Annotated in this window: 54 protein-coding genes and 1 tRNA gene (2 of these 55 running past the window's edge); 49 read left to right on the top strand and 6 right to left on the bottom strand. The window is 70.2% G+C overall.

Features of this window, described 5'->3' with window-relative positions:
- The 3 genes from ACH4SP_RS40350 to ACH4SP_RS40340 all read left to right on the top strand — a co-directional run.
- Positions 1 to 170, top strand: the 3' end of a protein-coding gene (locus tag ACH4SP_RS40350) for an SRPBCC family protein (protein WP_398423104.1). Its footprint begins 274 nt before the window's first position; the window shows 170 of its 444 coding nt (coding positions 275-444); its start codon lies beyond the left edge, outside the window; the stop codon is at positions 168 to 170.
- Between the two features lie 39 nt (positions 171 to 209).
- Positions 210 to 281 (top strand) — tRNA-Val (locus tag ACH4SP_RS40345).
- Between the two features lie 175 nt (positions 282 to 456).
- Positions 457 to 636 (top strand): hypothetical protein, encoded by a 180-nt coding sequence (locus tag ACH4SP_RS40340; protein ID WP_398423102.1) that lies wholly within the window; start codon positions 457 to 459, stop codon positions 634 to 636.
- 38 nt (positions 637 to 674) lie between these two features.
- Here ACH4SP_RS40340 and ACH4SP_RS40335 read toward each other — a convergent pair whose 3' ends face one another.
- Positions 675 to 1403 carry a 3'-5' exonuclease gene (locus tag ACH4SP_RS40335; RefSeq protein ID WP_398423100.1) on the bottom strand — a complete coding sequence of 243 codons (729 nt, stop codon included), beginning with the start codon at positions 1401 to 1403 and terminating at the stop codon, positions 675 to 677.
- Positions 1404 to 1597: 194 nt separating this feature from the next.
- Between ACH4SP_RS40335 and ACH4SP_RS40330 the strand changes: the two genes are divergently transcribed.
- From ACH4SP_RS40330 to ACH4SP_RS40315, 4 genes are all read left to right on the top strand, one after another.
- Positions 1598 to 2176: a DUF4365 domain-containing protein gene (locus ACH4SP_RS40330; RefSeq protein WP_398423098.1), complete on the top strand. Its 579-nt coding sequence runs from the start codon at positions 1598 to 1600 to the stop codon at positions 2174 to 2176.
- Positions 2176 to 3399, top strand: a complete 1224-nt coding sequence (locus tag ACH4SP_RS40325; RefSeq protein ID WP_398423096.1) for a hypothetical protein — start codon at positions 2176 to 2178, stop codon at positions 3397 to 3399. The genes ACH4SP_RS40330 and ACH4SP_RS40325 overlap by 1 nt, the downstream gene beginning before the upstream one ends.
- A gap of 128 nt (positions 3400 to 3527) precedes the next feature.
- A complete protein-coding gene (gene thrS, locus ACH4SP_RS40320) occupies positions 3528 to 5510 on the top strand; it encodes a threonine--tRNA ligase (RefSeq protein ID WP_398423094.1) in 1983 nt (660 codons plus the stop codon).
- 95 nt (positions 5511 to 5605) lie between these two features.
- Positions 5606 to 6160 carry an HIT family protein gene (locus ACH4SP_RS40315; protein ID WP_398423092.1) on the top strand — a complete coding sequence of 185 codons (555 nt, stop codon included), beginning with the start codon at positions 5606 to 5608 and terminating at the stop codon, positions 6158 to 6160.
- Between the two features lie 66 nt (positions 6161 to 6226).
- Here ACH4SP_RS40315 and ACH4SP_RS40310 read toward each other — a convergent pair whose 3' ends face one another.
- Together ACH4SP_RS40310 and ACH4SP_RS40305 are read right to left on the bottom strand one after the other, a co-directional pair.
- Complete coding sequence (locus tag ACH4SP_RS40310) at positions 6227 to 7867, bottom strand: hypothetical protein (protein WP_398423090.1); 1641 nt, start codon at positions 7865 to 7867, stop codon at positions 6227 to 6229.
- A gap of 242 nt (positions 7868 to 8109) precedes the next feature.
- Positions 8110 to 10314 carry an elongation factor G-like protein EF-G2 gene (locus tag ACH4SP_RS40305; protein ID WP_398423088.1) on the bottom strand — a complete coding sequence of 735 codons (2205 nt, stop codon included), beginning with the start codon at positions 10312 to 10314 and terminating at the stop codon, positions 8110 to 8112.
- 312 nt (positions 10315 to 10626) lie between these two features.
- Between ACH4SP_RS40305 and pgsA the strand changes: the two genes are divergently transcribed.
- The 15 genes from pgsA (at position 10627) to ACH4SP_RS40230 (ending at position 26279) form a co-directional block, all read left to right on the top strand.
- Entirely contained in the window at positions 10627 to 11283 is a 657-nt protein-coding gene (gene pgsA, locus ACH4SP_RS40300; protein ID WP_362425409.1) for a phosphatidylinositol phosphate synthase, read from the top strand.
- Between the two features lie 23 nt (positions 11284 to 11306).
- A complete protein-coding gene (locus tag ACH4SP_RS40295; RefSeq protein ID WP_398423161.1) occupies positions 11307 to 12218 on the top strand; it encodes a phosphatidylinositol mannoside acyltransferase in 912 nt (303 codons plus the stop codon).
- A complete protein-coding gene (locus ACH4SP_RS40290; protein ID WP_398423085.1) occupies positions 12215 to 13390 on the top strand; it encodes a glycosyltransferase family 4 protein in 1176 nt (391 codons plus the stop codon). The genes ACH4SP_RS40295 and ACH4SP_RS40290 overlap by 4 nt, the downstream gene beginning before the upstream one ends.
- Positions 13391 to 13893: 503 nt before the next feature.
- Complete coding sequence (locus ACH4SP_RS40285) at positions 13894 to 14439, top strand: hypothetical protein (RefSeq protein WP_398423083.1); 546 nt, start codon at positions 13894 to 13896, stop codon at positions 14437 to 14439.
- Between the two features lie 187 nt (positions 14440 to 14626).
- On the top strand, positions 14627 to 15535 hold the full coding sequence (gene pdxS / locus ACH4SP_RS40280) for a pyridoxal 5'-phosphate synthase lyase subunit PdxS (RefSeq protein ID WP_398423081.1): 909 nt from the start codon (positions 14627 to 14629) through the stop codon (positions 15533 to 15535).
- 5 nt (positions 15536 to 15540) lie between these two features.
- A complete protein-coding gene (gene pdxT / locus ACH4SP_RS40275) occupies positions 15541 to 16134 on the top strand; it encodes a pyridoxal 5'-phosphate synthase glutaminase subunit PdxT (protein WP_398423079.1) in 594 nt (197 codons plus the stop codon).
- Between the two features lie 63 nt (positions 16135 to 16197).
- Positions 16198 to 16953 carry a YebC/PmpR family DNA-binding transcriptional regulator gene (locus ACH4SP_RS40270; protein ID WP_266656214.1) on the top strand — a complete coding sequence of 252 codons (756 nt, stop codon included), beginning with the start codon at positions 16198 to 16200 and terminating at the stop codon, positions 16951 to 16953.
- 143 nt (positions 16954 to 17096) lie between these two features.
- Positions 17097 to 17666, top strand: a complete 570-nt coding sequence (ruvC, locus tag ACH4SP_RS40265) for a crossover junction endodeoxyribonuclease RuvC (protein WP_398423077.1) — start codon at positions 17097 to 17099, stop codon at positions 17664 to 17666.
- On the top strand, positions 17663 to 18292 hold the full coding sequence (ruvA, locus tag ACH4SP_RS40260) for a Holliday junction branch migration protein RuvA (RefSeq protein WP_398423075.1): 630 nt from the start codon (positions 17663 to 17665) through the stop codon (positions 18290 to 18292). The genes ruvC and ruvA overlap by 4 nt, the downstream gene beginning before the upstream one ends.
- Positions 18293 to 18335: 43 nt before the next feature.
- Entirely contained in the window at positions 18336 to 19406 is a 1071-nt protein-coding gene (gene ruvB, locus ACH4SP_RS40255) for a Holliday junction branch migration DNA helicase RuvB (RefSeq protein ID WP_398423073.1), read from the top strand.
- Between the two features lie 165 nt (positions 19407 to 19571).
- Positions 19572 to 20048 carry a preprotein translocase subunit YajC gene (yajC, locus tag ACH4SP_RS40250; RefSeq protein ID WP_398423071.1) on the top strand — a complete coding sequence of 159 codons (477 nt, stop codon included), beginning with the start codon at positions 19572 to 19574 and terminating at the stop codon, positions 20046 to 20048.
- Between the two features lie 147 nt (positions 20049 to 20195).
- Entirely contained in the window at positions 20196 to 21971 is a 1776-nt protein-coding gene (gene secD / locus ACH4SP_RS40245) for a protein translocase subunit SecD (protein WP_398423069.1), read from the top strand.
- A gap of 1 nt (position 21972) precedes the next feature.
- Positions 21973 to 23061 (top strand): protein translocase subunit SecF, encoded by a 1089-nt coding sequence (gene secF / locus ACH4SP_RS40240; RefSeq protein WP_398423068.1) that lies wholly within the window; start codon positions 21973 to 21975, stop codon positions 23059 to 23061.
- Positions 23058 to 23609, top strand: coding sequence for an adenine phosphoribosyltransferase (locus ACH4SP_RS40235; protein ID WP_398423066.1), 552 nt, complete (start codon positions 23058 to 23060; stop codon positions 23607 to 23609). The genes secF and ACH4SP_RS40235 overlap by 4 nt, the downstream gene beginning before the upstream one ends.
- A gap of 201 nt (positions 23610 to 23810) precedes the next feature.
- Positions 23811 to 26279, top strand: coding sequence for a RelA/SpoT family protein (locus tag ACH4SP_RS40230; RefSeq protein WP_398423064.1), 2469 nt, complete (start codon positions 23811 to 23813; stop codon positions 26277 to 26279).
- Between the two features lie 145 nt (positions 26280 to 26424).
- On the opposite strand, the gene ACH4SP_RS40225 is transcribed toward ACH4SP_RS40230, so the two are convergent.
- Positions 26425 to 27654 (bottom strand): DUF349 domain-containing protein, encoded by a 1230-nt coding sequence (locus tag ACH4SP_RS40225; RefSeq protein ID WP_398423062.1) that lies wholly within the window; start codon positions 27652 to 27654, stop codon positions 26425 to 26427.
- Between the two features lie 170 nt (positions 27655 to 27824).
- Positions 27825 to 28631 carry a peptidylprolyl isomerase gene (locus tag ACH4SP_RS40220; protein WP_398423061.1) on the bottom strand — a complete coding sequence of 269 codons (807 nt, stop codon included), beginning with the start codon at positions 28629 to 28631 and terminating at the stop codon, positions 27825 to 27827.
- Between the two features lie 169 nt (positions 28632 to 28800).
- Between ACH4SP_RS40220 and ACH4SP_RS40215 the strand changes: the two genes are divergently transcribed.
- From ACH4SP_RS40215 to nusB, 20 genes are all read left to right on the top strand, one after another.
- The gene (locus ACH4SP_RS40215; RefSeq protein ID WP_398423060.1) at positions 28801 to 29496 is read left to right on the top strand and encodes an MBL fold metallo-hydrolase; all 696 of its coding nucleotides are present in this window, start codon (positions 28801 to 28803) and stop codon (positions 29494 to 29496) included.
- A gap of 10 nt (positions 29497 to 29506) precedes the next feature.
- The gene (gene hisS / locus ACH4SP_RS40210) at positions 29507 to 30769 is read left to right on the top strand and encodes a histidine--tRNA ligase (protein WP_398423058.1); all 1263 of its coding nucleotides are present in this window, start codon (positions 29507 to 29509) and stop codon (positions 30767 to 30769) included.
- Between the two features lie 257 nt (positions 30770 to 31026).
- Positions 31027 to 31671: a vitamin K epoxide reductase family protein gene (locus ACH4SP_RS40205; RefSeq protein ID WP_398423056.1), complete on the top strand. Its 645-nt coding sequence runs from the start codon at positions 31027 to 31029 to the stop codon at positions 31669 to 31671.
- A 119-nt stretch (positions 31672 to 31790) separates the two neighbouring features.
- Complete coding sequence (locus ACH4SP_RS40200; RefSeq protein WP_398423055.1) at positions 31791 to 33143, top strand: replication-associated recombination protein A; 1353 nt, start codon at positions 31791 to 31793, stop codon at positions 33141 to 33143.
- Positions 33144 to 33167: 24 nt separating this feature from the next.
- A complete protein-coding gene (locus ACH4SP_RS40195) occupies positions 33168 to 33884 on the top strand; it encodes an HNH endonuclease family protein (RefSeq protein WP_398423053.1) in 717 nt (238 codons plus the stop codon).
- Between the two features lie 424 nt (positions 33885 to 34308).
- Entirely contained in the window at positions 34309 to 34923 is a 615-nt protein-coding gene (rpsD, locus tag ACH4SP_RS40190; protein ID WP_345224933.1) for a 30S ribosomal protein S4, read from the top strand.
- A 213-nt stretch (positions 34924 to 35136) separates the two neighbouring features.
- Positions 35137 to 35577, top strand: a complete 441-nt coding sequence (locus ACH4SP_RS40185) for a DUF948 domain-containing protein (protein ID WP_398423159.1) — start codon at positions 35137 to 35139, stop codon at positions 35575 to 35577.
- Between the two features lie 7 nt (positions 35578 to 35584).
- On the top strand, positions 35585 to 35929 hold the full coding sequence (locus ACH4SP_RS40180; protein WP_398423051.1) for a DUF6167 family protein: 345 nt from the start codon (positions 35585 to 35587) through the stop codon (positions 35927 to 35929).
- The gene (alaS, locus tag ACH4SP_RS40175; protein WP_398423049.1) at positions 35929 to 38598 is read left to right on the top strand and encodes an alanine--tRNA ligase; all 2670 of its coding nucleotides are present in this window, start codon (positions 35929 to 35931) and stop codon (positions 38596 to 38598) included. Before ACH4SP_RS40180 ends, alaS begins: the two co-directional genes overlap by 1 nt.
- A complete protein-coding gene (gene ruvX, locus ACH4SP_RS40170; protein ID WP_398423047.1) occupies positions 38598 to 39062 on the top strand; it encodes a Holliday junction resolvase RuvX in 465 nt (154 codons plus the stop codon). Before alaS ends, ruvX begins: the two co-directional genes overlap by 1 nt.
- A gap of 123 nt (positions 39063 to 39185) precedes the next feature.
- Positions 39186 to 40988 carry an endolytic transglycosylase MltG gene (gene mltG, locus ACH4SP_RS40165; RefSeq protein ID WP_398423045.1) on the top strand — a complete coding sequence of 601 codons (1803 nt, stop codon included), beginning with the start codon at positions 39186 to 39188 and terminating at the stop codon, positions 40986 to 40988.
- A complete protein-coding gene (locus tag ACH4SP_RS40160) occupies positions 40966 to 41808 on the top strand; it encodes a shikimate dehydrogenase (RefSeq protein WP_398423043.1) in 843 nt (280 codons plus the stop codon). Before mltG ends, ACH4SP_RS40160 begins: the two co-directional genes overlap by 23 nt.
- A 128-nt stretch (positions 41809 to 41936) precedes the next feature.
- Complete coding sequence (gene aroC / locus ACH4SP_RS40155) at positions 41937 to 43121, top strand: chorismate synthase (protein ID WP_398423041.1); 1185 nt, start codon at positions 41937 to 41939, stop codon at positions 43119 to 43121.
- Positions 43122 to 43165: 44 nt separating this feature from the next.
- The gene (locus ACH4SP_RS40150; protein ID WP_398423157.1) at positions 43166 to 43648 is read left to right on the top strand and encodes a shikimate kinase; all 483 of its coding nucleotides are present in this window, start codon (positions 43166 to 43168) and stop codon (positions 43646 to 43648) included.
- Positions 43645 to 44745 (top strand): 3-dehydroquinate synthase, encoded by a 1101-nt coding sequence (aroB, locus tag ACH4SP_RS40145; protein WP_398423039.1) that lies wholly within the window; start codon positions 43645 to 43647, stop codon positions 44743 to 44745. The genes ACH4SP_RS40150 and aroB overlap by 4 nt, the downstream gene beginning before the upstream one ends.
- A gap of 5 nt (positions 44746 to 44750) precedes the next feature.
- Positions 44751 to 45209: a type II 3-dehydroquinate dehydratase gene (locus tag ACH4SP_RS40140; protein ID WP_398423154.1), complete on the top strand. Its 459-nt coding sequence runs from the start codon at positions 44751 to 44753 to the stop codon at positions 45207 to 45209.
- 205 nt (positions 45210 to 45414) lie between these two features.
- Complete coding sequence (locus ACH4SP_RS40135) at positions 45415 to 46329, top strand: Pro-rich N-terminal domain-containing protein (protein ID WP_398423037.1); 915 nt, start codon at positions 45415 to 45417, stop codon at positions 46327 to 46329.
- A 102-nt stretch (positions 46330 to 46431) separates the two neighbouring features.
- Positions 46432 to 47547, top strand: coding sequence for a M24 family metallopeptidase (locus tag ACH4SP_RS40130; protein ID WP_398423035.1), 1116 nt, complete (start codon positions 46432 to 46434; stop codon positions 47545 to 47547).
- 60 nt (positions 47548 to 47607) lie between these two features.
- Positions 47608 to 48174, top strand: coding sequence for an elongation factor P (efp, locus tag ACH4SP_RS40125; RefSeq protein ID WP_398423033.1), 567 nt, complete (start codon positions 47608 to 47610; stop codon positions 48172 to 48174).
- A 2-nt stretch (positions 48175 to 48176) separates the two neighbouring features.
- Positions 48177 to 48611, top strand: coding sequence for a transcription antitermination factor NusB (gene nusB / locus ACH4SP_RS40120; protein ID WP_398423031.1), 435 nt, complete (start codon positions 48177 to 48179; stop codon positions 48609 to 48611).
- A gap of 190 nt (positions 48612 to 48801) precedes the next feature.
- Here the strand turns inward: nusB and bldD are convergent, their stop codons facing one another.
- Complete coding sequence (bldD, locus tag ACH4SP_RS40115; RefSeq protein WP_185030598.1) at positions 48802 to 49302, bottom strand: transcriptional regulator BldD; 501 nt, start codon at positions 49300 to 49302, stop codon at positions 48802 to 48804.
- 207 nt (positions 49303 to 49509) lie between these two features.
- On the opposite strand from bldD, the gene pyrR reads away from it, so the two are divergent.
- The 7 genes from pyrR to ACH4SP_RS40080 all read left to right on the top strand — a co-directional run.
- The gene (gene pyrR / locus ACH4SP_RS40110; protein WP_398423029.1) at positions 49510 to 50118 is read left to right on the top strand and encodes a bifunctional pyr operon transcriptional regulator/uracil phosphoribosyltransferase PyrR; all 609 of its coding nucleotides are present in this window, start codon (positions 49510 to 49512) and stop codon (positions 50116 to 50118) included.
- A gap of 96 nt (positions 50119 to 50214) precedes the next feature.
- Positions 50215 to 51198, top strand: a complete 984-nt coding sequence (locus ACH4SP_RS40105) for an aspartate carbamoyltransferase catalytic subunit (protein ID WP_398423027.1) — start codon at positions 50215 to 50217, stop codon at positions 51196 to 51198.
- A 2-nt stretch (positions 51199 to 51200) separates the two neighbouring features.
- Positions 51201 to 52487 (top strand): dihydroorotase, encoded by a 1287-nt coding sequence (locus ACH4SP_RS40100; RefSeq protein ID WP_398423025.1) that lies wholly within the window; start codon positions 51201 to 51203, stop codon positions 52485 to 52487.
- Positions 52484 to 53101, top strand: a complete 618-nt coding sequence (locus tag ACH4SP_RS40095; protein ID WP_398423023.1) for a hypothetical protein — start codon at positions 52484 to 52486, stop codon at positions 53099 to 53101. The genes ACH4SP_RS40100 and ACH4SP_RS40095 overlap by 4 nt, the downstream gene beginning before the upstream one ends.
- On the top strand, positions 53098 to 54234 hold the full coding sequence (gene carA / locus ACH4SP_RS40090; RefSeq protein ID WP_398423021.1) for a glutamine-hydrolyzing carbamoyl-phosphate synthase small subunit: 1137 nt from the start codon (positions 53098 to 53100) through the stop codon (positions 54232 to 54234). Before ACH4SP_RS40095 ends, carA begins: the two co-directional genes overlap by 4 nt.
- A complete protein-coding gene (gene carB, locus ACH4SP_RS40085; RefSeq protein ID WP_398423018.1) occupies positions 54227 to 57538 on the top strand; it encodes a carbamoyl-phosphate synthase large subunit in 3312 nt (1103 codons plus the stop codon). Before carA ends, carB begins: the two co-directional genes overlap by 8 nt.
- A 75-nt stretch (positions 57539 to 57613) precedes the next feature.
- Positions 57614 to 57671 carry the start of a quinone-dependent dihydroorotate dehydrogenase gene (locus tag ACH4SP_RS40080; RefSeq protein WP_398423016.1) on the top strand. 1070 nt of this gene lie beyond the right edge of the window, so the window shows 58 of its 1128 coding nt (coding positions 1-58); it begins with the start codon at positions 57614 to 57616; its stop codon lies beyond the right edge, outside the window.

Below are 57671 nucleotides of genomic sequence, written 5' to 3'. Positions count from 1 at the left end.
CGGTCCTGCCGTACGGCACCGGAACCCGCGCCCGCTACGAGCAAGTCGTCGACGTGCACAAGCCGCTGCTGCGCCGGCTCGCCGTCCCGGGGCGCCCCGCCTTCCTCGCCAACCACGCGCTGATGATGCGTGCCGGGCGCAAGGGGGCGGCCGCCGCACTCGCGGTTTGAAACCAACCGGAAAAGCGCTGTATGGTTCAACCCGTTCCCGGGCGATTAGCTCAGTGGGAGAGCACTTCGTTCACACCGAAGGGGTCACTGGTTCGAACCCAGTATCGCCCACCTGGGAAAGGCCGGTCCGTCATTGACGGACCGGCCTTTTGCGTGCCGGAGGGCGTGCGAGGTGTAGCTGGCCCCACCCCCGACAGGGGGGCGGGCTCCCTGGTCCTGTCCCCGCGATCTTCCTAGCGTGGCCGGTACACGGACATCCCGTACCGATCAAGAGGAGCCCTGCCCGATGGACAACACCATGGTCAAAGCGCTGCTGTGGATGCTGCTGGCGGCCGCCGTGGCCGCCAACGGCTTTCTCAGCTCCGAGGTGGACGGCGTCTTCCAGGTCGTGCTCAGCGTGGTGGCGGGTGCCGTCGGTCTCGCGGCGACGGCCGGACTCGTCGCGATGAAGCGCTCCGCCTCCTGAATCCCGGCAGGGCCGCGGACGCCCCGCCCCGAGCGGCCTCAGGCCGCCTCGGCCCGCAGCTCCGGGCGCAGCGGCCACGCCGGGTCCACTGCTTCCTCCGAACCGTTGCGCGCGAACCACGCCTGCAGGCCGCGCGCCTGGGCCGCGTGCCACACCGCCTGGAGAGTGTGCAGCTCGGCGGGCGACAGCCGTTCGAGCCGGGACGAGAACCGCCTGCCCACGGCCCGTACCAGCGCCAGTGAGGCCGTCGCGTCCGCCGCCGCGTCGTGCGCCCCGTCCAGCTCCACGCCGTAGTGCGCGCACAGGTCGGTCAGGGTGCGGCGGCCCTTGCGGTACCGGTCCAGGTGCTTGTCCAGGACCCGCGGGTCCAGTACGTACAGCGGCCTGGCCTCCAGATAGCGGGAGAGCGGCGACGCCCGGTGCCGCCTCAACTCCCGGTCCAGCATGGTCAGATCGAACGGTGCGTTCATGATGACCAGCGGCCGGCCCGCCGCGCACTGCTCCGCCAGGGCCCGCGCGATCTCCTCCACCACGGGCGACGGCCACCGGCCGTTGCGCTGCAGGTGCTCGTCGGTCAGCCCGTGTATCCCGGTGGCCTCCGGCGGGACCGGGACGCCCGGGTTGATCAGCCAGCGGGTGGCGCGAAACCGTGCTCCCGCCGTGTCCTGCACCACGAGGGCCGCCGAGACTATCCGGTCGCCCTCCACGTCCACGCCCGTCGTCTCCGTGTCAAAGGCCGCCAGGGGCCCCTCGTACCAACACGTCATGTCCCAACTCCTCTTGAGCTCCCGGCAGATGGCGTGCCTCGCGGATGGACCCGGTGCGCTTTCTGCCCGAAGCGGTGATACCCGGGCCGTTTATGTCATAAGCCGTACGGAGACAACACAGGTGACGGGCCTGGAAGTTGACGGCCCGTGGCACCCCTCTCTGATCGGCACGGCCCGGAAGGCACACGTCAGCCATGGCGCTCACGCAGCCCGAACCGGGCGGGCTGCTGCCCGAGCGGATCTCCCAGCCGGAACATCCGCTGCGGGGCGCACTCGCCACCACCGCCTGCATGGAGACCCTCCAGGTGGGCTATCTGCACGCGGTCGCGGCAGCCGCCGGCTGCTCGCTCTCCCAGCCGTTTCCGGACAACGGAATCGACTGGCACGTCAGCCACGGGTCCGCCGTGCACACCATCGACGACGAAGTGACCATCAAGGTCCAGCTCAAGTGCACCTACCAGATCGCCCCGCACCCGGCGGGCTCCGCCTTCTCCTTCACCCTCGACAACGACCACCTGGTGAAGCTGGCGCGGACCCCCGTGTCGGTGCACAAGATCCTGGTCGTGATGCTGGTGCCGAGGGACCGGGACGACTGGCTGCGGGCCGGGCACGACCGGCTCGACCTGCGGCACTGCTGCTACTGGACCAATCTGGCCGGACACCCGGTGACCGGCCGGAACAGGACCAACGTGCGGGTCCCCACCTCACGGATATTCGACGACCGAGCCCTCTGCGAGATCATGAGCCGCGTCGGGGCGGGAGGGAAACCCTGATGCACCGGTACCGGCCGATCGAGGATTCCGGACGTGAGCACCCGAGCGAGACCGCGGGCAGTTGGGACGGCGGCGGGCCCGAACCCGCGCAGGTAGACCCCGCCGTCCTCGGCGCCCTGCTCGCCCGGCACGGCTGGCGGCGGCGCGGGGGAGCCGCGGGACGCTACGCGCGCTGGACCCCGCCGGGACCCGCCGGCGGCGGGACCAGCCTCCTCGTACCGGAATCGCGGGCCTTTCCCGACAGCGACGACCTGCTCGGCGAAGCGCTGACCGCCCTGGAACGCTGCCCCGCGCCGTCCGCGCGCGAGGTGCTGGTGCAGCTCGCCGTACCCAGCGACGAGGTCCGCTGGACGCGGGACGTACCGGAGGAAGTGGCCGGGGCCGCCGCCTGGCCCGCCCAGGAGAAGCTGCGCGGGGCCGCCCGGCAGATGCTGCTCGCCGGGGCACTCGCCGCGCGGGGCCGCGCCGGGTACTACGGGGCGCGGCACCGGCGGCAGGCGCAGACGGCACTGGACGGAGTGCTGGTGGGGACGGGTACGGGCGGGCGCACGCTGACCGCCTTCGTGCCGGTCGCGACCGGGCGCTCCACCGTCGTACGGCTGCACCACGCGCTGCACGCGGCCCGCGAGGCTGCCGACTACCAGCGGGCGACCGGCGGCATGGAGGCCTTCGACGCGGCGGTGCAGGCAGGGGTCAGCCATGAACTGACCGATGCGGTCGTCGCATTGGTGCAGGGCTCGGAGGGCGCCAGGATCGCGCTGGCCTGGGCCCCGGCGGCCGGGGTGCCGCCCGGCTGCGCGGTCCGGCCGGAGGTGGTCGAGTTCTCACCGGGGGACCTGCCCGCGCTGCGCTCGGCGGGCGCCCGCTACCGGCGGGACGAGCCGTCCGTACCGGTGCGGATCACCGGCGCCGTCGTACGGATGCGCAGGTCGGCGCCGCGCGGCGGGGGCACGGTGCGGCTGCGGGTACTGGCGGGGGCCGAGGTGTCGTACGTACGGACGGCGCTGGACGAGGAGGCGTACCGGATCGCCGGGCACGCGCATCTCGTCGGGCTGCCCGTCCAGGTCCGGGGGCGGCTGGAGAGCCGGGGCGGCTTCCGGCGGCTGACCGGGGCGTCGGGGATCGCCCCCGTCCAGGTGGACGAGGCGGAGCGGGACCGGCTGATGAAGGCGCTGCAGGAGAACCTGGACTTCTTCGAGGAGGCGTGCAGCGGGGAGGAATGAGGGGACCCGGCGGGAGAGGGTTCGGAGGGCGTGCGCTTAACCGTTTCGCGTGCGGGCCCGGTCGCTCGGTACGATTCGGGTGCGTGCCGCTTCCACAGGCACGTACCCCCCTCAGTCAGGAGAGACCGGTGTCAGATGTCCGTGTGTTCATCCAACGCGATTCCGAGCGGGAAGAGCGCGTGGTGACGACGGGCACTACGGCAGCCGAGCTCTTCGCCGGCGAGCGCTCGATCGTCGCCGCCCGGGTGGCCGGTGAGCTGAAGGACCTGTCGTACGAGGTCGTGGACGGCGAGGAGGTCGAGCCGGTCGAGATCACCTCCGAGGACGGCCTCAGCATCCTTCGGCACTCGACCGCGCACGTGATGGCGCAGGCCGTGCAGGAGCTGTTCCCGGAGGCGAAGCTGGGGATCGGCCCGCCCATCAAGGACGGGTTCTACTACGACTTCGACGTCGAGAAGCCCTTCACCCCGGAGGACCTCAAGGCGATCGAGAAGCAGATGCAGGTCATCCAGAAGCGGGGACAGAAGTTCTCGCGCCGGGTGACCACCGACGAAGCCGCCCAGGTGGAGCTGGCCGACGAGCCGTACAAGCTGGAGCTCATCGGCCTCAAGGGCAACGCGGCCCAGGCCGCCGACGGCGCGGACGCCGAGGTGGGCGCCGGCGAGCTGACCATCTACGACAACCTCGACGCGAAGACCGGCGAGCTGTGCTGGTCGGACCTCTGCCGGGGCCCGCACCTGCCGACCACCCGGAACATTCCGGTCTTCAAGCTGATGCGCTCGGCCGCCGCCTACTGGCGCGGCAGCGAGAAGAACAAGCAGCTCCAGCGGATCTACGGCACCGCGTGGCCGACCAAGGACGAGCTCAAGGCGTACCTGGAGTTCCTCGCCGAGGCCGAGAAGCGCGACCACCGCAAGCTGGGCGCGGAGCTGGACCTGTTCTCCTTCCCCGAGGAGATCGGCCCCGGCCTGGCCGTCTTCCACCCCAAGGGCGGCATCATCCGCCGGGAGATGGAGAGCTACTCGCGCAAGCGGCACGAGGACGAGAACTACGAGTTCGTGAACACCCCGCACATCTCGAAGGAGAAGCTCTTCGAGACCTCGGGGCACCTGCCGAACTACGCGGACGGCATGTTCCCGCCGGTCCAGTTCGACGAGCAGAACTACCGCCTCAAGGCGATGAACTGCCCGATGCACAACCTGATCTTCAAGGCGCGCGGACGTTCCTACCGTGAACTGCCGCTGCGGCTCTTCGAGTTCGGCACCGTGTACCGGTACGAGAAGTCGGGCGTGGTGCACGGGCTGACCCGCTCGCGCGGCTTCACGCAGGACGACTCGCACATCTACTGCACCAAGGAGCAGATGCCGAGCGAGCTCGACTCGCTGCTGACCTTCGTGCTGGACCTGCTGCGCGACTACGGTCTGACCGACTTCGAGCTGGAGCTCTCCACCCGCGACCCCGAGTCCGACAAGTTCATCGGCGAGGACGCGGAGTGGGAGGAGGCCACCGAGGCGCTGCGGCTGGCCGCCGAGAAGCAGGGGCTGCCGCTGGTCCCCGACCCGGGCGGGGCGGCCTTCTACGGCCCGAAGATCTCGGTGCAGGTGCGGGACGCGATCGGCCGGTCCTGGCAGATGTCGACGATCCAGGTGGACTTCCAGCAGCCCGCCAGGTTCGGTCTTGAGTACACCTCGGCGGACGGCACCAAGCAGCAGCCGGTGATGATCCACCGCGCGCTGTTCGGGTCGATCGAGCGCTTCTTCGGCGTGCTCCTTGAGCACTACGCGGGCGCGTTCCCGGTCTGGCTGGCTCCGGTGCAGGCGGTCGGGATCCCGATCGGCGACGGGCACGTCCCGTACCTTCAGGAGTTCGCCGCCGAGGCGAAGAAGAAGGGGCTGCGGGTGGAGGTGGACTCCTCGTCCGACCGCATGCAGAAGAAGATCCGTACGCACCAGAAGTCCAAGGTTCCGTTCATGATCCTCGTCGGTGACGAGGACATGGCGGCCGGCACGGTGTCCTTCCGTTACCGCGACGGGTCGCAGGAGAACGGGATTCCGCGCGATCAGGCGCTCGCGAAGCTCGTCGACGTCGTGGAGCGTCGCGTGCAGGTCTGATTCCGCTTCCCGCTCACGCGGGGGTCCGAGAGGGCAGTTCCGTCAGGAGCTGCCCTCTCTGCCGTCGCCCCAGGTCGTGCGCCTATGCTTTCCGCATGACGACTGAGCCGGAGCAGCAGAGTGGACCGGTGGGTGAGCCGGACGGGTTCGGGCGGCTGTGGACGCCCCACCGGATCGCGTACATCCAGGGTGAGAACAAGCCGACAGGACCCGGGTCCGACGACGGCTGCCCCTTCTGCGTGGCTCCCGCGCACAGCGACGAGGAGTCGCTGATCGTCGCGCGCGGTACGAGCGTCTTCGCGATCATGAATCTGTACCCGTACAACGGCGGCCACATGATGGTCCTGCCGTACCGGCACGTCGCCGACTACACCGAGCTGGACGACGCCGAGACCGCCGAGCTCGCGGACTTCACCAAGAAGGCGATGACCGCGCTGCGCAAGGCGTCCGGGGCGCACGGCTTCAACCTCGGGATGAACCAGGGCGCCGCGGCCGGTGCCGGGATCGCCGCGCACCTGCACCAGCACGTGGTGCCCCGCTGGGGTGGGGACACCAACTTCATGCCGGTCGTCGGGCACACCAAGGTGCTGCCGCAACTCCTTGCCGATACGCGCAAGATGCTCGCCGACGTGTGGCCCGAGCAGCCCTAGGGGCTGCCCGGCGGATCGGGCCGGACGGGGATCCGCCGGACGGGGATCCGCCGGACCGGCCCCGGCTCACGCGTCGTTCGGCGACGGGTCCTGGATCATGCCGCTGAGGACCATCGAACGCCCCTTGAAGCGCTCGGTGTCGACTCCGTGGTCGTCCAGGACCTTGATGGCCGCGGCGTGCACCACCCGCAGCACCGGCGCCGCCGCGCGCATCGCGTCGTCGGCCATGAAGCGGTGCCGCCAGGGCTTCTCCGCCCAGGCGTGCCGCAGGCCGAACGGCTCGGGCAGCGAGAGCTTGCCGCCGAAGAAGTCCAGGACGTTCGGGAACCAGGTGAGCGGGGCGCGGACGCTGAGACGCACCACCTCGGTGGAGTCGATCAGCGGCAGTTGCCGGTCGGTGGTCTCCCAGAACTTGACCGGCTTGCTCACCGTCACCGTCTTCGGCTTCGGCTTCGAGGTGAAGAGGGAGTGCACCGGGCCGAGCGCGTGGCCGGTGACCTCGATGCGCAGGGTTTCGTGCAGGACGGTCACCGAGATGAGCATGGTGATCACCAACTGGCCGTCCCAGAGGGTGAACTGGACCCCCAGGTAGTGCCGGTTCCCGGCACCGAACTGCTGCTCGTTGCAGATGCGCTGTATCTCGTGGCTCTTGATCTGGTACGCGTCGACGTCCTGGCCCTCGGGGCGGCTGATCTCGCCCGCGTTCTCGCCGACGGGGGCGACGATCCAGTGCTTGACCGAGGGGGTGGGGAAGCCGCCGGTGTGCAGGGGGCCGCGCTCCAGCATGCGGAGCTGGTCGTGGATGGCCCGGATGACGTCCCAGCTGCGGAAGCCGTGGATCTCCTTGTCGGGGTCGGCCCGGTTGAGTTCCTCGGCGAGCTGCCAGCTGCCCCAGCGGGTGCCCATGCCGAGTATGCCCTTGGGGCCGGCGTAGAAGACCGAGTTGGACTGCTGCTCGGCGGTGAGGCGGGCGAGGCCCTGCCGGAGGTTCTCCGCGTGGATCTCGCCCGGGCTCTTGGGGACGGCCTCGGGGATCTTGGCGCCGATGCCGCCGCCTGAGAGGAGCGCGGACCAGCGCTCGCGGAGGTCCCGGGCGGTGGATTCGCAGATCTGCTTGGCCCAGAGCCAGCCGATGACGGGGGCGACGACCATGGCGCGCAGGTAGATGCCGAGGAAGCCGTTGAAGGGGAGCTTGATCAGGAAGATCACGACCAGGCCGCCGAAGGCGACGAGCAGGACGGTGCTGAGGGCGCCGGACTTCTTGTCCTTGGCGCCCGCGATGGTGCGGCGGAGCTGGAAGACGGCCAGCCACAGGAGCAGCCCGGGCAGGAAGAGCAGGCCGAAGACGCCCATGACGAACGTGAGCTTGGTGTCGCGGGACTTGCGGATGTTGGTGGCGGCCAGGCAGTGCTCGACGATGGTCTGCGGTTCGGTGCCGAAGGACTGGACGAGGGCCTTGCGGGCGCCGCCGAGCATGCGGACCTGGACGGCGCGCGAGAAGGCCTCGCCGAGGTTGGGCTCGAAGAGGGAGAGCTTGCCCTTCTTCACCTCGGACTTGTGCCACTCGCTGTTCGCGTCGAGGAGCGTGGCCACCGGGCTGTCCCGGTACGCCGCCGAGGCGAGTGCGTGCGTGGCCGCCGTCTGTCCCGCCGAGCCCTGGAGCGGTACCTGTGCACCGGGTGAGAAGTCGAATCCCGAGTCCGCCACTACCGCCCCCATCGACCGTCGCCGTACGACACTGCCCGGCGCCGCCGCTTGTCGCGGTCGGCGCGTCCTGCACTGCGGCCTGTTCCCAACTGCCGCGCCCCGCACACCTTCTGAGCTGGGGTCACAGCGTATCGAGACGGCGGAGTCTTCGTGGTCCTGTTCGTCATGGGAGCGCGGAATGCCGCCCACCGCAAGCGATTTGGGCGGACTTGGGGTGGGAGGCATCGCCGCAAATCGGTCAACTAGCCTTCGTTTTGCTCCTGTTCACGGATTTTGCCCGCGACCTGGGGCGGCATCGGCTCGTGCCGTGCGTACGTACGGCTGAAGCGGCCGGTGCCGTGCGAGACGGAGCGGAGGTCGACGGCGTACCTGCCGATCTCGACCTCGGGGACCTCGGCGCGGACCAGGGTGCGGCCGTGGCCCGCCTGTTCGGTGCCGACGACCCGGCCGCGCCGGCCGGACAGATCGCTCATGACCGGGCCGACGTAGTGGTCGGGGACCAGGACGGTGACCCTGGCGACCGGCTCCAGGAGGTCGATCCGGGCGTCGGCGGCCGCCTCCCGCAGGGCCAGCGCGCCGGCGGTCTGGAACGCCGCGTCGGAGGAGTCCACCGAGTGCGCCTTCCCGTCCCGCAGCGTGATGCGTACGTCGACGAGCGGATACCCGGTGGCCAGACCGCGGGCGGCCTGGGCGCGTACGCCCTTCTCGACGGACGGGATGAACTGGCGCGGCACCGCCCCGCCGACCACCTTGTCCACGAACTCGATGCCCGTGCCCGGCGGCAGCGGTTCGACGTCGATCTCGCAGATGGCGTACTGGCCGTGGCCGCCGGACTGCTTGACGTGCCGGCCGCGCGCGGAGGCCTTCTCGCCGAAGGTCTCGCGCAGCGACACCTTGTGGGCGACGGCGTCGACCCGCACCCCGTACCGCGAACGCAGCCGCTCCAGGGCGACGTCGCGGTGTGCCTCGCCCAGGCACCACAGGACGAGCTGGCGGGTGGCCTGGTTCTGTTCCAGGCGCATCGTGGGGTCCTCGGCGACGAGCCGGGCCAGGCCCTGCGAGAGCTTGTCCTCGTCGGCCTTGCTGTGTGCCTGGATGGCGAGCGGCAGCAGCGGGTCGGGCATCGTCCACGGCTCCACGAGCAGCGGATCGTCCTTGGCCGAGAGGGTGTCGCCGGTCTCGGCACGGGTGAGTTTGGCCACGCAGGCGAGGTCGCCCGCGATGCAGTGGGTGAGGGTGCGCTGCTGTTTGCCGAAGGGCGAGGAGAGGGCGCCGATCCGCTCGTCGAGATCGTGGTCCTCGTGGCCGCGGTCGGCGAGACCGTGCCCGGAGATGTGCACCGTCTCGTCGGGGCGCAGCGTGCCGGAGAAGACGCGTACGAGGGAGATCCGGCCGACGTACGGGTCGGAGGCGGTCTTGACCACCTCGGCGACCAGCGGGCCCGCCGGGTCGCAGGTCAGCGGGGGAGCGGCCCGGCCCTGCGGGGTGGTGACGGCGGGCAGTTCGCGCTCGGCGGGGGTCGGGAATCCGCCGGTGATCAGCTCCAGGAGCTCGACCGTGCCCAGGCCCTGGCGGCTGCCCTCGGGGGCGGGCGCGGCGGCGAGCACGGGGTGGAACGTGCCGCGGGCGACGGCCCGTTCGAGATCGCCGACGAGGGTCTTGAGGTCGATGTCCTCGCCGTCGAGGTAGCGGTCCATCAGGGACTCGTCCTCGCTCTCGGCGATGATCCCCTCGATGAGCCGGGCGCGGGCGGCCTCGATGCGCGGGAGCTGGGTGGGGTCGGGGGAGAGCTCCTTGCGCTCGCCCGACGAGTAGTCGTAGATCTTCTGCGAGAGCAGGCCGAGGAGGCCGGCGACCGGTGCGTGTCCGTCGGGGCCGTGGTCGCCGTACAGCGGCAGGTAGAGCGGGAGCACGGCGTCCGGGTCGTCGCCGCCGAAGGCGCCGGCGCAGAAGTCGGTCATGGACTCGAAGTTGGCGCGGGCCGCCTCCAGATGGGTGACCACGATGGCCCGCGGCATGGAGACGGCGGCGCACTCCTCCCACACCATGCGGGTGGCGCCGTCGACGCCGTCGGAGGCCGAGACGACGAAGAGGGCCGCGTCCGCCGCGCGCAGACCGGCCCTCAGCTCCCCGACGAAGTCGGCGTAGCCGGGGGTGTCCAGGAGGTTGATCTTGATGCCGTCCCACTCGACGGGGACGAGGGAGAGCTGTACGGAGCGTTGCTGGCGGTGCTCGATGTCGTCGTGGTCGGAGACGGTGGTCCCGTCCTCGACGCGGCCCGCCCGGTTCACCGCCCCCGCGGCCAGCGCGAGGGCCTCCACCAGTGTGGTCTTGCCCGATCCGCTGTGGCCGACCAGCACCACGTTCCGTACGGATGCGGGGTGGTCGGCCCCTGGAGCCCTGCCGGCGGCTCCGGGGTGTGCGCTCGAATTGGTCTTGTCGCCCATGGTTTCCGGCCTCCCGAGGAAATGTGCACGGTGAGGAGAAGGGGCGCGGACATGAGGGAGCCGCAGCGGCGTGGCGGCACCGATGACGCCCGCGGTCATTCGAGCTTTCCACTCGGGTCACTGTGCGTCCATACCCCGGTCCGCCGTGTGTGGGCGTTGTCACGGCCCCGGGCGGCGGCCGGGGGTGCCGCCATCTGTCGTACGGACACGGCGGCGGGCGGGTGCCCGGCGGTGGAGCCGGGTGGTCGTGGCTACGATGGGCCAGCCGGTGGCCATAGGGGCCGCTCGGCGATCCGACCCCTCGGGAAGGCCATGCTGAACAAGTACGCGCGTGCATTCTTCACGCGTGTCCTCACACCCTTTGCCGCGTTCCTGCTCCGCCGTGGAGTGAGTCCGGATGCGGTCACGCTCATCGGTACGGCCGGAGTGATGGCGGGTGCGCTGGTCTTCTTCCCTCGCGGGGAGTTCTTCTGGGGCACCATCGTCATCACCCTCTTCGTCTTCTCCGATCTCGTCGACGGGAACATGGCCCGGCAGGCCGGGGTGTCCAGCCGATGGGGCGCGTTCCTGGACTCGACGCTGGACCGGGTCGCCGACGCGGGCATCTTCGGCGGGCTCGCCCTCTGGTACGCGGGCAACGGCAACGACAACGTGCTCTGCGCGGTCGCCATCTTCTGCCTCGCCAGCGGTCAGGTCGTCTCGTACACCAAGGCCCGCGGCGAGGCGATCGGGCTGCCGGTCGCCGTCAACGGCCTGGTCGAGAGGGCCGAGCGGCTCGTCATCACACTGGTCGCGGCCGGGGTCGCCGGACTGCACAAGTTCGGGCTGCCGGGCGTCGACGTGCTGCTGCCGATCGCGCTGTGGGTCGTCGCGGTGGGCTCCCTGGTGACCCTGGGACAGCGGGTCGTGACGGTGCGCCGGGAGTCGGCGGAGGCCGACGCGGCGACCGGGAACGGGGCCGCGTCGTGAGCACCGAACCGAAGGAAGAGCGGCTGTCCGCGAAGGACAGGCTGGCCGACGCGATGTACGCGCTCGGCTGGAGCGGTGTCAAGAAGCTCCCCGAGCCGGTCGCGTCCGGTCTCGGCCGCACCATCGCCGACCAGGCCTGGAAGCGGCGCGGCCCGAGCGTGCTGCGGCTGGAGTCGAACCTCGCCCGGGTCGTGCCGGACGCGAGCGCGGCGCGGCTCGCGGCTCTCTCGAAGGCCGGCATGCGCTCGTACATGCGGTACTGGATGGAGTCCTTCCGGCTGCCCTCGTGGAGTCCGGAGCGGATCGCCGCCGATGTCCGGATCAAGGACGGGCACCGGATCACGGAGGCCCTCGATTCCGGTCGCGGCGTCGTCCTCGCACTGCCGCACATGGCCAACTGGGACCTGGCCGGAGTCTGGGTCACCAGCCACCTCGGGCACCCCTTCACCACCGTCGCCCAGCGGCTGAAGCCCGAGACGCTGTACGACCGGTTCGTGGCGTACCGCGAGAGCCTCGGCATGGAGGTCCTCCCGCACACGGGCGGCTCCGCCTTCGGGACGCTGGCCCGGCGGCTGCGGTCTGGCGGTCTGGTCTGTCTGGTCGCGGACCGGGACCTCTCCGCGTCGGGCGTCGAGGTCAAGTTCTTCGGCGAGAGCGCGCGGATGCCTGCCGGGCCCTCGATCCTGGCGCAGCAGACGGGGGCGCTGCTGCTGCCGGTGACGCTCTGGTACGACGGACCGAAGGTGATGCGGGGGCGGGTGCATCCGCCCGTCGACGTACCCGAGACAGGCACGCGGAGCGAGAAGACGTCAGAGATGACACAGGCGCTGGCCGACGCCTTCGCCACCGGGATCGCCGAGCATCCGGAGGACTGGCACATGCTGCAACGACTGTGGCTGGCGGATCTGGAGCCTCGGCCGGGGGAGAGCGCGTGAGGATCGGCATCGTCTGCCCCTACTCGTGGGACGTGCCGGGCGGCGTCCAGTTCCACATCCGGGACCTCGCCGAGCATCTGATCGGGCTCGGGCACGAGGTGTCGGTGCTGGCTCCGGCGGACGACGAGACTCCGCTGCCGCCGTACGTGGTGTCGGCGGGACGGGCGGTCCCGGTGCGCTACAACGGCTCGGTGGCGCGGCTGAGCTTCGGTGTGCTGTCGGCGGCCCGGGTGCGGCGGTGGCTGCACGACGGGACCTTCGACGTGGTCCACATCCACGAACCGGCGGCGCCCTCGCTGGGGCTGCTGACCTGCTGGGCGGCGCAGGGCCCGATCGTCGCGACGTTCCACACCTCCACGGCCCGGTCGCGCTTCATGCTCGCCGCGTACTCCATCCTGCAGCCCGCGCTGGAGAAGATCAGCGCGCGGATCGCGGTGAGCGAGTACGCGCGGCGGACGCTGGTGGAGCACCTGGGCGGCGACGCGGTCACGATCCCCAACGGGGTCGACGTCGACTTCTTCGCGAAGGCCGAGCCGAAGGAGGAGTGGCAGGGCCAGACCCTGGGCTTCATCGGCCGCATCGACGAACCGCGCAAGGGCCTGCCGGTGCTGATGCGGGCGCTGCCGCAGATCCTGGCCGAGCGTCCCGACACCCGGCTGCTGGTCGCGGGCCGCGGCGACGAGAAGGAGGCCGTGGCCTCGCTGCCCGAGGAGATGCGCTCCCGGGTGGAGTTCCTCGGCATGGTCAGCGACGAGGAGAAGGCACGGCTGCTGCGCAGCGTCGATGTGTACGTGGCCCCCAACACGGGCGGCGAGAGCTTCGGGATCATCCTCGTCGAGGCGCTGTCGGCGGGGGCGCCGGTACTGGCGAGCGACCTGGACGCGTTCGCGCAGGTGCTGGACCAGGGATCGGCGGGCGACCTGTTCGCGAACGAGGACGCCCAGGCGCTGGCCGCTTCCGCGGTACGGCTGCTGGGGGACGCCGACCGGCGGGCGGAGCTGAGCGAGCGGGGGGCGCTGCACGTACGGCGCTTCGACTGGTCGACGGTCGCCGCGGACATCCTGGCGGTGTACGAGACGGTGATGGACGGGGCGGCGTCGGTGGTGGCGACGGCGGAGGAGGACGAGGAACGGCCGGGGCGCTGGGGAAGGCTGAGGCTGGCACGCGACTGAGGTCCGGGGCACGCCCCTCAGGGGCACGGGGAACTGCACAACCGGCCACGACGCACCCGCCCGGCGACAATCTCCCGCCGGGCCCGGTCGCGAGGTTTCCGCTCGGTGGCGATGGGGGGCGTCTCTTCAGGGGCGTGGGGGACTGTGCGCCCGGCCACGATGCACCTGTCCGGTGGCATTCTTCCGCTGGGTCCGGTCGCGAGGTTTCTGCTCGGTGACGATGGGGGCGCCCTTTCAGGGGCGCGGGGGACTGCGCGCCCGGCCACGATGCACCTGCTCGGCGGCATTCTCCCACTGGGCCCGGTCGCGAGGCTTCTGCTCGGTGGCGGAGGGGGCGCCCTTTCAGGGGCGCGGGGAACTGCGCGATCAGCCACGACGTACCCGCACGGCGACAATCCCCCGCCCACCCGGGCACCTGGCCGCCCACCCGCCCCGCACTGGCGCCCCGCCCCCGCCCCCGTGCCACCCCCGCCCCGCGTCCGAGCGGCCGGTAGCCTCGGCAGGTGACCGTAACCCTCATCTGGATCGTCGTCGCCCTCTTCGCGATCGGCCTCTACCTCAGCTGGACCGCAGGGCGGCTCGACCGGCTGCACGCCCGTATCGACGCCTCCCGGGCAGCCCTCGACGCGCAGCTGTTGCGACGGGCCTCCGTGGCCCAGGAGTTGGCGACCTCGGGGGTGCTGGACCCCGCCTCGTCGATCGTGCTGTACCAGGCCACGCACGAGGCCCGGCAGGCCGAGGAGGAGCAGCGGGAGGTCGCGGAGAGCGAGCTCAGCCAGGCGCTGCGGGCCGTGTTCGGGGAGCCGGAGCAGGTGGAGGCGCTGAATCTGGCCCCGGGTGGCGAGGAGGCCGCGGGAGAGCTGGCCGCTGCCGTACGCCGGGTGCCGATGGCGCGGCGGTTCCACAACGACTCCGTACGGGCCGCCCGCGCCCTGCGCCGGCACCGCAAGGTCCGCTGGTTCCGGCTGGCCGGGCACGCCCCGTTCCCGCTGGCCTTCGAAATGGACGACGAGCCTCCGGTGGCCCTCGCCGACCGCCCCGGCACCTGAGGGAGCCACCAAAACGATCCACCGCCTATCCATTGGCCCTTGCAGTGGACTGGTCGCAGGGCGTTTCCTCGGCGGTACAGGAACCGGAACGGGACCCGTGGCGGAACCCCGTACGGGAACCCGGCCGGGACCCGTGCGGGAACCCGCAGAAACGCTTGCCCTTCCGTCACCGAGCGAGGTCGATCAGATGTCCAGCAACACCACCGCCCACACCCCCGCCACCGGCACCGACCGCGTCAAGCGTGGCATGGCCGAGCAGCTCAAGGGCGGCGTGATCATGGACGTGGTCAACGCCGAGCAGGCGAAGATCGCCGAGGACGCCGGTGCCGTCGCCGTCATGGCTCTGGAGCGGGTGCCCGCCGACATCCGCAAGGACGGCGGCGTGGCCCGGATGTCCGACCCCAACATGATCGAAGAGATCATCGAGGCCGTGTCCATCCCGGTCATGGCGAAGTCCCGCATCGGCCACTTCGTCGAGGCCCAGGTCCTCCAGTCGCTCGGTGTCGACTACATCGACGAGTCCGAGGTGCTGACCCCGGCCGACGAGGTCAACCACTCCGACAAGTGGGCGTTCACCACCCCCTTCGTCTGTGGCGCCACCAACCTCGGCGAGGCCCTGCGCCGTATCGCCGAGGGCGCGGCCATGATCCGCTCGAAGGGCGAGGCCGGCACCGGCAACGTCGTCGAGGCGGTCCGTCACCTCCGCCAGATCAAGAACGAGATCGCCAAGCTGCGCGGCTTCGACAACAACGAGCTGTTCGCCGCCGCCAAGGACCTCCGCGCCCCGTACGAGCTGGTCAAGGAGGTCGCCGAGCTCGGCAAGCTCCCCGTGGTGCTGTTCTCCGCCGGTGGCGTCGCCACCCCCGCCGACGCCGCGCTGATGCGCCAGCTCGGCGCCGAGGGCGTCTTCGTCGGCTCCGGCATCTTCAAGTCCGGCGACCCGGCCAAGCGCGCCGCCGCCATCGTCCGCGCCACCACCTTCTTCGACGACCCGAAGATCATCGCGGACGCGTCGCGCAACCTGGGCGAGGCCATGGTCGGCATCAACTGCGACACCCTCCCCGAGTCCGAGCGCTACGCCAACCGGGGCTGGTAACAAGCATGAAGAGCAACCCCGTTGTCGGCGTCCTGGCCCTCCAGGGCGACGTACGGGAGCACTTGATCGCCCTGGCCGTGGCCGACGCCACGGCCAGGGAGGTCCGGCGCCCCGAGGAGCTCGCCGAGGTCGACGGGCTCGTCGTTCCCGGCGGCGAGTCCACCACCATCTCCAAGCTGGCGGCGCTGTTCGGCCTGCTGGAGCCGCTGCGTGCCCGCATCGCCGACGGCATGCCGGTCTACGGCACCTGCGCCGGCCTGATCCTGCTTGCGGACAAGATCCTCGACCCGCGGTCCGGCCAGGAGACGCTCGGCGGCATCGACATGATCGTGCGCCGCAACGCCTTCGGACGGCAGAACGAGTCCTTCGAGACCACCGTCGACGTACGGGGGATCGAGGGCGACCCGGTCGAGGGCGTCTTCATCCGCGCACCGTGGGTGGAGTCGGTCGGGGCCGAGGTGGAGGTGCTCGCCGAGCACGAGGGCCACATCGTCGCCGTACGGCAGAACAACGCGCTCGCCACGTCCTTCCACCCGGAACTCACGGGGGACCACCGGGTGCACGCGATGTTTGTGGAGATGGTGCGCGCCGCCGGCTGACTCAAGTCCCGGTAGGATCTCTGCCGAACGCAGCAGAATTGGTTACGCGAAGGAGACAGGCAGATGTCCGGCCACTCTAAATGGGCTACGACGAAGCACAAGAAGGCCGTGATTGACGCCAAGCGCGGCAAGCTCTTCGCGAAGCTGATCAAGAACATCGAAGTCGCGGCCCGCACGGGCGGCATCGACCCCGAGGGCAACCCCACGCTGGTCGACGCCATCCAGAAGGCGAAGAAGAGCTCCGTCCCCAACAAGAACATCGACTCCGCGGTCAAGCGCGGCGGCGGTCTTGAGGCGGGCGGCGCCGACTACGAGACGATCATGTACGAGGGTTACGGCCCGAACGGTGTCGCGGTGCTCATCGAGTGCCTCACCGACAACCGCAACCGTGCCGCCTCGGACGTGCGCGTCGCCATGACCCGCAACGGCGGTTCGATGGCCGACCCGGGTTCCGTCTCGTACCTCTTCAACCGCAAGGGCGTCGTCATCGTCCCCAAGGGCGAGCTCTCCGAGGACGACGTGCTGGGCGCGGTGCTCGACGCGGGTGCCGAAGAGGTCAACGACCTCGGCGACACCTTCGAGGTGATCAGCGAGGCCACCGACCTGGTCGCGGTCCGCACCGCGCTCCAGGAGGCGGGCATCGACTACGACTCGGCGGACGCCAACTTCGTGCCGACCATGCAGGTCGAGCTGGAGGAAGAGGGCGCGCGCAAGATCTTCAAGCTGATCGACGCACTGGAGGACAGCGACGACGTGCAGAACGTCTTCGCCAACTTCGACGTCAGCGACAAGGTCATGGCCGCGCTCGACGAAGAGTAGTTGAGCGGCTGGGGCAAGTCAGCGGTTGCCAGTACGACGACGGGCCGACGGGGACATCCCCGTCGGCCCGTCGCGTTGCCGGACCTGATTGTCAGTGCGAGCCGATAGCCTGCACAAACAGGTGAGCGAAGAAGGGGGCGCGGGTGCGTGTACTGGGTGTGGACCCGGGGCTGACCCGGTGCGGCGTCGGCGTGGTCGAGGGGGTCGCCGGGCGCCCGCTGACCATGTGCGGAGTGGGGGTCGTACGGACGCCCGCCGACGCCGAGTTGGGGCTGCGCCTCGTCGCCATCGAGCAGGGCATCGAGCAGTGGCTCGACGACTACCGGCCCGAAGTCCTCGCCGTGGAGCGGGTGTTCAGCCAGCACAATGTGAGCACGGTGATGGGCACCGCCCAGGCCAGCGCGGTCGCCATGCTGTGCGCGTCCCGGCGCGGCATCCCCGTCGCCCTGCACACCCCCAGCGAGGTCAAGGCCGCCGTCAGCGGCAGCGGCCGCGCCGACAAGGCGCAGGTCGGGGCGATGGTGACCCGGCTGCTGCGGCTCGAAGCCCCGCCGAAACCGGCCGACGCGGCCGACGCCCTCGCCCTCGCCATCTGCCACATCTGGCGGGCCCCCGCGCAGAACCGGCTCCAGCAGGCCGTCGCCGCCCACAAGTCCCGTACGACCCCCGTCCGTACAGCTCAGAGAGCAGCTCAGAAAGGCCGCACCTCATGATCGCCTTCGTCAGTGGCCCGGTGGCCGCCCTCGCTCCGAACACCGCGGTCATCGAGGTCGGCGGCGTCGGCATGGCCGTCCAGTGCACGCCGAACACGCTGTCCACCCTCCGGATGGGCCAGGCGGCCAAGCTCGCCACCTCCCTGGTCGTACGGGAGGACTCGCTCACGCTGTACGGCTTCGCGGACGACGACGAACGCCAGGTCTTCGAGCTGCTCCAGACCGCGAGCGGCGTCGGCCCCCGCCTCGCGCAGGCCATGCTCGCGGTGCACAGCCCCGACGCGCTGCGGCTCGCGGTCTCCACCGGCGACGAGAAGGCGCTCACCGCCGTCCCCGGCATCGGCAAGAAGGGGGCGCAGAAACTACTCCTCGAACTGAAGGACAGGCTCGGTGCCCCGCTCGGCACCGGCGGCCAGCTCGGCGCCCAGCGCGTCGCGTCGGGCCCGGCCCCCTGGAGCGAGCAGCTCGGCGCCGCGCTGATCGGCCTCGGGTACGCCTCCCGCGAGGCGGAGGAGGCAGTGGCGGCCGTCACCCCGCAGGCCGAGGCGGCCCTCGCCGAGGGCTCCCAGCCGCCGGTGCCGCAGCTGCTGCGCGCGGCCCTCCAGACCCTCAACCGCGCCCGCTGACCCCCGTACCGCACGCGCCACATCCGACCCGAGAGATCCGTACATGAACTGGGACGAGACCGGACCCGACACCGACCCGAGGCTGGTCGACTCCTCCGCCGACGGCGAGGACCAGGCGGTCGAGGCCGCGCTGCGTCCCAAGGACCTGGAGGAGTTCGTCGGCCAGGAGAAGGTGCGCGAGCAGCTCGACCTGGTGCTGCGCGCGGCCCGCGCCCGCGGCGCCACCGCCGACCACGTCCTGCTCTCCGGCGCCCCCGGCCTCGGCAAGACCACCCTCTCCATGATCATCGCCGCCGAGATGGGCGCCCCGATCCGGATCACCAGCGGCCCGGCCATCCAGCACGCAGGCGACCTCGCCGCGATCCTCTCCTCGCTCCAGGAGGGAGAGGTCCTCTTCCTCGACGAGATCCACCGGATGTCCCGCCCGGCGGAGGAGATGCTCTACATGGCGATGGAGGACTTCCGCGTCGACGTCATCGTCGGCAAGGGCCCCGGCGCCACCGCCATCCCGCTCGAACTTCCCCCCTTCACCCTGGTCGGCGCCACCACCCGGGCCGGACTGCTGCCGCCGCCGCTGCGCGACCGCTTCGGCTTCACCGGGCACATGGAGTTCTACGAACCGTCCGAGCTGGAGCGGGTCATCCACCGCTCGGCCCGCCTCCTCGACGTCGAGATCGGTGCGGAGGGGGCCGCAGAGATCGCCGGCCGCTCCCGCGGCACCCCCCGCATCGCCAACCGGCTGCTGCGCAGGGTCCGCGACTACTCCCAGGTCAAGACGGAGGGCGGGATCATCGACAAGGAGATCGCGGCCGCCGCCCTCAAGGTGTACGAGGTGGACCCGCGCGGTCTCGACCGCCTCGACCGCGCCGTCCTCGGCGCGCTCCTCAAGCTCTTCGGCGGCGGGCCGGTCGGCCTGTCCACCCTCGCCGTCGCCGTGGGGGAGGAGCGCGAGACGGTCGAGGAGGTCGCCGAGCCCTTCCTCGTACGAGAAGGTCTTCTGGCCAGAACACCGCGCGGCCGGGTCGCCACCCCCGCCGCATGGGCACACCTGGGACTCGTACCGCCCCAGCAGGGCACCCCGAAAGGTGGACAACCGGGTCTGTTCGGGACGTGACGGTGTGGAGGCTCGCCGGGTCAGGAACCACGGTGCGATCCTGGACGTTGTTCCATTGACGCGGACTCGCTTAGACTCCGCCGATGCCGACCTTCCAGGTAGGCATGCCCACCCCCGTATATATGAGGCCGCTTCTGCGCGGTCGTGCGAAGGAAGTTCCGTCCCGTGAGTATCGTGACCCTCCTCCCCTTCATCGTGCTCATCGGGGCCATGTTCCTGATGACCCGGTCCGCCAAGAAGAAGCAGCAGGCCGCTGCGCAGATGCGCAACGAAATGCAGCCCGGCACCGGCGTGCGCACCATCGGCGGCATGTACGCCACGGTCAAGGAGGTTCACGACGACACGGTCCTTCTTGAGGTCGCCCCGGGCGTCCACGCCGTCTACGCGAAGAACTCCATCGGTGCGGTCCTCTCCGACGAGGAGTACAACCGCATCGTGCACGGCGAGGACGCGGCCGACGAGCTCAAGTCCGACGACACCCCCGTCGTCCCCGACGACGCCTCGTCGCTGACCGAGTCGGGCGACGACGCGGCCCGTATCGACCTCGGCAAGAAGCCCGAGGCGGACGAGCCGGCCGCCGACGCCGCTGCCGACACCGAGCCGAAGGACAAGAAGTCCGACGGCGAGGGCGACGCGAAGTAGTCACCTCCGCGGACCGCGGCGTCGCCCACGAGGCACGCCGCGGTCCGCGGACCGTGCCGGACCTTTGCGGGGGCAGGCCCCCACAACACTTCGTGGCCGCATCGACGCACACCCGGCGCGTGCGGTTGGACAGGGAGAATCGAGAAGGTGGCAGCACCGAAGAAGGGCCGCAAGGCTTCGGGGGCCCCGGGCAGGCCGGGGCGCGCCCTGGCTCTGATCACGATCGTGATCCTCGCCCTCGCAGGCGGGATGTTCGCGTCCGGGCACACCACTCCGCGCCTCGGCATCGACCTCGCCGGCGGTACGAGCATCACGCTCAAGGCGCAGAACGAGCCGGGCCAGCCCAACGCGATCAACAAGACGAACATGGACACCGCGGTCTCCATCATGGAGCGCCGCGTCAACGGCATGGGCGTCTCGGAGTCCGAGGTCCAGACCCAGGGCGATGACAACATCATTGTCAACATCCCCAAGGGCACGAACTCCAAGCAGGCCCGCGAGCAGGTCGGCACGACCGCCAAGCTCTACTTCCGGCAGGTGCTGACGGTCACCCAGGGCACCCCGATCCCGGACCCGGCGCAGACCCCGAAGCCGAACCCCTCGTCGACGGGCAAGCCCGACGCGAAGGACCCGAAGGCCCCCGCGGACAAGGACAAGGGCAACTCCACGGCCACCCCGTCCTCGACCGCCACCTCGCAGGGCCGCGCCGTCACCGACGCGCTGAAGGCCCCGACGCCGAACCCCTCGGGCAGCACGGGCTCCAAGAGCCCCGACCCGAAGAAGACGCCGACGCCGCCCGCCCCGGACCCGGCCACCAAGAAGCTGCAGGACGCGTTCGTCGCCCTCGACTGCACCAAGCCCGCGCAGCGCGAGAAGGCCGGCAAGGGCATCAAGCCGAGCGAGCCGACGATCGCCTGTGGCCTGGGCACCGACGGCAAGACCTGGGAGAAGTACATCCTGGGCCCGGCGGAGCTCGAAGGCACCGACGTCAAGAAGGCCGGTGGCACGTTCGACACCCAGCGCGCGCTGTGGAAGGTCGACATGGAGTTCACCAAGGGCGGCTCCGACAAGTTCTCCAAGACGACTGCCAAGCTGATGAAGCAGCAGCCGCCGATGAACCAGTTCGGCATCGTCCTCGACGGCAACGTCGTCTCCGCGCCCTCGGTCAACACGGTCCTCAGCGGCAACGCCGAGATCACCGGCAGCTTCACCCAGGAGTCCGCACAGGAGCTCGGCAACATCCTGTCGTACGGCTCCCTGCCGCTCACCTTCAAGGAGCAGGCCACCACCACGGTCACCCCGGCCCTCGGCAGCGACCAGCTCAAGGCGGGCCTCATCGCCGGTGCGATCGGCCTCGCGCTCGTCGTGATCTACCTGGTGCTGTACTACCGCGGCCTGTCGTTCGTCGCGCTCATGAGCCTCCTGGTCTCCGGCGTCCTGACGTACACGATCATGACCCTGCTCGGCCCGACCATCGGCTTCGCGCTGAACCTGCCGGCGGTCTGCGGCGCCATCGTCGCCATCGGCATCACCGCCGACTCGTTCATCGTGTACTTCGAACGCATCCGGGACGAGATCCGCGACGGCCGCACCCTGCGCCCCGCCGTGGAGCGGGCCTGGCCGCGCGCCCGGCGCACCATCCTGGTGTCCGACTTCGTGTCGCTGCTGTCCGCCGTGGTGCTGTACGCCGTCACCGTCGGCAAGGTGCAGGGCTTCGCGTTCACGCTCGGCCTGACCACCCTGCTCGACGTCGTCGTGGTGTTCCTCTTCACCAAGCCGCTGATGACGCTGCTCGCCGCGAAGACGAAGTTCTTCGGCAACGGCCACAAGTGGTCCGGGCTCGACCCGAAGCGGCTCGGCGTCCAGCCCCCGCTGCGCCGCACCCGCCGTGTGTCCGCCCCCACCGAACCGAAGGAGGCGTGAGATGTCGCGACTCGGCAGCATCGGCGCCAGGCTGTACCGCGGCGAGGTCGGTTACGACTTCGTCGGAAAGCGGATGATCTATTACGGGATCTCCGTCCTGATCACCGTCATCGCCATCGCGGGCCTCGGGTTCAAGGGCCTCAACATGGGCATCGAGTTCCAGGGCGGCGCGCTCTTCACCACGCCCGCCACCTCGGTCTCCGTGGATCACGCGAAGGAGGTCGCCGAGAAGGCCTCCGGCCACGACGCGATCGTCCAGAAGCTCGGCAACAACACCCTGCGCATCCAGGTCGGCGGCCTCGACACCGCGTCCGCCGCCCCGGTGGCCGAGAAGCTCGCCCAGGACCTCAAGGTCCCGGCCGAGAAGATCAATGCCGACCTGGTCGGCCCCAGCTGGGGCGAGGACATCGCCAACAAGGCGTGGACCGGCCTCGCGGTCTTCATGGTCCTGGTGGTGATCTATCTCGCCATCGCCTTCGAGTGGCGGATGGCCATCGCCGCCCTCGTCGCCCTCATCCACGACCTCACCATCACCGTGGGCGTCTACGCCCTGGTGGGCTTCGAGGTCACCCCGGGCACCGTGATCGGTCTGCTGACCATCCTCGGATACTCCCTCTACGACACCGTCGTCGTCTTCGACGGTCTCAAGGAGGGCGCGAAGGACATCACCAAGCAGACCCGCTTCACCTACAGCGAGATCGCCAACCGCAGCCTCAACGGCACCCTGGTGCGTTCCATCAACACCACCGTCGTCGCGCTGCTGCCGGTCGCGGGACTGCTGTTCATCGGTGGCGGTGTGCTGGGCGCGGGCATGCTCAACGACATCTCGCTGTCGCTGTTCGTGGGCCTCGCGGCCGGTGCGTACTCCTCGATCTTCATCGCCACTCCGCTGGTCGCCGACCTGAAGGAGCGCGACCCGCAGATGAAGGCCCTGAAGAAGCGCATCCTCGCCAAGCGGGCCTCCGAGGCCAAGAACGGGTCCGCCGACGGCGGCGAGGGCGAGCCGAACGACGCGGTCCCCGCATCCACTGCTCCCGTCGTGGGCCAGCGTCCGGGCCGCGGCCGCCCCACCCAGGGGAAGCGCCGATGAGCGCCACCGTGGACACCACCCGCGAGCTGCTGCTCAGCCGCATCCGGGACGTGCAGGACTACCCGAAGCCCGGCGTCGTCTTCAAGGACATCACGCCGCTGCTCGCCGACCCGAAGGCCTTCACGGCCCTCACCGACGCCCTCGCGGACCTGTGCGTGACGCACGGAGCCACGAAGGTCGTCGGCCTGGAGGCGCGCGGCTTCATCCTGGCCGCACCGGTCGCGATCCGCGCGGGGCTCGGGTTCATCCCGATCCGCAAGGCCGGCAAGCTGCCCGGCGCGACGCTCTCCCAGGAGTACGAGCTGGAGTACGGGACCGCCGAGATCGAGGTGCACGCCGAGGACCTGGCCGCGGGCGACCGCGTCATGGTCATCGACGACGTCCTCGCCACCGGCGGTACGGCCGAGGCCGCGCTGGAGCTGATCCGGCGGGCCGGGGCCGAGGTCGCCGGAGTCGCGGTCCTCATGGAGCTCGGCTTCCTGAACGGCCGGGACAAGCTGGAGCCCGCACTCCAGGGCGCCCCGCTGGAAGCCCTGATCACGGTCTGACAAGGCACGCGGTACGACGGAAGGCGGGCATCCCGGGCAACCGGGGGCCCGCCTTTCCCATGTCTTGACTCCTGGCCCAGGAAGAACGCGGGGCCAAGGGTCGATACCATGGGCGTTCCGGACCCGACCGGGGACCACCTGAACCGGAAACCGCATCCCACGGGTGCACCCCGGAGTCCAGGACCCGTACGAGGAGCGCACTTGCCTGACGAGGCCCAGCCAGTCGCCACCCCGCAGCCGGACAAGGCCGCGGCGGGCGCCACGCCCCCGAAGCCCCCGGCCGACAAGCCCAAGCCGCCGGTGGCCCCGGAGCGCGCAGCAGGCCCGGCACCGGCTCCCGCCGTCCGCCCCGCAGCCCCCGCAGGAGCCACGCCCCGTACCGGCGGCTCCTCCAACCGCGTACGCGCCCGGCTCGCCCGGCTCGGTGTGCAGCGCTCGTCCCCGTACAACCCGGTCCTGGAGCCGCTGCTGCGGATAGTGCGCAGCAACGACCCCAAGATCGAGACGGCGACGCTGCGCCAGATCGAGAAGGCGTACCAGGTCGCCGAGCGCTGGCACCGCGGGCAGAAGCGCAAGAGCGGCGACCCGTACATCACGCACCCGCTCGCCGTGACGACGATCCTCGCCGAGCTGGGCATGGACCCGGCGACGCTGATGGCAGGTCTCCTGCACGACACCGTCGAGGACACCGAGTACGGCCTGGACACCCTGCGCCGGGACTTCGGCGACCAGGTGGCGCTGCTGGTCGACGGCGTGACCAAGCTCGACAAGGTCAAGTTCGGGGAGGCCGCGCAGGCCGAGACCGTGCGCAAGATGGTCGTCGCCATGGCCAAGGACCCGCGCGTCCTGGTCATCAAGCTCGCCGACCGCCTGCACAACATGCGCACCATGCGGTACTTGAAGCGCGAGAAGCAGGAGAAGAAGGCGCGCGAGACCCTGGAGATCTACGCGCCGCTCGCCCACCGCCTGGGCATGAACACCATCAAGTGGGAGCTGGAGGACCTCGCCTTCGCGATCCTCTACCCCAAGATGTACGACGAGATCGTCCGCCTCGTCGCCGAGCGCGCCCCCAAGCGTGACGAGTACCTGGCCATAGTGACCGACGAGGTGCAGTCCGACCTGCGGGCCGCCCGCATCAAGGCGACCGTCACCGGGCGGCCGAAGCACTACTACAGCGTCTACCAGAAGATGATCGTCCGCGGCCGGGACTTCGCGGAGATCTACGACCTGGTGGGCATTCGCGTCCTCGTCGACACGGTACGGGACTGCTACGCGGCCCTCGGCACCGTGCACGCGCGGTGGAATCCGGTCCCCGGCCGGTTCAAGGACTACATCGCGATGCCCAAGTTCAACATGTACCAGTCGCTGCACACGACGGTCATCGGACCCAGCGGCAAGCCGGTCGAGCTCCAGATCCGCACCTTCGACATGCACCGCCGCGCCGAGTACGGCATCGCCGCGCACTGGAAGTACAAGCAGGAGGCCGTGGCGGGCACCTCCAAGGTCCGCACCGACGTGCCCCGGCACAAGGACGACGCGGTCAACGACATGGCGTGGCTGCGGCAGTTGCTCGACTGGCAGAAGGAGACCGAGGACCCCAGCGAGTTCCTGGAGTCGCTGCGCTTCGACCTGTCGCGCAACGAGGTCTTCGTCTTCACGCCCAAGGGCGACGTCATAGCGCTGCCCGCGGGTGCGACCCCGGTCGACTTCTCGTACGCGGTGCACACCGAGGTCGGCCACCGCACGATAGGAGCACGGGTCAACGGACGGCTCGTACCGCTCGAATCGACCCTGGACAACGGCGACCTGGTCGAGGTCTTCACCTCGAAGGCCGACGGCGCGGGACCCTCCCGCGACTGGCTCGGCTTCGTGAAGTCGCCGCGCGCCCGCAACAAGATCCGCGCCTGGTTCTCCAAGGAGCGCCGCGACGAGGCCATCGAGCAGGGCAAGGACGCCATCGCGCGCGCCATGCGCAAGCAGAACCTGCCCATCCAGCGGATCCTCACCGGCGACTCGCTGGTCACCCTCGCGCACGAGATGCGCTACCCGGACATCTCCTCGCTGTACGCGGCGATCGGCGAGAGCCACGTCACCGCGCAGTCCGTCGTCCAGAAGCTGGTGCAGGCGCTCGGCGGGGAGGACGCGGCCAACGAGGACCTCGCGGAGAGCTCGCCGCCCTCGCACGGCCGCACCAAGCGCCGGGCCAACGCCGACCCGGGCGTCGTCGTCAAGGGCGTCGACGACGTGTGGGTCAAGCTCGCCCGCTGCTGCACGCCCGTACCCGGCGACCCCATCATCGGCTTCGTCACCCGGGGCAGCGGCGTCTCCGTGCACCGCGCGGACTGCGTCAACGTCGACTCGCTCTCCCAGCAGCCCGAGCGGATCCTCGAAGTCGAGTGGGCGCCCACCCAGTCGTCGGTCTTCCTGGTCGCCATCCAGGTCGAGGCCCTCGACCGGTCGCGGCTGCTCTCGGACGTCACCAGGGTCCTGTCCGACCAGCACGTCAACATCCTGTCGGCGGCCGTCCAGACGTCCCGCGACCGGGTGGCCACCTCGCGCTTCACCTTCGAGATGGGCGACCCGAAGCACCTCGGCCACGTGCTGAAGGCGGTCAGGGGAGTTGAAGGGGTGTACGACGTCTACCGCGTGACGTCGGCGCGCCGGCCGTAACCGGCGCCGGGCGGGCCGACCGTAGCCAGCGCGGGGCGGGGCCGGCCGTCACGCCAACCGCCAAGAGCGCCGTAACGCCAACTGCCAAGAGGGGCCCCGGACTTCGCGCGAAGTCCGGGGCCCCCTTGTACGTACGGGCTGAGGATCAGCCGCCGAACTCCTCCAGGCCCTTCATCGCCTGGTCGAGCAGCGCCTGACGGCCCTCCAGCTCACGTGCGAGCTTGTCCGCCTTCGCGTTGTTGCCCGCGGTGCGCGCCGTGTCGATCTGCTTCTGGAGCTTCTCGACGGCGTCCTGGAGCTGGCCGGTCAGACCCGCGGCACGCGCACGCGCCTCCGGGTTCGTCCGCTTCCACTCGTTCTCCTCGGACTCCTGGAGAGCGCGCTCGACGGCCTGCATCCGGCCCTCGACCTTCGGACGGGCGTCGCGCGGCACGTGACCGACGGCCTCCCAGCGCTCGTTGAGGGCCCGGAACGCGGCACGCGCGCTCTTCAGGTCCTTCACCGGCACCAACTTCTCGGCCTCGGCGGCGAGTTCCTCCTTGAGCTTGAGGTTCTCGCCCTGCTCCGCGTCCCGCTCGGCGAAGGTCTCGCCGCGCGCCGCGAAGAAGACGTCCTGGGCGCCGCGGAAGCGGTTCCACAGGTCGTCCTCGAACTCGCGCTGGGCGCGGCCCGCAGCCTTCCACTCCGTCATCAGATCGCGGTAACGCGCCGCCGTGCCGCCCCAGTCGGTCGACTTCGACAGCGACTCGGCCTCCGTGACCAGCTTCTCCTTGGCCTTGCGGGCCTCCTCGCGCTGCGCGTCCAGCGAGGCGAAGTGCGCCTTGCGCCGCTTGGAGAACGCCGAGCGGGCGTGCGAGAAGCGGTGCCACAGCTCGTCGTCCGCCTTGCGGTCGAGCCGGGGGAGGCCCTTCCAGGTGTCCACCAGCGCCCGCAGCCGCTCGCCGGCCGAACGCCACTGGTCGCTCTGCGCCAGCTCCTCGGCCTCGGTGACCAGCTTCTCCTTCGCGACCTTCGCCTCGTCGGTCTGCTTGGCCTTCTCCGCCTTGCGCTCCTCGCGGCGCTTCTCGACCGTCGTCACGAGGGCGTCGAGCCGCTTGCTCAGCGCGTCCAGGTCGCCCACCGCGTGGTGCTCGTCGACCTGCGTACGCAGGTGGTCGATCGCGGTCTGGGCGTCCTTCGCCGACAGGTCGGTGGTCTTCACCCGCTTTTCGAGGAGGCCGATCTCGACCACCAGGCCCTCGTACTTGCGCTCGAAGTAGGCCAGAGCCTCCTCCGGAGACCCCGCCTGCCAGGATCCGACGACCTTCTCGCCCTCGGCCGTACGCACGTACACGGTGCCCGTCTCGTCGACACGGCCCCACGGGTCGCTGCTCACAGCGCCTCCTCCACATGATGCCTGCGAGGGTTCGTGGCCCCCGGGCATCGTCCACAGTTTTTCAACGTCCACAGTCTGATCGCGGGGCCGAAGACGCCCTGCACACCGCCAACATAGGCGACGCGCAGGGCGGCTGTCCGCATCCCGCACATCCCGGTTTGACTGTTGGTCTACTTGGTCACGGTCGCCTTGTCGATGACCACGGTGGCGTTCGGGGCCCCGTCGCCCTGCCCACTGGACTCACCGGCACCAGCGATCTTCTCCAGTACGTCCTGACCACCCTTGATCGTGCCGAACGGCGTGTAGTTCGCGGGCAGCGGGCTGTCTTTGTAGACCAGGAAGAACTGGCTGCCGCCGGTGCCCGGACCCGCGTTGGCCATCGCGACCGTGCCCGCCGGGTACGTGCCGCCCTTGACCTTCGGGTCCTTCAGGTTCTCGTCGGGGACCTTGTAGCCGGGGGTGCCGGTGCCGGCCGCCGTCGGGTCGCCGCACTGCAGGACGTAGATGCCCTGCGTGGTGAGGCGGTGGCACTTGGTGTGGTCGAAGTACCCCTTCCCGGCGAGGAAGTTGAACGAATTCACCGTGCGCGGTGCGTTCTTCGCGTCCAGTGCCAGGTCGATGTCGCCACAGGTGGTCTGCAGCTTCATCGCGTAATTTGCCGACTTGTCGATGTCGAGCTTCGGCTCCTCCTTGAAGGAGAGCTTCGCGACCTCGCCCGGCGCCGGCTTCTTGCACGGGTCGGCGGTCTTCTTGGGGGAGTCCGACGGGTTCGGGGCGTCGGCCACGCTCTTGCCGCCCTTGCTCTCGAAGACGCCCGTCGCGTACGCCGTCGCGCCCGCCGCCACGACCACGGCCACTGCCGCGCCGATCACAGCGGTGCGCCGCCTGGTCCTGCGCTGCTTCTCGGCACGGCGCTGCTGCTGGCGCTCGAACTTCTCCCTGGCGAGCTGCCGCCGCCGCTGATCGCTGGTGACCACCGGGTGTTCTCCTCGTACGTGTCGACTGGTGCCGGACTGCTGTCCGGCCGGGCCCGAGCTAGCCCGTACCGTATATGGGTTAGCTGTGGGACGAAGAGCGCCGGTAGGCTCTGGTCCATTGCAATTCCATATTCGCAATCCCCGTTGGACGACCACACAGAGGACGATCGTGCTTATTGCCGGGTTCCCCGCCGGGGCCTGGGGGACCAATTGCTATCTGGTCGCCCCCGCCGCAGGCGAGGAGTGCGTCATCATCGACCCGGGCCACCAGGCCACGCAGGGTGTCGAGGAGACGCTGAAGAAGCATCGGCTGAAGCCCGTCGCCGTCGTGCTCACCCACGGCCACATCGACCACGTCGCCTCCGTCGTCCCGGTGTGCGGGGCCAAGAACGTACCCGCGTGGATCCACCCCGAGGACCGCTTCATGATGAGCGACCCGGAGAAGGCCCTCGGCCGCTCCCTGGGCGCCCAGCTCATGGGCGAGCTGACGGTGGGCGAACCGGACGACGTCAAGGAGCTGCACGACGGCGCCGAGCTGAAGCTCGCCGGTCTGGACCTGTCCGTGTCGCATGCGCCCGGCCATACCAAGGGGTCGGTGACCTTCAGGCTGCCCGAGGCCGCGGACATTCCGCAGATCCTCTTCTCGGGCGACCTGCTGTTCGCCGGCTCCGTCGGACGCACCGACTTCCCCGGTGGCTCCCACGCCGACCTCCTGAAATCGCTGGCCCGTGTGTGCCTGCCGCTGGAGGACTCGACCGTGGTGCTGTCCGGGCACGGCCCCCAGACGACCATCGGCCAGGAGCGCGCGACCAACCCGTACCTGCGGGACCTGGACGCCGCGCCCGCCCCTCGACGAGGAATGTGAACCCCCTCCCGTGAGTACCTTTCAGGCCCCCAAGGGCACGTACGACCTGCTTCCGCCCGTCTCCGCGACGTATCTCGCCGTGCGCGAGGCCATCGCCGCACCGCTGCGGAACTCCGGCTACGGCTACATCGAGACCCCCGGCTTCGAGAACGTCGAGCTGTTCGCCCGCGGTGTCGGCGAGTCCACCGACATCGTGACCAAGGAGATGTACACCCTCACCACGAAGGGCGGCGACGAGCTCGCGCTGCGCCCCGAGGGCACCGCATCCGTGCTGCGCGCCGCCCTGGAGGCCAACCTCCACAAGGCGGGCAACCTGCCCGTCAAGCTCTGGTACTCCGGCTCGTACTACCGCTACGAGCGCCCGCAGAAGGGCCGCTACCGCCACTTCTCGCAGGTCGGCGCCGAGGCCATCGGAGCCGAGGACCCGGCGCTCGACGCCGAGATGATCATCCTGGCTGACCAGGCGTACCGCTCGCTCGGTCTCCGGAACTTCCGCATCCTGCTGAACTCGCTCGGCGACAAGGAGTGCCGCCCCGTCTACCGGGAGGCCCTCCAGTCCTTCCTGCGCGGCCTCGACCTCGACGCGGAGACGATCCGCCGCGCCGAGATCAACCCGCTGCGGGTCCTCGACGACAAGCGCGCGGACGTGCAGAAGCAGCTGGTCGGCGCCCCGGCGCTGCGCGACTACCTGTGCGAGGCGTGCAAGGCGTACCACGAGGAGGTGCGCGCGCTGATCACCGCCGCGGGCGTCGCCTTCGAGGACGACGAGAAGCTGGTCCGCGGCCTGGACTACTACACCCGGACCACCTTCGAGTTCGTCCACGACGGTCTCGGCTCGCAGTCCGCGGTGGGCGGCGGTGGCCGCTACGACGGCCTGTCCGAGATGATCGGCGGCCCCGCGCTGCCGTCCGTCGGCTGGGCACTCGGCGTGGACCGCACGGTCCTGGCGCTGGAGGCCGAAGGCGTCGTCCTCGACATTCCGGCGACGACCGCCGTGTACGCGGTGCCGCTGGGCGATGAGGCCCGCCGGGTGCTCTTCGGCAAGGTCGTCGAGCTGCGGAAGGCCGGGGTCGCCACGGACTTCTCGTTCGGCGGCAAGGGCCTCAAGGGGGCCATGAAGAACGCCAACAGGTCGGGTGCCCGCTACGTCGTCGTCGCCGGTGAGCGCGACCTCGCGGAGGGCCAGGTCCAGCTCAAGGACATGGAGTCCGGCGAGCAGGAGCCGGTCGCCCTGGACACGGTCGTCGCGGAGATCCGGCGCCGACTGGGCTGATCGCGTACGTACGAGAGGAGGGGCCCGGAACCGCAGCGGTTCCGGGCCCCTCCTCTCGCGCATCCCCCGCCCTGCCGTACGCTCACCCGTCCTGCTCACCCGTCCTGCTCACCGCGGTGCCGAGCAGCGCGCACCCGGCGTTCCGCTCCGACCGTGGCCCGTCCTTTACCTCCTTATGTCCTGCGAACGGCGTACGGCGCCCTCCGTGCGGCAGAATGAGCCTTCCCCTCGGATCACGGCAGCGACGGAACGGCGATATGACGACAGCGGTTGACGACATGTCAGACGACGTGTCAGCGGAGACGGAAGAGCGGAACGGCACGGGCCTCATCGGGGCCGGGCGGGCGTTCTCCTGGCTGCTGATCATCACGGGAGCGGCCGGAGTCTTCGCCTCGTGGATCATCACGATCGACAAGTTCAAGCTGCTGGAGGACCCGAACTTCACGCCCGGGTGCAGCCTCAACCCGGTCGTCGCCTGCGGCAACATCATGAAGAGCGACCAGGCGGCGGCGTTCGGGTTCCCCAACCCGATGCTCGGCCTGGTCACGTACGCGATGGTGATCGCCATCGGCGTCGCCCTCCTCGCCGGGGCCCGCTACAAGCGCTGGTACTGGCTCGGGCTCAACGCGGGCACCCTCTTCGGCGTCGCCTTCTGCACCTACCTCCAGTACGAGTCGCTCTACACGATCCGGTCGCTGTGCCTGTGGTGCTGCCTCGCCTGGGTCGCCACCATCGTGATGTTCTGCTACGTCACCGTCCACAACCTGAAGCACCGGATCCTGCCGGCGCCGAAGTGGCTGCGGAACGGGCTGGTGGAGTTCCACTGGGTGGTGCCGGTGCTGTGGATCGGGGTCATCGGGATTCTGATCCTCACCAACTGGTGGAGCTTCTGGACCAGCTGAGCAGGACAGCTCGTTGGGTGCGGGTTCGTCGTGGCCGGCCGCGCAGTTCCCCGCGCCCCTATGGGGCGCCCCATAGGGGCGCGGCCCGGTTGTCAGTGGGCTGATCTAGGCTGCTGAGTGTGGAGCCCGATCTCTTTACCGCAGCCGCAGAAGAACGCCAGGCCAACGACCCGTCCAGCAGCCCCCTGGCCGTTCGGATGCGCCCGCGCACCCTCGACGAGGTCTTCGGACAGAAGCACCTCCTCAAGCCGGGCTCGCCACTGCGCCGCCTGGTGGGGGAGAGCGGCGGCGGGCCCGCGGGTCCGTCGTCCGTGATTCTCTGGGGCCCGCCGGGCATCGGCAAGACGACCCTGGCGTACGTCGTCAGCCAGGCGACCCAGAAGCGCTTCGTCGAGCTGTCCGCGATCACCGCGGGCGTGAAGGAAGTACGGGCCGTCATCGAGGGCGCCCGCCGCGCTTCGGGCGGCTTCGGCAAGGAGACCGTCCTCTTCCTCGACGAGATCCACCGCTTCAGCAAGGCCCAGCAGGACTCGCTGCTGCCCGCCGTGGAGAACCGCTGGGTCACCCTCGTCGCGGCCACCACCGAGAACCCGTACTTCTCGATCATCTCGCCGCTCCTCTCCCGCTCCCTGCTCCTCACCCTCGAATCCCTCACCGACGACGACCTGCGCGGCCTGGTCCGCCGGGCGCTCACCGAGGAGCGCGGTCTCGGCGGCGCGGTCACGCTGCCCGAGGACGCCGAGGACCACCTGCTGCGGATCGCGGGCGGCGACGCCCGGCGCGCGCTGACCGCCCTGGAGGCGGCGGCCGGAGCGGCGATCTCCAAGGGAGAGAAGTCGATCACCCTGGAGACGGTCGAGGAGACCGTCGACCGGGCGGCCGTGAAGTACGACCGCGACGGCGACCAGCACTATGACGTCGCCAGCGCCCTCATCAAGTCCATCCGGGGCTCCGACGTGGACGCCGCCCTGCACTACCTGGCCCGGATGATCGAGGCGGGCGAGGACCCCCGGTTCATCGCCAGACGGCTGATGATCTCGGCCAGCGAGGACATCGGCCTCGCCGACCCGACGGCCCTGCCCACGGCCGTCGCCGCCGCCCAGGCCGTCGCCATGATCGGATTCCCCGAGGCGGCGCTGACCCTGAGCCACGCCACCATCGCGCTCGCCCTCGCCCCGAAGTCCAACGCCGCGACCCTCGCCATCCAGGCCGCCCAGGCCGACGTGCGCCAGGGCATGGCGGGCGCCGTCCCCCCGCACCTGCGCGACGGGCACTACAAGGGCGCCGCCAAGCTCGGCCACGCCCAGGGGTACGTCTACCCGCACGACGTGCCCGGCGGCATCGCCGCCCAGCAGTACGCCCCGGACGAGGTGCACGGCAGGCAGTACTACACCCCCACCCGGTACGGGGCCGAGGCCAGGTACGCGGACGTGGTGGAGAAGGTGCGGGAGCGGCTGAACGGGCAGGGGTGAGCGGTCGCGCCTACGCTCCTGAGCATGGCCCGCCCGAGCACGGCCCGACGACCGGCGGTGCTCCTCGTCTGCCTCGGCTGCCTCGTCTGCCTCGTCGCGGCCACCGGCTGCCACCGGGCCGAGACCCCGCCGGTCCGGCCGACCGCCGTCCCACTGACCAGCCACGGCTTCCCGCCCACCGCGGCCGAGGCCCGCACCCGGCTGGCAGGACTCACCGTCGAGTGGGGCAGGAACTGGCAGACGTACCGGCGGGCCGAGTTCGGCGAGACCTGGTCGGACGAGACCGACGCCCCGGGCGGGCGCAACGGCTGCGACACCCGCGACGACGTCCTCCACCGCGACCTGACCGTGCTGCGCCAGGGCGACCGCGATGCCTGCGTACCCCTGTCCGGAGTGCTCCACGACCCGTACACCGGCAAGGAACTGCCGTACACCTACCGCCGTGCCTCGCAGATCCAGGCCGACCACGTCGTGCCGCTCGGTGCGGCCTGGCGGGCGGGCGCCTGGGCGTGGACCCCGGAGAAGCGGCTCGGGTACGCCAACGACCTCGACGTGCTCCTCGCCGTCGACAAGCAGGCGAACCACGAGAAGAGCAGCAAGACCCCCGACAAGTGGAGACCGCGCCGTGAATACTGGTGCGAGTACGCCCGCCGCTGGACCGGCATCAAGGCGAAGTACGCGCTGACGGTGACGCCGCCCGAGAAGGGGGCGCTCTTCGAGATGCTCGGCACCTGCCCCTGACAGGCGGCACCTGCCCCTGACAGGCGGCACCTGCCCCTGACAGGCCGGGCCCCGGCTGTCGGCAGGCCCGACACCTGCCCCTGACGGCCCGGTCCGCAGCATCACGCCCGGCCTAGTACAATCGACCGAAGCGCTGCGTCCCGTGTCCGGTCCCGTACCGGCATCACCAGAACGGGACATGCAGCCGGAACCCTTCGCCGCAAGGCGTGAGGTGTTCCAGGAGCGTCGCGCACCGTTGAAGGTGTCGCGGGCAGCCCATCATCCCGGGGAAACCCATGGATCGGTGGGCCACTCGCGTGCTGCACATAGTGCCCAGACCAGGGAGCGGCTGCCCGTCCAGCGATGGAGGGGTTTCCCCGGCTGCGGATGCGACCTCCCTTAACCCTGGTGAAGCCGTATTCCGAACAGATAGAGAGGTTGGTTCGTGCCGAACCAGTCCCGCCCCAAGGTCAAGAAGAGCCGCGCGCTCGGCATTGCGCTGACGCCGAAGGCCGTCAAGTACTTCGAGTCGCGCCCCTACCCGCCGGGCGAGCACGGCCGTGGCCGCAAGCAGAACTCGGACTACAAGGTCCGTCTGCTGGAGAAGCAGCGTCTGCGCGCCCAGTACGACATCAGCGAGCGCCAGATGGCGCGCGCCTACGACCGCGCCAAGAAGGCCGAAGGCAAGACGGGCGAGGCGCTGGTCGTCGAGCTTGAGCGTCGCCTCGACGCCCTGGTCCTGCGTTCGGGCATCGCCCGCACCATCTACCAGGCCCGCCAGATGGTCGTGCACGGTCACATCGAGGTCAACGGCGGCAAGGTCGACAAGCCGTCGTTCCGCGTCCGTCCCGACGACGTCGTGATGGTCCGCGAGCGCAGCCGCGAGAAGGTCCCCTTCCAGGTCGCCCGTGAGGGTGGCTACGACACCGAGGGTGAGACCCCGCGCTACCTCCAGGTGAACCTGAAGGCCCTGGCCTTCCGCCTGGACCGCGACCCGAACCGCAAGGAAATCCCGGTCATCTGCGACGAGCAGCTGGTCGTCGAGTACTACGCCCGCTGATTCGGCGTAGTCCTTACGCACTTGCGTGCACTGCCCGTCGTCTTCCCGCTCCGTCACGGAGCGGGGAGCGGCGGGTTTGCGCGTTACGGGGGCGGTGCCCGGACGCGCGATATCCGGTACGGAGCCGCGGCCCCGGCGCGATAGGCTCGCGGAACGACTTTTCGTACAGAGATTTCTCTACGCAACAGGGAGCGCATCGTGTCCGGTGGAGAGGTGGCCGGCATCCTGGTGGCCGTCTTCTGGGCGATCCTCGTCTCCTTCCTCGCTCTCGTACTGGTGAGGCTGGCGCAGACGCTCAAGCAGACGACCCGGCTGGTGGCCGAGGTGACCGAGCAGGCGGTACCGCTGCTGTCCGACGCCTCCGCGACCGTGCGCTCGGCGCAGACCCAGCTGGACCGGGTCGACGCGATCGCCTCCGACGTACAGGAAGTCACGTCGAACGCGTCCGCGCTCTCCTCCACCGTCGCCTCCACCTTCGGCGGCCCCCTGGTCAAGGTCGCCGCCTTCGGATACGGCGTGCGCCAGGCGATCGGCCGCAAGAAGACGCCGGAGCCGCCGGCTCCGGACCGCCGTACCGTGATCGTCGGCCGGACCCTGCCCACCGCGCGGCGGGCGAAGCGGAACGGCCGGAGTTCCCGCGGATCTAAGGACTGACGCAGCGATGTTCCGCCGTACGTTCTGGTTCACCGCAGGCGCAGCCGCCGGTGTGTGGGCCACTCAGAAGGTCAACCGCAAGCTCAAGGCGCTGACCCCCGAGAGCCTCGCCGCGCAGGCCGCCGACAAGGCGGTCGAAGCGGGCCACAGGCTCAAGGACTTCGCGCTCGACGTGCGGGCCGGCATGGTCCAGCGCGAGGCCGAACTCGGCGACGCGCTCGGCCTGGACGCGGCCCCCGACGACGCGCGAGCGCTCCCGCCGCAACGCTACGTTGCGGCCATCGACCACGGCATCACCCCCAACTCCCCGTCACGCAGCGGGAATTCGTACAACCGGAATGAGGACCACTGATGGAGTCGGCAGAAATTCGTCGCCGCTGGCTGAGCTTCTTCGAGGAGCGCGGTCACACCGTTGTCCCTTCGGCGTCGCTCATCGCGGACGACCCGACTCTGCTCCTGGTCCCGGCCGGCATGGTGCCGTTCAAGCCGTACTTCCTGGGTGAGGTCAAGGCCCCCTGGCAGCGCGCCACCAGCGTCCAGAAGTGCGTCCGCACCCCGGACATCGAAGAGGTCGGCAAGACCACCCGGCACGGCACGTTCTTCCAGATGTGCGGCAACTTCTCCTTCGGGGACTACTTCAAGGAAGGGGCCATCCGCTTCGCCTGGGAGATCCTGACGAAGTCCGTCGCCGACGGCGGCTACGGCCTCGACCCCGAGAAGCTCTGGATCACCGTCTACCTCGACGACGACGAGGCCGAGCAGATCTGGCGCGAGAAGATCGGCGTCCCCGCCGAGCGCATCCAGCGCCTGGGCAAGAAGGACAACTACTGGTCGATGGGCGTCCCCGGACCCTGCGGCCCGTGCTCGGAGATCAACTACGACCGCGGTCCCGAGTTCGGTGTCGAGGGCGGCCCCGCCGTCAACGACGAGCGCTACGTGGAGATCTGGAACCTGGTCTTCATGCAGTACGAGCGCGGCGCCGGCATCGGCAAGGAGGACTTCGAGATCCTCGGCGAGCTCCCGTCGAAGAACATCGACACGGGCCTCGGCCTGGAGCGCCTCGCCATGATCCTCCAGGGCGTACAGAACATGTACGAGACCGACACCCTGCGCGTCGTCATGGACAAGGCCACCGAGCTGACCGGGGTGCGCTACGGCGCCGCCCAGGGCAGCGACGTCTCGATGCGCGTGGTCGCCGACCACATGCGCACCTCCGTGATGCTCATCGGCGACGGCGTCACCCCAGGCAACGAGGGCCGCGGCTACGTCCTGCGCCGCATCATGCGCCGTGCCATCCGCAACATGCGCCTCATGGGTGCCACGGGCCCCGTCGTCCAGGAGCTGGTGGACACGGTCGTCGACACGATGGGCCAGCAGTACCCGGAGCTCATCACCGACCGCCAGCGCATCCTGGGCGTCGCCCTCGCCGAAGAGGCCGCCTTCCTCAAGGCCCTCAAGGGCGGCACCAACATCCTGGACACCGCCGTCACCGAGACCAAGGCCGCCGGCGGCCAGGTCCTCTCCGGCGACAAGGCGTTCCTGCTCCACGACACCTGGGGCTTCCCGATCGACCTCACCCTCGAAATGGCCTCCGAGCAGGGCCTTTCGGTGGACGAGGAAGGCTTCCGCCGCCTCATGAAGGAGCAGCGGGACCGCGCCAAGGCCGACGCCCAGGCCAAGAAGCACGGCCACGCCGACATGTCCGGCTACCGCGAGATCGCGGACGCCGCGGGCGAGACCGACTTCATCGGCTACACCTCCACGGTCGGCGAGTCCCGCGTCGTCGGCATCCTCGTCGACGGCGTGCCCTCGCCGGTCGCCACCGAGGGCGACGATGTCGAGATCGTCCTGGACCGCACCCCGTTCTACGCCGAGGGCGGCGGCCAGATCGGCGACACCGGCCGCATCAAGCTGGACACCGGCGCCATCGTCGAGGTCCGCGACTGTCAGAAGCCCGTACCCGGCGTGTACGTCCACAAGGGCGTCGTCCAGGTCGGCGAGGTCACCGTCGGTGCCCAGGCCCAGGCCGTCATCGACGTGCACCGCCGCAACGCCATCGCCCGCGCCCACTCCGCCACGCACCTCACCCACCAGGCGCTGCGCGACGCTCTCGGCCCGACGGCCGCCCAGGCCGGTTCCGAGAACCAGCCCGGCCGTTTCCGGTTCGACTTCGGCTCCCCGGCCGCCGTTCCCAGCGCCGTCCTCACCGACGTCGAGCAGCGGATCAACGAGGTCCTCTCGCACGAGATGGACGTCCACGCCGAGGTCATGTCGATCGACGAGGCCAAGAAGCAGGGCGCCATCGCCGAGTTCGGCGAGAAGTACGGCGAGCGCGTCCGCGTGGTCACCATCGGCGACTTCTCCAAGGAGCTGTGCGGCGGTACGCACGTCCACAACACCGCCCAGCTCGGCCTGGTCAAGCTGCTCGGCGAGTCGTCGATCGGCTCCGGCGTGCGCCGCATCGAGGCCCTGGTCGGCGTCGACGCGTACAAGTTCCTGGCCCGTGAGCACACGGTCGTCGCCCAGCTCCAGGAGCTGGTCAAGGGCCGCCCCGAGGAGCTCCCGGAGAAGATCTCCTCGATGCTCGGCAAGCTGAAGGACGCCGAGAAGGAGATCGAGAAGTTCCGCGCGGAGAAGGTGCTCCAGGCCGCCGCAGGACTCGTCCAGGGCGCCAAGGACGTCAAGGGCGTCGCCCTCGTCACCGGCCAGGTGCCGGACGGCACCTCCGCCGACGACCTGCGCAAGCTGGTCCTCGATGTGCGCGGCCGCATCCAGGGCGACCGGGCCGCCGTCGTGGCCCTCTTCACCACGGCCAACGGCCGCCCGCTCACCGTCATCGCCACCAATGAGACGGCCCGTCAGCGCGGCCTGAAGGCCGGCGAGTTGGTCCGTACGGCCGCCAAGACCCTCGGCGGCGGTGGCGGCGGCAAGCCGGACGTCGCCCAGGGCGGCGGCACCAGCGTCGAGGCCATCGGTGAAGCCATCGAAGCCGTCGAGCGCCTCGTCGGGGAAACCGCCTGATGCGACGCGGACGCCGTCTTGCGATCGACGTCGGGGACGCCCGGATCGGGGTCGCCTCGTGCGACCCCGACGGGGTCCTCGCCACGCCGGTGGAGACCGTGCCGGGACGTGACGTCCCGGCCGCCCACCGGCGGTTGCGCCAGTTGGTCGAGGAGTACGAACCCCTCGAAGTCGTGGTCGGTCTCCCTCGCTCCCTCAACGGGGGCGAGGGCCCGGCCGCGGTCAAGGTCAGGAAGTTCGCCCAGGAGCTCGCCAGGGGCATCGCGCCCGTCGGCGTCCGACTGGTCGACGAGAGGATGACCACAGTGACGGCCACTCAGGGGCTGCGCGCTTCGGGCGTGAAGTCCAAAAAGGGGCGATCCGTCATCGACCAGGCCGCCGCGATTGTCATTCTTCAGAACGCACTTGAGGCCGAACGAGTGTCGGGAGAGCTCCCTGGCGAAGGCGTCGAAGTGGTTGTCTGATCGCGATACGGTAACGTTCCGCGCCGTGGCGGCGTTCGAACAGCTGCCGCACAGGAACTGAGGCGGGACGGAGGCCGTGCCCCACGCGCGCCCCACCCGCCACCTCACGGCTCTAGGGGACCGATGACTGAGTATGGCCGGGGTCAAGGCTCCGAACCGTGGCACCCGGAGGACCCGTTGTACGGGGACCAGGGTGGTCAGGGTTGGGGCGGACAGCAGGCCGGGCACGGCCAGGTCCCGTACGACCAGACCTACGGCGGCCAGCCGCAGCAGTACCCGCAGCAGCACGGCCAGCCCCAGCAGCACGGTCAGCCCCAGCAGGGCCAGGCACAGCAGGCGTACTACGACAGCGGTCAGTACCCCCAGGCGCACCAGAGCGGCCAGTACCCCCAGGTCCATGACAGCGGGCCGTACCCCCAGGCGCACGACAGCGGCCAGTACCCGCAGGCCCAGTACCCCGACCAGCAGCAGTACGGCGGTCAAGGCCAGGGTCAGGGGAACCAGGGCGGCTGGGACACCGGGCAGCAGAACCAGGCCGTGCCGTACGGCATGAACCCGGCCGACCCGTACAGCGGTCAGCAGCCCGGCTACGGCGGCGAGCAGCAGGACTACTACGGCACCCCCGAGGCCTACCCGCCGCCGCAGCCCCCCGCCCAGCGCCGTACGGCCCCCGAGCCGACGACCGACTGGGACCCGGACGCCCCCGTCGAGGAGGAGCACCCCTTCTTCACGGGCACCGACAACGGCCGCACCCCGGCCCGCGACGAGGAGGACGAGGACGACGACGATCCGCGCTCCTCGCGCCGTGGCAAGGGCGGCAAGCCGGGTAAGGGCAAGAAGAAGAGCCGCAACGGCTGTGCGTGCCTGGTGGTGTCGGCGGTCCTGCTCGGAGGGGTCGGCACGGTCGGCTACTTCGGTTACCAGTACTGGCAGGATCGGTTCGGCCCGGCCGAGGACTTCTCCGGCGGCGGCACCGACGAGTCGGTGCAGATCGAGGTCAAGAAGGGCGCCGACGGCAACGAGATCGGCAACACCCTCAAGAAGGCGGGTGTGGTCAAGAGCGTCAGCGCCTTCACGGCCGAGTTGGGCAAGGACCCCAAGAAGGGGAACCTCATCCAGGTCGGCTTCTACACCATGAAGAAGGAGATGTCCGCGAAGGCGGCTCTGGAGCTGATGCTCAGCCCGGCGAGCCGCAACGCCTTGATCATCCCCGAGGGCAGGCGCAACGCCTGGGTCTACGGACAGATCGACGAGCGCCTTGGTCTTGACAAGGGCAGCACGGAGAAGGCGGCGAAGGCACAGGTCTCCAGCCTCGGACTGCCGAAATGGGCCACCGGACACCCCAACCTCAAGGACCCCCTCGAAGGCTTCCTGTACCCGGCCAGCTATCCGGTCGCCAAGGGCTCCAAGCCCGAGGAAGTCCTCAAACGGATCGTGGCCAGGGCCAACGAGGAGTACGAGAAGAAGGACCTGGCGGGCGTGGCGGCCAAGCTCAACCTCAAGTCGCCCTACGAGCTGCTCACCGTCGCCAGCCTCGTGCAGGCCGAGGGCAAGACGCACAATGACTTCCGCCAGATGTCCGAGGTGGTCTACAACCGCCTCAAGAGGAACAACACCCAGTCGTACGGCAAGATCCAGTTCGACTCGACGTACAACTACGCCAAGGGTCAGAGCAAGATCAACATCACGCTCGCTGAGATCTACAAGGACCCGAACCCGTACAACACGTACTACCACGTCGGCCTGCCCCCCGGTCCGATCGGCAACCCGGGGGACGAGGCGCTGAGCGCCGCGGCGAACCCGACGGCGGACGGTTGGTACTACTTCGTGGCGACCGACGGTATGAACAAGACCGAGTTCGCCAAGACGCACCCCGAGTTCGAGAAGTTGAGGGACAAGTTCAATGCCAGTCAGCGTGGCCGCTGAGATGCGGCGGGCCGCCGTCCTCGGCTCGCCCATCGCCCACTCGCTCTCCCCTGTCCTGCACAGGGCCGCCTACGCGGAGCTGGGACTCGACGGCTGGTCGTACGACCGGTTCGAGGTGGATGAGGCCCAACTCCCTTCATTCGTGGGGGAGTTGGGGAGCGAATGGGCGGGCCTCTCGCTCACCATGCCGCTGAAGCGCGCGATCATGCCGCTGCTCGACGAGGTCAGCGAGACGGCCGCCTCGGTGGAGGCGGTCAACACCGTCGTGTTCACCGAGGACGGGCGTCGGCTCGGCGACAACACCGACATCCCGGGGATGATCTCCGCCCTGTGCGAGCGCGGGGTCGAGAAGGTCGAGTCCGCCGCGATCCTCGGGGCCGGTGCCACCGCCTCGTCCGCGCTCGCCGCGCTGGCGCGGATCTGCGCCGGGCCCGTCACCGCGTACGTACGCAGTGAAGCGCGCGCGGTCGAGATGCGGACCTGGGGCGAACGGCTCGGAGTCGACGTGCGGACCGCCGACTGGGGCGAAGCGAGCGAGGCCTTCGCGGCGCCGCTGGTGATCGCGACGACCCCGGCCGGTACGACGGATGCGCTGGCAGCGGACGTACCGGAAGCTGTCGGGACGCTTTTCGACGTGCTGTACGAGCCGTGGCCGACCGCTCTCGCGACGGCCTGGTCCGGTCGCGGGGGAGCAGTGGTCGGAGGACTCGATCTCCTCGTGCACCAGGCGGTGTTGCAGGTCGAGCAGATGACGGGTGTCGCTGCAGCACCGCTCGCCGTCATGCGGGCGGCCGGTGAACGGGCCCTGTCCGGCAGGTGAGCGCGTGGTCCGAGTTCTGGACCGGGGGCGAGGGCCCTTGCGGGACGTGGGAGGATCGGGGTTGGCGGGTCCGGGCCGCGCATCCGGGCTGCGTCATCGCAGTTCAGGCGCGAGCATGAGGAGCACCGTTGAGCAGGTTGCGCTGGCTGACCGCGGGAGAATCCCACGGACCCGCACTCGTCGCGACACTGGAGGGCCTTCCCTCCGGCGTGCCGATCACCACGGAGATGGTGGCGGACGCGCTGGCGCGACGGCGGCTCGGATATGGGCGCGGCGCCCGGATGAAGTTCGAGAAGGACGAGGTCACCTTCCTCGGCGGCGTGCGGCACGGCCTGACCATGGGCGGCCCCGTCGCGATCATGGTGGGCAACACCGAGTGGCCCAAGTGGGAGCAGGTCATGTCGGCCGACCCCGTGGACCCGGAGGAGCTGGCCAAGCTGGCGCGCAACGCGCCGCTGACCCGCCCCCGCCCCGGCCACGCGGACCTCGCGGGCATGCAGAAGTACGCGCTGGACGAGGCGCGGCCGGTCCTTGAGCGGGCCAGTGCGCGGGAGACCGCGGCACGGGTGGCGCTGGGCACGGTGGCGCGCTCGTACCTGAAGCAGACGACCGGGATCGAGATCGTCTCGCACGTCGTGGAACTGGCGGCGGCGAAGGCCCCGTACGGCGTCGTACCGCAGCCCGCCGACGAGGCGAAGCTGGACGAGGACCCGGTGCGCTGCCTGGACGCGGACGCGTCGAAGGCGATGGTCGCGGAGATCGACCAGGCCCACAAGGACGGCGACACCCTCGGCGGCGTCGTCGAGGTGCTGGCGTACAACGTGCCGGTCGGCCTCGGTTCGTTCACCCACTGGGACCGGCGTCTCGACTCGCGGCTCGCGGGTGCGCTCATGGGCATCCAGGCCATCAAGGGCGTCGAGGTCGGCGACGGCTTCGACCTGGCGCGGGTGCCGGGATCCAAGGCGCACGACGAGATCGTGCCCACGGCCGACGGTGTGAGGCGCACCACCGGGCGGGCCGGCGGCACCGAGGGCGGCATGTCCACCGGTGAGCTGCTGCGCGTCCGGGCCGCGATGAAGCCGATCGCGACGGTGCCGCGCGCACTCGCCACGATCGACGTGGCCACCGGCGAGGTCGCCGCCGCACACCACCAGAGGTCCGATGTCTGCGCCGTTCCGGCAGCGGGCATCGTGGCCGAGGCCATGGTGGCGCTGGTGCTCGCGGACGCGGTCGCCGAGAAGTTCGGCGGGGACAGCGTCGGCGAGACGCGGCGCAACGTGCAGTCGTACCTCGACAACCTGCAGATCCGGTGACCGGCGCCGCGCGGAGCGGGCCGAAGGTCGTCCTCGTCGGGCCGATGGGGGTCGGGAAGACCACCGTCGGTGCGCTGCTGGCCGAGCGGCTCGGCCTCGGGCACCGGGACACCGACGCGGACATCGTCGCGGCCCAGGGCCGCGAGATCGCCGACATCTTCGTCGACGAGGGCGAGCCGTACTTCCGTGAGCTGGAGCGGGCCGCCGTACGCGCGGCCGTCGAGCAGCACACGGGCGTACTCGCGCTCGGCGGTGGCGCGATCCTCGACGAAGAGACCCGGGAACTGCTCTCCGCGTACCCCGTCGTCTATCTGTCGATGGACGTCGACGAGGCCGTGAAGCGCACCGGGCTGAACACCGCCCGCCCGCTGCTCGCCGTCAACCCGCGCAGACAGTGGCGCGAGCTGATGGACGCCCGCCGCACCCTGTACACCGAAGTCGCCCGCGTGGTCGTGGCCACCGACGGCCGCACCCCCGAAGAAGTCGCCCAGGCGGTCCTGGACGCATTGGAGTTGAAGGACGCATGACGGAGCAGGCAGCAGCACCGACGCGGATCACGGTCGGCGGCACGGACGGCACCGAGGCGTACGAGGTGCTGGTGGGGCGGCAGTTGCTGGGCGAGCTTCCCTCGCTCATCGGGACCGCCGCCAAGCGCGTCGCCGTACTGCACCCCGAAGCGCTCGCTGAGACCGGCGAGGCGGTACGGGAGGACCTGGCCGCACAGGGCTACGAGGTCATCGCCATCCAGCTGCCCAACGCCGAGGAGTCCAAGACCGTCGAGGTCGCGGCCTACTGCTGGAAGGCGCTCGGGCAGAGCAGCTTCACCCGCACCGACGTGATCGTGGGCGTCGGGGGAGGGGCCACCACCGACGTGGCCGGGTTCGTGGCGGCGACCTGGCTGCGCGGGGTGCGCTGGATCGCCGTGCCGACGACCGTGCTCGGCATGGTGGACGCGGCGGTCGGCGGCAAGACCGGCATCAACACCGCCGAGGGCAAGAACCTCGTCGGCGCCTTCCACCCGCCGGCCGGGGTCCTCTGCGACCTCGCGGCGCTGGACTCGCTGCCCGTCAACGACTTCATCAGCGGTCTCGCCGAGGTCATCAAGGCCGGCTTCATCGCCGACCCGGTGATCCTCGACCTGATCGAGGAGGACCCGGTCGCGGCGCGCACCCCCGCGGGGCCGCACACCGCCGAGCTGATCGAGCGGGCGATCCGGGTCAAGGCCGAGGTGGTCTCCGGCGACCTCAAGGAGTCCGGCCGCCGGGAGATCCTGAACTACGGGCACACCCTCGCCCACGCCATCGAGAAGAACGAGCGCTACAAGTGGCGGCACGGCGCGGCCGTGTCGGTGGGCATGGTCTTCGCGGCCGAACTCGGCCGGATCGCCGGGCGGTTGGACGACGCGACCGCCGACCGGCACCGCTCGGTCCTGGAGTCGGTCGGGCTGCCGCTCACCTACCGCGGCGACCAGTGGCCCAAGCTCGTCGAGAACATGAAGGTCGACAAGAAGTCCCGCGGCGACCTGCTGCGCTTCATCGTCCTGGACGGCCTCGCCAAGCCGACCGTGCTTGAGGGTCCTGACCCGGCGATGCTGCTGGCCGCACACGCCGAGATCGCCGCATGAGCCGCGTGAACCGCCGGGTGTTCGTCCTCAACGGGCCGAACCTCGGGCGGCTCGGCTCCCGCGAGCCCGATGTGTACGGCGCCACGTCGTACGCCGGACTCGTCGAGGCCTGCCAGGGGCTCGGCAAGGAGCTCGGCTTCGACGTCGAGGTCCGCGAGACCAATGACGAGGGCGAGCTGATCCGCTGGCTGCACGAGGCAGCGGACGGGCAGATTCCGGTCGTGCTCAACCCCGGGGCCTTCACCCACTATTCGTACGGAATGCGGGACGCGGCGGCCCAGCGCACCGCCCCGCTGATCGAGGTGCACATCTCGAACCCGTACACCCGCGAGCAGTTCCGGCACACCTCGGTGGTCGCCGCCGTCGCCAGCGGCACCATCGCGGGCTTCGGCATCGGCTCGTACCGGCTCGCACTGTGCGCGCTCGCGGAGCAACTCGCGCCCGCGGAGCAACGCGACGGCTGAGACTGCCGTCTGACAGGGCAGGGCACGTGCGATCGCCCCCGGTGTTCACCAGGTGGCCGTTCACCTGGTGAACACCGGGGGCGGTACCGTTCGAGGGTTCGACCCGGCCTTTTCGGGTCAGCATCACCAGGGTCCGGACGCACCAGGGTCCGGATTCACCGATCAGCCCGGCAACAGTCGCCTGTACGAGACGGAGTGGCACCGGATGCAGCACGTAGTGGGGGCTCCGCTGCCACCTCCCCACGGCACCGCCCACATCTGGGCGGGCGCCGCCCCCCACGGCACCCCGCACCCGCCCGCGGGTCCGCCGGCGGGGCCGCCCGCCGGCCCGCCCCGGCCGCCCCACACACCGCCCGTGCCGCAGCCCCCGGGCTTCACCACGCACGGCACAGGCAACGGCCCGCCGGCCCCGCAGCCGCACGCGCCGGCCCCGCAGCCGCACCAGGCCCCCCAGCACGCCCCCGTGCCGTCCGGCGCCCGGGACACCACGGGCCACATCCAGCTGCCGCCGGGCGGCCCCGTGCCGCTGCCCGCACCGCCGACCGCGACCGCCCACACCGGCAACACCACCCTCGCGGTCCTGCTGATAGGCCCCGCGGGGGCGGGCAAGACCACGGTCGCCAAGTACTGGGCGCAGAGCCGCCGGGTGCCGACCGCGCACATCAGCCTCGACGACGTCCGCGAATGGGTCTGCTCCGGCTTCGCCGACCCGCAGGCAGGCTGGAACGACCACTCCGAGGCCCAGTACCGCCTCGCCCGCCGCACCTGCGGCTTCGCCGCCCGCAACTTCCTCGCCAACAACATCTCCTGCATCGTCGACGACGCCGTCTTCCCCGACCGGCCCGTCGTCGGCCTCGGGGGCTGGAAGCGGCACGTGGGCCCCGGACTGCTCCCCGTGGTCCTGCTGCCGGGCCTGGAGATCGTCCTGGAGCGCAACGCCAAGCGCAGCGGCAACAGGCGCCTCAGCGACGAGGAAGTGGCCCGCATCCACGGCCGGATGGCCGGCTGGTACGGATCGGGGCTGCCCATCATCGACAACTCCCAGTACGACGTGCCCACCACGGCCCAGCTCCTCGACGAGACCCTCGCCAGGGCGATGGCGAGCCCGCCCACCTGGTAGTCCGCGCCGGACCCGTCCGCCTGACCCGCCGGACACCTCCGGCGACCCCCGGTCGGACGCGCAGAAACGGCGCGCCCGCGTGCCCGTACCTACGCTCGGGGCATGTCTGAGGCCCATGGAATCCGCCGCGGGCGGCTGCGCGACCGTACGGCCGCCGCGGGCAGCGAGGCCGCGCTGGTCTCCCGGCCCGCCAACGTCCGCTACCTCGTCGGCAGCGCCCCGCCGGGCGCCGTCCTGCTGCTCGGCCCCGAGGGCCCCGAGCACGACGTCCTGCTCTGCCCGCGCACTCCCGAGGGCACGCCGGTCGAAGGGCGCCCCGACGAGGCGCTGCGCCTCCACGTCCTGCCGACCCCGGGCGCCGACGCGGCCGTGGCCGCCGCCGGCTTCGCGGCAGCCGCCGGTGCCGGCTCGCTCGCCGTCGAGGAACACCACCTGACGGTGGCCCGCTACCGGGCGCTCGGCTCGGTCGCGCCCCGGCTGCGGCTCGCGGAGCTCGGTTCCGCCGTCGAGCAGCAGCGCATCGTCAAGGACCAGGAGGAGATCGCCGCTCTGCGCACGGCGGGCGAGATCACCGACCAGGCCCTCGGCGAGCTCCTCGAATCCATCCTGGTGGGCCGTACGGAACGGCACCTCGCCCTGGAGCTGGAGCGCCGGCTCGTCGACCACGGCGCCGACGCCCCCGCCTTCGCCACCTCCGTGGGCACCGGACCCCATTCCGGACGAGCCGGGCACCGGCCGACCGACCGCAGGGTCGAGGAGGGCGACTTCCTGTCCGTCTGCCTCGGCGCGGACTTCCGCGGCTACCGGGTCGAGATCGGCCGTACCTTCGTGATCGGCACCAGCCCCGCCGACTGGCAGATCGAGCTGTACGACCTGGTGTTCGCCGCCCAGCGGGCGGCCCGGGAGACCCTCGCGCCCGGCGTCGAGTACCGCGAAGTGGACCGCGCGGCACGCCACCGGCTGGAGGCGGCAGGCTACGGCGAGGCCCTTCCGGCGTCCACCGGACACGGCGTGGGACTCGAAATCGTGGAGGACCCGCAGCTGGCACCTTCGGCCATGGGTAAACTGGACGCTTGTGTGCCGGTCACCGTCGAACCGGGGGTTCACCTCCCTGGCCGGGGCGGAGTCCGGATCGATGACACTCTCGTCGTGCGCCCCGAGGCGGACGGCGGACCCGAGCTACTCACCATCACGACCAAGGAACTGCTCGCGCTCTAGCCTCGTGCTTGCCGAGTGCGTTCTGTCGGTCGTTCCACCAGTCCAGGAGATTCCGCAACCGTGGCTTCCACGAACGACCTCAAGAACGGCATGGTGCTCAAGCTCGACGGAGGCCAGCTCTGGTCCGTCGTCGAGTTCCAGCACGTCAAGCCCGGCAAGGGCCCGGCCTTCGTGCGCACCAAGCTCAAGAGCGTGATGTCCGGCAAGGTCGTCGACAAGACCTTCAACGCCGGCACGAAGGTCGACACCGCCACCATCGACCGTCGTGACATGCAGTTCTCGTACATGGACGGCGAGTACTTCGTCTTCATGGACATGGACACGTACGACCAGCTGATGGTCGACCGCAAGTCCGTCGGCTCCACCGCCAACTTCCTGATCGAGGGCTTCACCGCCTCCGTCGCCCAGCACGAGGGCGAGGTGCTCTACGTCGAGCTCCCGGCCGCCGTCGAGCTGACGATCCAGCACACCGACCCGGGTGTGCAGGGCGACCGCTCCACCGGTGGCACCAAGCCCGCCACCCTGGAGACCGGTTACGAGATCGGCGTCCCGCTGTTCATCACGACCGGCGAGAAGATCAAGGTCGACACCCGCACGGGCGACTACCTCGGCCGGGTGAACAGCTAACCGTGGCCGCTCGCAACAACGCCCGCAAACGCGCGTTCCAGATCCTCTTCGAGGCCGATCAGCGCGGTACGTCCGTGCAGAATGTCCTCGCGGACTGGGTCCGGCACTCGCGGAGCGACGAGCGACAGCCGCCGGTGACCGAATACACGATGGAACTCGTCGAGGGGTACGCGCAGTACGCGTCCCGGATCGACGAGCTCATCGAGACCTATGCCGAAGGCTGGGACCTCGACCGGATGCCGGTCGTGGACCGCAACATCGTCCGGCTCGGTACGTACGAGCTGGTGTGGGTGGACGGGACCCCGGACGCGGTGGTGATCGACGAGGCGGTTCAGCTCGCCAAGGAGTTCTCCACCGACGACTCCCCGTCGTTCGTGAACGGCCTGCTGGGCCGCTTCAAGAACCTCAAGGCCAACCTCCGCCGCGAAGAGGGCTGACGCCCCCTTCCCGCAGGGATTCGCCACGCGAAGGGCCCGCCGCACGGAATCCGTGCGGCGGGCCCTTCGCGTGTGCCCCGAGTGCTCGTGGGTACGGGAAAAACCGCCGGGGGCGGCAGGGACCTCATGGTCCCCACCGCCCCCGGCGGTACGTTTCTTCTCTTGCGGCACACGGCGCGAGAGGTGCGGATCAGACCTCTTCGTGGCCGACCGCGCGACGCGCGTCCGCGTCCAGGACGCCCCAGCTGATGAGCTGTTCGGTCAGGACCGAGGGCGACTGGTCGTAGATCACGGCCAGGGTGCGCAGGTCGTCCTGACGGATCGACAGCACCTTGCCGTTGTAGTCGCCGCGCTGCGACTGGATGGTGGCCGCGTACCGCTGGAGCGGTCCGGCCTTCTCCGCAGGAACGTGCGCGAGGCGCTCCAGGTCGAGACGGAGCTTCGGCGGCGGCTCGGCGGCGCCGCCCGGCGTCGTGCCGGGCAGGAGCTCCTGGACGGGAACCCCGTAGAAGTCCGCCAGCTCGGCGAGGCGCTGCACGGTCACGGCACGGTCGCCGCGCTCGTACGAACCCACCACGACCGCCTTCCAACGGCCCTGGGACTTCTCCTCGACACCGTGGAGGGAAAGGCCCTGCTGGGTGCGGATCGCCCGGAGCTTGGCCCCGAGCTGCTTGGCGTATTCGCTGGACATAAAGCTCCCCGGACGCTGGAACATTGCGGCTCCGCCGCGTGGCTGGTAACTCACTGTGAGGTTACGCAGCGTTACTTGGATGCGTCAAGCCGAACGGGTGGGAGCCCCGTGAGAGAAGGGATCCGAGCCCCCTGGTACCGTGGAACACGTACATCCGACGTCCTTTAAGAACCGTCCTGTGAGGCGGAGAAGGAGGTCCGTTTCATTATGGACACCAGCGGCATTTCTGTTTCAGGCACTGGCATTACCGGCAATTCCGATGGAGCGCGGGCCGTTCTCGAAGGCCCCGACATCGCACGGGTCCTGACCCGTATCGCGCACGAAATCGTCGAACGCGCCAAGGGCGCCGACGACGTGGTCCTGCTCGGCATTCCGACCCGCGGTGTCTTCCTCGCCCGCCGGCTCGCCGCCAAGCTCGAAGAGATCACCGGCCGCCCGATGCCGGTCGGCTCCCTCGACATCACCATGTACCGCGACGACCTGCGGATGCGCCCCGCGCGCGCCCTGGCCCGGACGGAAATCCCCGGAGACGGCCTCGACGGCCGGCTGGTCGTCCTCGTCGACGACGTGCTCTTCTCCGGCCGGACCATCCGCGCCGCCCTCGACGCGCTGGGCGACCTCGGCCGCCCGCGCGCGGTCCAGCTCGCGGTCCTCGTCGACCGCGGCCACCGCGAACTGCCGATCCGCGCCGACTACGTCGGCAAGAACCTCCCCACGTCGCTGCGGGAGACGGTCAAGGTCCAGCTCGCCGAGGAGGACGGTCGCGACACCGTGCTGCTCGGTCTCCAGCAGACCGCCCCGGCCGACAGCAAGTAGCTCCCCCTCCTCCGTGCGGCCCGTTGACCGGGTCGTACGGATGCTGCTGCCTGCTCGAACGCCTTCCTCACCTCCGTACACCTGGAGAGAACCAAGATGATGCGCCACCTCATCTCGGCCGCCGACCTCACCCGCGACGACGCCGTCCTGATCCTCGACACCGCCGAGGAGATGGCCCGGGTCGCGGACCGGCCGATAAAGAAGCTGCCCACCCTGCGCGGCCGTACCGTCGTCAACCTCTTCTTCGAGGACTCGACACGGACCCGGATCTCGTTCGAGGCGGCCGAGAAGCGGCTGTCGGCCGACGTCATCAACTTCACCGCCAAGGGGTCCTCGGTCTCCAAGGGCGAGTCGCTGAAGGACACCGCGCAGACGCTGGAGGCGATGGGCGTCGACGCCGTCGTCATCCGGCACGGCGCGAGCGGCGCCCCGTACCGGCTCGCGACCTCCGACTGGATCGACGCGACCGTCATCAACGCGGGCGACGGCACCCACCAGCACCCGACGCAGGCCCTGCTGGACGCCTTCACCATGCGGCGGCGGCTGGTCGGCCGGGACGCGGGGCTGGGCCAGGACCTCGAAGGCAAGCGGATCACGCTGGTCGGCGACGTGCTGCACAGCCGGGTCGCCCGCTCCAACGTCGACCTGCTGCACACCCTCGGCGCCGAGGTCACCCTCGTCGCGCCGCCCACCCTGCTGCCGATCGGCGTCGAGCACTGGCCCGCCGAGGTCTCGTACGACATCGACAGCGTCCTCGCCAAGTCCGACGCGGTGATGATGCTCCGCGTCCAGCGCGAGCGCATGAACGCGGCCTTCTTCCCGACCGAGCGCGAGTACTCGCGGCGGTACGGGCTGAACGGCGAGCGGATGGCGAAGATGCCCGAGCACGCCATCGTCATGCACCCGGGACCGATGGTCCGCGGCATGGAGATCACCGCCGAGGTGGCCGACTCCGACCGGTGCACGGTCGTCGAGCAGGTCGCCAACGGGGTCTCCGTGCGGATGGCCGTCCTCTATCTGCTTCTCGGCGGCAACGAATCCGCCGCCCCCAGCAACACTCGTACCGAGGAGAGCAAGTAATCATGAGCAAGATCCTGATCCGTGGTGCGAAGGTGCTGGGCGGCGACGTCCAGGACGTCCTGATCGACGGCGAGACCATCGAGGCGGTCGGCAGCGGGCTGTCCGCGGAGGGCGCCGAGGTGATCGAGGCCGACGGCAAGGTGCTGCTGCCGGGCCTCGTCGACCTGCACACCCACCTGCGCGAGCCGGGCCGTGAGGATTCCGAGACCGTGCTGACCGGCACGCGCGCCGCCGCCTCGGGCGGCTACACCGCCGTCTTCGCCATGGCCAACACCTTCCCCGTCGCCGACACCGCCGGCGTGGTCGAGCAGGTCTACCGGCTCGGCAAGGAGTCCGGCTACTGCGACGTGCAGCCCATCGGCGCCGTCACCGTCGGCCTGGAGGGCAAGAAGCTCGCCGAGCTCGGCGCGATGCACGACTCGGCCGCCGGGGTGAAGGTCTTCTCCGACGACGGCAAGTGCGTCGACGACGCGGTGATCATGCGCCGCGCGCTGGAGTACGTGAAGGCCTTCGGCGGCGTCGTCGCCCAGCACGCCCAGGAGCCCCGCCTCACCGAGGGCGCCCAGATGAACGAGGGCACCGTGTCGGCGGAGCTGGGTCTCGGCGGCTGGCCCGCCGTCGCCGAGGAGTCGATCATCGCGCGCGACGTGCTGCTCGCCGAGCACGTCGGCTCGCGGGTGCACATCTGCCACCTGTCGACGGCCGGTTCGGTCGAGATCGTACGGTGGGCCAAGTCGCGCGGCATCGACGTGACGGCCGAGGTCACGCCGCACCACCTGCTGCTCACCGACGAGCTGGTCCGCTCGTACAACCCGGTCTACAAGGTGAACCCGCCGCTGCGCACCGAGAAGGACGTCATGGCGCTGCGCGAGGCCCTGGCCGACGGCACGATCGACATCGTCGCCACCGACCACGCCCCGCACCCGCACGAGGACAAGGACTGCGAGTGGGCCGCCGCCGCCATGGGCATGGTGGGCCTGGAGACCGCGCTGTCCGTCGTCCAGCAGACGATGGTGGAGACCGGACTGCTCGACTGGGCCGGTGTCGCCGACCGCATGTCGTTCGCCCCGGCCGGCATCGGCCGGCTGGAGAACCACGGCCGTCCGGTCGCCGCGGGGGAGCCCGCGAACCTGACCCTCGTCGACGCCGCTTACCGTGGACAGGTGGACCCCGCGGGCTTCGCCTCCCGCAGCCGCAACACCCCGTACGAGGGTCGTGAGCTGCCGGGACGCGTCACCCACACCTTCCTGCGGGGCCGGGCAACGGTCGTGGACGGGAAACTCGCGTGACATCTCTCATTGTGTTGGCAGCCGAGGCCGAGCAGAAGTCGGCCGAGGTGACGAACTGGTCCGGACGGATCGGCTGGGTCGTCGGCCTCGCGCTCTTCGTCGCCCTCGTCTACTGGCTGATGCGCCAGGGCTGGAAGTGGCGCGGCACCCTCCAGTCGGACCTGCCCGAGCTCCCCGAATCGCCGTCGGAGCCCGGTGCGGCGAAGCTGAGGATGAGCGGCCGCTACCACGGCTCCACGACCGCCGGGCAGTGGCTCGACCGGATCGTGGCCCGCGGTCTCGGCACCCGCAGCCAGGTCGAGCTGACCCTGACCGACCAGGGCCTGGACGTCGTACGGCCCGGGGCGGACGACTTCTTCGTCCCGGCCGCGCAGCTCGTCGAGGCCCGCCTCGACAAGGGCATCGCGGGCAAGGTCCTCGCGGAGGGCGGCCTGCTGGTCGTCACCTGGGAGCACGGCGGCAAACAGATCGACTCCGGCTTCCGCTCCGAGAAGGCCGCCGAGCACGGCGCCTGGGTCGAGGCCATCAACTCCATGAACAACATCAGGACCGGTCAGAACCTCAGGACCGGCCAGAACCTCAAGATCAGCACTACGGAAGGCACCGCACGATGACGATCTCCACCCGGGGAGCCGGCCAGGCTCCCGCCGTACTCGTCCTGGAGGACGGCCGCAGCTTCCGCGGCCGTGCCTACGGGGCCGTGGGGGAGACCTTCGGCGAGGCGGTGTTCAACACCGGCATGACCGGCTACCAGGAAACCCTCACCGACCCCTCGTACCACCGTCAGGTCGTCGTGATGACCGCCCCGCACGTGGGCAACACCGGCGTCAACGACGAGGACGACGAGTCGGCGAAGATCTGGGTGGCGGGCTACGTCGTCCGCGACCCCGCCCGCGTCCCGTCCAACTGGCGCGCACAGCGCTCCCTGGACGACGAGCTGGTCGAGCAGGGGATCGTCGGGATCTCCGGCATCGACACCCGCGCCCTCACCCGCCACCTGCGCGAGCGCGGCGCCATGCGCGTCGGCATCTTCTCCGGCGAGGCACTGGCCGACGAGGCCGTGCTGCTGGCCCGTGTGCAGGAGGCCCCGCAGATGAAGGGCGCCGACCTGTCCGCGGAGGTCGCCACCAAGGAGACGTACGTCGTCCCCGCGATCGGCGAGAAGAAGTTCACCGTCGCCGCGATCGACCTCGGCATCAAGGGCATGACCCCGCACCGGATGGCCGAGCGCGGCATCGAGGTGCACGTGATGCCCGCCACGGCGACCGCCGATGACCTGTACGCCGTGAACCCCGACGGTGTCTTCCTCTCCAACGGCCCCGGCGACCCGGCGACCGTCGACCTCACCGTCATCAAGGCGGTCCTGGAGCGGAAGACCCCGCTGTTCGGCATCTGCTTCGGCAACCAGATCCTCGGCCGCGCGCTGGGCTTCGGCACGTACAAGCTGAAGTACGGCCACCGCGGCATCAACCAGCCGGTGCAGGACCGCACCACCGGCAAGGTCGAGGTCACCGCGCACAACCACGGGTTCGCCGTCGACGCGCCGCTCGACAAGGTCTCCGACACCCCCTACGGCCGGGCCGAGGTCTCCCACGTCTGTCTGAACGACAACGTGGTGGAGGGTCTCCAACTCCTCGACCAGCCCGCTTTCAGCGTCCAGTACCACCCCGAAGCAGCCGCGGGTCCGCACGACGCCGCATACCTCTTCGACCGCTTCGTCACTCTCATGGAGGGCCCGCGTGCCTAAGCGCACCGATATCCAGTCCGTCCTGGTCATCGGCTCCGGCCCGATCGTCATCGGCCAGGCCGCGGAGTTCGACTACTCCGGCACCCAGGCCTGCCGCATCCTCAAGGCCGAGGGCCTGCGGGTCATCCTGGTCAACTCGAACCCCGCGACGATCATGACCGACCCGGAGATCGCCGACGCCACGTACGTCGAGCCGATCACCCCGGAGTACGTCGAGAAGATCATCGCCAAGGAGCGCCCCGACGCCCTCCTGCCGACCCTCGGCGGCCAGACCGCGCTCAACACCGCGATCTCCATGCACGAGCAGGGCGTGCTGGAGAAGTACGGCGTGGAGCTGATCGGCGCCAACGTCGAGGCCATCAACAAGGGCGAGGACCGCGACCTCTTCAAGGGCGTCGTGGAGGCCGTCAAGGCCAAGATCGGGTACGGCGAGTCCGCCCGCTCGGTCATCTGCCACACGATGGACGACGTGATCAAGGGCGTCGACACGCTCGGCGGCTACCCCGTCGTCGTCCGCCCCTCCTTCACCATGGGCGGCGCCGGCTCCGGCTTCGCCCACGACGAGGAGGAGCTGCGCCGCATCGCGGGCCAGGGCCTCACGCTCTCCCCGACCACCGAGGTGCTCCTGGAGGAGTCCATCCTCGGCTGGAAGGAGTACGAGCTGGAGCTGATGCGCGACAAGAACGACAACGTCGTGGTCGTCTGCTCCATCGAGAACTTCGACCCGATGGGCGTCCACACCGGCGACTCCATCACGGTCGCCCCGGCGATGACCCTCACCGACCGCGAGTACCAGCGGCTGCGCGACATCGGCATCGCGATCATCCGCGAGGTCGGCGTCGACACCGGCGGCTGCAACATCCAGTTCGCGATCGACCCGACCGACGGCCGGATCATCGTCATCGAGATGAACCCGCGCGTCTCCCGCTCCTCGGCGCTCGCGTCGAAGGCGACCGGCTTCCCGATCGCGAAGATCGCTGCCCGTCTCGCCGTCGGCTACACGCTGGACGAGATCCCGAACGACATCACCGAGAAGACCCCGGCGTCCTTCGAGCCGAGCCTCGACTACGTCGTCGTCAAGGTCCCGCGCTTCGCCTTCGAGAAGTTCCCGGCCGCCGACGCCACCCTCACCACCACCATGAAGTCGGTGGGCGAGGCCATGGCCATCGGCCGCAACTTCACCGAGGCGCTCAACAAGGCGCTGCGCTCGCTGGAGAAGAAGGGATCGCAGTTCACCTTCGTCGGCGAGCCCGGCGACAAGGCCGAGCTGCTCGAAATCTCCAAGGTCCCCACCGACGGCCGCATCAACACCGTCATGCAGGCCATCCGGGCCGGTGCCACGCAGGAGGAGATCTTCGACGCCACGAAGATCGACCCCTGGTTCGTCGACCAGCTGTTCCTGATCAAGGAGTACGCGGACGAGCTCGCGGCAGCCGACAAGCTCGACCCGGAACTGCTCGCAGAAGCAAAGCGCCACGGTTTCTCGGACGTCCAGATCGCCGAGATCCGCGGCCTGCGCGAGGACGTCGTCCGCGAGGTCCGGCACGCGCTCGGGGTCCGCCCGGTCTACAAGACGGTCGACACCTGCGCCGCCGAGTTCGCCGCCAGGACGCCGTACTTCTACTCCTCGTACGACGAGGAGAGCGAGGTCGCGCCGCGCGAGAAGCCCGCCGTGATCATCCTGGGCTCCGGCCCGAACCGCATCGGCCAGGGCATCGAGTTCGACTACTCCTGCGTCCACGCCTCCTTCGCGCTCAGCGACGCGGGCTATGAGACCGTGATGGTCAACTGCAACCCGGAGACCGTCTCCACCGACTACGACACCTCCGACCGCCTGTACTTCGAGCCGCTGACGCTCGAAGACGTGTTGGAGATCGTGCACGCGGAGTCCCTCGCGGGCCCCATCGCCGGTGTCATCGTCCAGCTCGGCGGCCAGACCCCGCTGGGCCTCGCCCAGGCGCTCAAGGACAACGGCGTCCCCGTCGTCGGCACCCCGCCCGAGGCCATCCACGCCGCCGAGGACCGCGGCGCGTTCGGCCGGGTGCTCGCCGAGGCCGGCCTGCCGGCCCCCAAGCACGGCACGGCCACGACCTTCTCCGAGGCCAAGGCCATCGCCGACGAGATCGGCTACCCCGTCCTCGTACGCCCGTCGTACGTGCTCGGCGGCCGCGGCATGGAGATCGTCTACGACGAGACCCGCCTCTCCTCCTACATCGAGGAGTCCACCGAGATCAGCCCGGACCGCCCGGTCCTGGTCGACCGCTTCCTCGACGACGCGATCGAGATCGACGTCGACGCCCTCTACGACGGCACCGAGCTCTACCTCGGCGGCGTCATGGAGCACATCGAGGAGGCCGGCATCCACTCCGGCGACTCCGCCTGCGCGCTGCCCCCGATCACCCTCGGCGGCCACGACATAAAGCGCCTGCGGATCTCGACGGAGGCCATCGCCAAGGGCGTCGGCGTGCGCGGACTGATCAACATCCAGTTCGCCATGGCCGGGGACATCCTCTACGTCCTCGAAGCCAACCCGCGCGCCTCGCGCACGGTCCCCTTCACCTCGAAGGCGACCGCGGTGCCGCTCGCGAAGGCCGCCGCCCGCATCTCGCTGGGCGCCACCGTCGCCGAACTGCGCGCCGAGGGCATGCTCCCGGCCACCGGCGACGGCGGCACGCTGCCGCAGGACGCGCCGATCTCCGTCAAGGAGGCCGTGATGCCGTGGAGCCGCTTCCGCGACATGCACGGACGCGGCGTCGACACGGTGCTCGGCCCGGAGATGCGCTCCACCGGCGAGGTCATGGGCATCGACTCGGTCTTCGGCACGGCGTACGCCAAGTCGCAGGCCGGCGCGTACGGCCCGCTGCCCACCAAGGGCCGCACCTTCATCTCGGTCGCCAACCGCGACAAGCGCTCGATGATCTTCCCGGCGCGCGAACTCGTCGCCCACGGCTTCGAGCTCCTCGCCACCTCGGGCACCGCCGAGGTCCTCAAGCGCAACGGCATCAACGCCACCGTCGTGCGCAAGCAGTCCGAGGGCGAGGGCCCGAACGGCGAGAAGACCATCGTCCAGCTGATCCACGACGGTGAGGTCGACCTCATCATCAACACCCCGTACGGCACGGGCGGCCGGCTCGACGGCTACGAGATCCGTACGGCTGCCGTGTCCCGCTCCGTCCCCTGCCTCACCACGGTCCAGGCGCTCGCCGCCGCCGTGCAGGGCATCGACGCGCTCAACCGCGGCGACGTGGGAGTCCGTTCCCTCCAGGAACACGCGGAACATCTGAACGCGGCCCGCGAGGTCTAGCGAGACGGAGGGGGACACCGGAAACGGTGTCCCCCTCTTCGCGAGACCGCCCCTCCCAGACTTCCGAAGGCACCCATGTACAAGTTCTTCTTCAACCTCGTCTTCCAGCGGATGGACCCCGAGAAGGCCCACT

The organism is Streptomyces sp. NPDC021093 (genome assembly GCF_044333135.1).
GTDB lineage: Bacteria > Actinomycetota > Actinomycetes > Streptomycetales > Streptomycetaceae > Streptomyces.
The sequence above is the reverse complement of the archived record's forward strand: the minus strand, read 5'-3'. Positions and strand labels throughout refer to the sequence as shown.

Excerpts from the sequence above, each read along its gene's own strand:
- ACH4SP_RS40180 (WP_398423051.1), top strand. The coding sequence starts at position 35,585 with ATGTTCCGCCGTACGTTCTGGTTCACCGCAGGCGCAGCCGCCGGTGTG.
- aroB (WP_398423039.1), top strand. The coding sequence starts at position 43,645 with ATGACGGAGCAGGCAGCAGCACCGACGCGGATCACGGTCGGCGGCACG.
- ACH4SP_RS40100 (WP_398423025.1), top strand. The coding sequence starts at position 51,201 with ATGAGCAAGATCCTGATCCGTGGTGCGAAGGTGCTGGGCGGCGACGTC.
- ACH4SP_RS40150 (WP_398423157.1), top strand. The coding sequence starts at position 43,166 with ATGGGGGTCGGGAAGACCACCGTCGGTGCGCTGCTGGCCGAGCGGCTC.
- ACH4SP_RS40135 (WP_398423037.1), top strand. The coding sequence starts at position 45,415 with ATGCAGCACGTAGTGGGGGCTCCGCTGCCACCTCCCCACGGCACCGCC.
- ACH4SP_RS40330 (WP_398423098.1), top strand. The coding sequence starts at position 1,598 with ATGGCGCTCACGCAGCCCGAACCGGGCGGGCTGCTGCCCGAGCGGATC.
- mltG (WP_398423045.1), top strand. The coding sequence starts at position 39,186 with ATGACTGAGTATGGCCGGGGTCAAGGCTCCGAACCGTGGCACCCGGAG.
- ACH4SP_RS40305 (WP_398423088.1), bottom strand. The coding sequence starts at position 10,314 with ATGGGCGACAAGACCAATTCGAGCGCACACCCCGGAGCCGCCGGCAGG.
- alaS (WP_398423049.1), top strand. The coding sequence starts at position 35,929 with ATGGAGTCGGCAGAAATTCGTCGCCGCTGGCTGAGCTTCTTCGAGGAG.
- ACH4SP_RS40130 (WP_398423035.1), top strand. The coding sequence starts at position 46,432 with ATGTCTGAGGCCCATGGAATCCGCCGCGGGCGGCTGCGCGACCGTACG.
- ACH4SP_RS40205 (WP_398423056.1), top strand. The coding sequence starts at position 31,027 with ATGACGACAGCGGTTGACGACATGTCAGACGACGTGTCAGCGGAGACG.
- bldD (WP_185030598.1), bottom strand. The coding sequence starts at position 49,302 with ATGTCCAGCGAATACGCCAAGCAGCTCGGGGCCAAGCTCCGGGCGATC.
- ACH4SP_RS40270 (WP_266656214.1), top strand. The coding sequence starts at position 16,198 with ATGTCCGGCCACTCTAAATGGGCTACGACGAAGCACAAGAAGGCCGTG.
- ACH4SP_RS40325 (WP_398423096.1), top strand. The coding sequence starts at position 2,176 with ATGCACCGGTACCGGCCGATCGAGGATTCCGGACGTGAGCACCCGAGC.
- pyrR (WP_398423029.1), top strand. The coding sequence starts at position 49,510 with ATGGACACCAGCGGCATTTCTGTTTCAGGCACTGGCATTACCGGCAAT.
- ACH4SP_RS40105 (WP_398423027.1), top strand. The coding sequence starts at position 50,215 with ATGATGCGCCACCTCATCTCGGCCGCCGACCTCACCCGCGACGACGCC.
- pdxS (WP_398423081.1), top strand. The coding sequence starts at position 14,627 with ATGTCCAGCAACACCACCGCCCACACCCCCGCCACCGGCACCGACCGC.
- ACH4SP_RS40335 (WP_398423100.1), bottom strand. The coding sequence starts at position 1,403 with ATGACGTGTTGGTACGAGGGGCCCCTGGCGGCCTTTGACACGGAGACG.
- ACH4SP_RS40315 (WP_398423092.1), top strand. The coding sequence starts at position 5,606 with ATGACGACTGAGCCGGAGCAGCAGAGTGGACCGGTGGGTGAGCCGGAC.
- carA (WP_398423021.1), top strand. The coding sequence starts at position 53,098 with ATGACGATCTCCACCCGGGGAGCCGGCCAGGCTCCCGCCGTACTCGTC.
- ruvB (WP_398423073.1), top strand. The coding sequence starts at position 18,336 with ATGAACTGGGACGAGACCGGACCCGACACCGACCCGAGGCTGGTCGAC.
- ruvX (WP_398423047.1), top strand. The coding sequence starts at position 38,598 with ATGCGACGCGGACGCCGTCTTGCGATCGACGTCGGGGACGCCCGGATC.
- ACH4SP_RS40195 (WP_398423053.1), top strand. The coding sequence starts at position 33,168 with ATGGCCCGCCCGAGCACGGCCCGACGACCGGCGGTGCTCCTCGTCTGC.
- ruvA (WP_398423075.1), top strand. The coding sequence starts at position 17,663 with ATGATCGCCTTCGTCAGTGGCCCGGTGGCCGCCCTCGCTCCGAACACC.
- ACH4SP_RS40235 (WP_398423066.1), top strand. The coding sequence starts at position 23,058 with ATGAGCGCCACCGTGGACACCACCCGCGAGCTGCTGCTCAGCCGCATC.
- secF (WP_398423068.1), top strand. The coding sequence starts at position 21,973 with ATGTCGCGACTCGGCAGCATCGGCGCCAGGCTGTACCGCGGCGAGGTC.
- pdxT (WP_398423079.1), top strand. The coding sequence starts at position 15,541 with ATGAAGAGCAACCCCGTTGTCGGCGTCCTGGCCCTCCAGGGCGACGTA.
- ACH4SP_RS40160 (WP_398423043.1), top strand. The coding sequence starts at position 40,966 with ATGCCAGTCAGCGTGGCCGCTGAGATGCGGCGGGCCGCCGTCCTCGGC.
- pgsA (WP_362425409.1), top strand. The coding sequence starts at position 10,627 with ATGCTGAACAAGTACGCGCGTGCATTCTTCACGCGTGTCCTCACACCC.
- ACH4SP_RS40340 (WP_398423102.1), top strand. The coding sequence starts at position 457 with ATGGACAACACCATGGTCAAAGCGCTGCTGTGGATGCTGCTGGCGGCC.